Raw genomic sequence first — 57,671 nt, 5'->3', positions numbered from 1 at the left:
CGCTGCCCTCGCGTGCTCGCGTCGGTCGTCTTCCCGGAGCGACCGGCCCCTTTCAGTCCACCCTACAGCACCGCACTCCACTGCGAGCCACACACCTCCCCACCCGATTGCGCTGCTCGCTCGCTGGACTCGCTGTGCTGCTCATCCCTCGCACAGTTTTGGCGCGCCATCCGAGCGCGCCAGCGCGCGCCGACAGCAGTCGAGAATCGAATCGCAGACAGGACCCAGGCGGCTTCCTGGCCGACAGTCGCCTGGGGAAGTTTCACTGGCCGGAGCGAACCCATGAGCACTGACACAGACAACGATTCCAGTTCGAACAGTTGCAAAGCGCCCGACTCGGACGGCGAAGTAGCCGAAGACATCGCCATCGTCGCCTTCGAGCGGAAGATGGACACCGCCGAGGACATCGTCGACGGCATCGGCGACCGCTATGAGTCCATCGACATCCTCGAATACCACGGCGACGTGTTCGAGGAGTACTGGGGCGAGTACGACTGCTTCATCGGCCTGATGGCCAGCGGCATCGCCATGCGCAAGACGGCTCACCTGCTCGATGACAAGTGGGACGACCCGGCCATCTGTGTCGTCGACGAGGAACTCACCTGGGCCATCCCCATCACCGGCGGCCACCACGGCGCGAACCAGGTCGCCGACGACCTCGCGTCGATGGGCGCAGTGCCGGCGATGACCACCGCCTCGGAGGCCGCCGACAAGCAAGGCGTCGAGAAGCAGGCCAAGGCGCTCGACGCCCACGTCGTCAACGGCGACTCGACGGTTGCGACGAATCTCGCCGTCTTGGACGACGAACTCGGCCCCGTCGAGCGCCTCGACGGGCCGAAGGCCGTGCTGGTCGACGACGATGTGACCGTGCTCAAGCGCAACAAGGACGACGGCGTCGTGCTGGGGTGCGGCAGCGTCGCTGGCGCGGATGTCGAGCAGTTCCACGCCGCCTGGGAACAGGCACTGGACGAGGCCGACTTGGACCGCGACGACGTGGAGTTCATTGCGACGGGGACTCGGAAAGCCGACGAAGACGGGATGCTCGCCGCCGCCGAGGAGTGGGGCCTGGGCGTCATCGCCTTCGAGAAGGAGACGCTGGAGGAGTTCGAGGGACCGACCCCCTCGCGGTCGAAGGAACTCATCGGCTGGCCCGGCATCGCCGAGGCGTCGGCCATCGCTGCCGGCAGCGACCACGACCTGTTTGCCGAGAAGACCCGCTACGACGAGGCCGTTACCGTCGCTATCGGGCGCTAACCTCGACGTTTTCCGAGAGTCATGTTCTCAGCTTCGGTTTCCTGTCACCGAGCGACCGCTGAACTATCTGTGGCGATGATTGTACGGCCGTTTCGCGTTCATGTCACTGTACAACTCTAAACTTATTTATTATGTGAGCCTGTGGTGACAAATGACGCATGACAACACTACTCGAAGGGAAGACGGCGGTCGTTACGGGCGGCGCGAGCGGATTCGGCCGGGCCATCTGCCGACGGTACGCGGAGCACGGTGCTAACATCATTGTCGCGGACCTGCAGGAAGAACCACGCGAGGGCGGCGAACCGACGCACGAACTGGTCAACGCCGAGACAGACCAAACAGCACACTTCGTCGAGTGCGACGTGACCGACCCCGACGACCTGGAGGTGGCCGTCGCCGCGGCCGAGGAACTGGGTGGTATCGACATCATGGTCAACAACGCCGGCATCTCCGAGATAGCGGACTTCTACGAGACTACAGAGGAGGACTACAACCGGCTGATGGACGTGAACACGAAGGGGGTGTTCTTCGGCGCGCAGGTCGCCACCGAACGGATGCGCGAGAACGGCGGCGGCACCGTCATCAACATGTCCAGTTCCGGCGGCATCCGCGGGACTGGGCTGCTGGTCAACTACTGCACCTCCAAGGGCGCGGTCCGACTGTTCACGTACGCGCTTGCGGACCGCCTGAGCAACTACGACATCCGGGTCAATGCCATCCACCCGGGCTACAGCAAGACCCAGATGTTCGAGGACGAGCGCATCGACGACACGACGAAGATGATGCTGAAGGAACTCATCCCCTCCGGCCGCTTCGGCGAACCGGAGGAGATCGCCGACGCGGCGACGTTCCTCGCCAGCGACATGGCCTCCTACGTCAACGGCGAGAGCCTCGTCGTCGACGGCGGGCTGTCGAACACCTGACCGAGAGGGTATCGAACTGTCTGCGGTGCGATTCGCGGACGCGAGTACGATTGAACAGCGACCGCTCTCGACTTCTTCCCGAATCCGAATACAACTGGAATATGGTCTCTCAACACCTTCGCTTGGACTAGTACAAGCACAATTGTTTTATGCGAAAGCGGCGTTGTACTCATCATGCGCCATAGTATCGAGAATCGACCGGCGAGTCGCGGAGCGCCAGGATGAGCAGCGACGGACGCCAGTCGACAACGGCCGCGACCGAGGCAACGCGTCCAGCCGACTACGGGACGCTGTACGTGGTCGGTATCGGGCCGGGGCTGCCCCACGACATGACCCAGCGGGCGAAAGACGTCATCCAGACCGCTGACTGCATCATTGCCTCGAACCTCTACCAGGAGTTCCTGCGGAAGGACGGGACGCTCCCGCCCCAGTCCGCCGAGGTCGATGGGAAATCCGATGACGGCGAGATCGCCGACGAGGAAGGGGCGGTGCTGGAGCGACCCGACGGCAGCCGGCAGACCCTCATCCGGTCGTCGATGGGTAAGCAGGTCGAACTCGCCCGCGAGGCCTTCGAACGGGTCCGGGCCGGTGAGGACATCGCCCACGTCTCCGGCGGCGACCCGAACGTCTACGGGAAGTCCGACCTGCTGTTCACGATGGCCGACGCCGACGATGCCGACGACGTGCCAATCGAGATTGTCCCCGGCGTGACCGCGGCGCTGTCGGGCGCGGCGAACCTCGGCGCGCCGCTGTCGAACGATTTCTGCACCATCTCGCTGTCCGACAAGTGGCGCGGCTGGGCGGAAATCGAGGAGAAGCTCCGGGCGGCCGCGATCAGCGGCTTCGTCGTGGTCCTCTACAACTGTTGGCGCGACTACGAGCGAGCCGTCGATGTGCTGCGGGAGGAACGAGCCGACGACGTGCCCGCCGCCATCGTCAACGACTCCGGCCGCGGCGAAGCCGGCCGGAACCTTGACGACGAGACGGAGACGATTACGACGCTCGGCGAACTGTCCGAACACGACGACAAGGTCGGCGGGATGGGTTCGTCCATCGTCGTCGGCACCCACGAGACCGAAGTGTGGCGCAACGACTACCAGGAGTTCCTCGTCACCCCGCGCGGCGGGCGTGACGTCGACGATTTCTGACAATGAGCACTGACAACACCACCGACGCGAGTACCGAGACAGAATCGAAATGTGGCGCGAGCGCGAGTTCGTCCACAGAAACGACGCCGGACACGGGCGACGACACCGCCTCGAAGTGCGGGGCCTCGTCGTCATCCGACTCCTCGTCTTCCTCCAACAGTAGCTCCTGCGGGGCGTCCTCATCGTCTGATTCTTCGGATGACGAGGAGGAGGTCGGCGCGACCGTTGACGACTTCGACGCCGAGCCGGGTCAGCTCATCGCCGTCGGCCTCGGCCCTGGCCAGCCCGAGGGGATGACGGCCCGCGCGCGCTCCGCGCTGCTGGACGCCGAGCACATCGTCGGCTACACTACCTACGTCGAACTGCTGCCCGACGAGATCACCGACGGAGCCGACGACATCTACAACACGCCGATGTGCGGCGAGGTGTCCCGAACCGAGGAGGCCATCGACCGCGCGCTGGCGGGCAACGACGTGGCCATCATCGGCAGCGGCGACCCGAACGTGTACGCGCTGGCGGGCCTCGCGCTGGAGATTATCGAATCCAAGGGCGCGACGGCAACGATGCTCGATTTCGACGTGGTTCCGGGCGTCCCGGCGGCCCAGTCCTGTGCGGCCCGCGTCGGCGCGCCGCTGGTCAACGACACAGTCTCCATCTCGCTGTCGGACCACCTGACCGACATGCCGACCATCGAGTCGCGGCTCCACGCGGCCGCCAAGGAGGGATTCACGATCACCATCTACAACCCGTGGAGCCGGAAACGGCGGGACAACTACGAGAAGTGCTGTGAAATCCTGCTGGAACACCGCGACCCCGAGACGCCCGTCGGCGTCGTCCATGCCGCCGGCCGCGAGGACGAACAGGTCGAGATCGTCGAACTCGGCGAGTTGCCCGAACTCGGCGAGACGGACCTCGTCGACATGACCACTACCCTGCTCGTGGGCAACGAGGACACCTACGTCTGGGACGACCGGATGGTGACCCCGCGGGGCTACGAGACCAAGTACGACTACTAATGTACCGAATCACCATCGACCGCGACGCCTGCGACGGCGTGTTCGCCTGTCTCGTCCGCGACGGGCGCTTCGCCGAGGACGGCGAGGGACTGGCGACGCTCGACACCGCGGGGCCGACCGAACTGGAGGTCGACGACGCCCACGCCGTCGCGGCGACGTTCGACGACGACCAGCGAGACGACGCCGAGCAGGCCGCCGCGGCCTGTCCGCTGGACGCGATTCACGTCGAAACCGTCGAGGAGGACGCCACCGCAGACGCTTCGCCAGCGGGTGACACCGAGGAGGTCCAGCCATGAGCGTCGAGACCGGCGCGCCGAACGATATGCTCGTGGCCCACCCCGAAACGGCGTACTTCTGGGGCCGGGTCGCCGGCGACGGCGAGTGCGAGGACGGCTGTGTCACCGTCCGGACGAACGACGAGACGGCCGCTCGGCGGCTCGCGTCCATCGCCGGAGCCGAGCGGGCCGACCGCCGTATCGTCGAGCGCGCGTACGCCCACGACACCTCGATTACGCGCACAGAAGAGGAGTTCACGGTGCAGGTCGTCGGCGGCCTCGCCGACCGCGCCAGCGCCGCGCTCGGCCTGCCCTTCGACGGGGACTCGGGCGGCTACCGCTTCGACGCGCTGGCCGACTACGACCGCCAGCTCCTCCGGGGACTGCTCGAAAGCTGTGGCACGGTGTGTTTCAAGTCTGACGACGACGCGGTCGGCATCTCGTTCGTCCATGAAGACGAACGGCTCCTCCGGACGATACAGACGCTGCTCGACCGCTGCCCGGTCGACGCACCGTACGACGACCTCTCGGAAACGTCGTCGGGCTACTGGTTCGGTGTCGACGACGACGCGGCACCTGTCCTCGGCGATTGGCTCTACGAGGGCAGCGAGGAGACGGGGCTGTTCGCGCCGAGCCGCCGGCGCAAGCTCCGGAAAAGTATCGAACGAGTCCGAGAACGATGAGCGAAGCCATCGCCGCGCCAGAGACGCTGGACGACGAGGCGGTCCTGTTGGTCGGCCACGGTTCCCGGCGCGAGAAGTCGAACGAACAGGTCCGCGACCTCGCGGTCGAACTGGAAGGCCGGCTCGGCATCCCGGTCGACGCTGGCTTCCTCGAACTCGCGGAGCCGGCCATCGACGAGGCCATCGCGGGGCTAGCCGGAGCAGTCTCGCAGGTGTCGGTGGTCCACCTCTCGCTGTTCGCCGCCAGCCACGTCAAAAACGACGTGCCCTTGGCCGTCGAGCAGGCTCGCGAGGCCCACCCGGAGTTGACCATCAACAACGGTGCGCATCTGGGCGTCCACCCGGCGCTGCTGGACCTGCTTGACGACCGCGCGGCGGCCGTCGAGGCCGAACTCGGCGTCGACCGGGAGGAGGACGAGGTGGCCGCCGTCGTCTGCGCCCGTGGCTCCAGCGACCCGGACGCCAACGCGGACGTACACAAGCTCGCTCGGCTGCTGTACGAGGGCCGCGAGTTCTCGCGGGTCGAAGCGTCGTTCATCGGCGTCACCGAGCCGTTGCTCGACGACACCCTGCACGACATCGCAAAGAGCCGGCCCGACGCTGTCGTCGTTATCCCGTATATGCTCGGCGACGGCGTGCTGACCGGGCGCATCAAGGACGGCGCGCGGGAGTTCGACGAGGAGTACCCCTACGTTGACGCCGCGCCGGGCGAACCGCTCGGGACCGATACGCGCCTGCTCGATGTGCTGGGCGACCGCTGGCAGGAGGCGAGAACGGGAAGCGTCGAGATGTCCTGTGACACCTGCAAGTACAAGGTCGAGCTCGACGGCTACGAGGAAGACCAGGGCGGCGCTCGGGCGATGCTCCGTGCGCTGACCCATCAGGCCGAACACGCCGACCGCGAGGACGTAGACGACGATCCCCACGTCCACGACGCCCCCGAAAAACACGTCGCGGTCTGTACGAACCAGACCTGCGCGCAGGACGGTGCGCCGGCGGTCCTCGAACGACTCCGCCAGGCCGCCCGCGACAGCGACCAATGTGACGCCCGCATCACACGGTCGTCGTGTCTCGGCCGCTGTGGCGAGGGGCCGATGGTCGCCGTCTACCCGGACGGCGTCTGGTACGGCGGCGTCGAGGACGAGGACGCCGCCGATATCGTCTCCTCCCATCTGGACCGCGACCGCATCGTGAGCGAACTCGTCGACCAGACGCTTTGAGAGTACACCCTTACAACACTACGATACCCATGAGCTGCTACGAAATCGAGGCCCTCCGACTGGGCCTCATGAACGTTCTCGGTACCGAAGACGACCACGCCCGCCAGCACGCCGAACAGGAGCTGGAGGGCCACATGACCGGCCCCATCGAGGCCCTCGCTGGCGCGGAGACGCTGGCCGCGATAGAGCGGCATCTCGATGCCGCGCTTGTGGACCTCGAAGAAGACATCGCCGCGACCCCCGAAGACGACCCCGAGTACGACTACCTCCGGGGCCGACTCGTGGCGGTCCGCGACGCCGAGCGGGCGGTGTCGCGCATCACCATGCAGGGCGAGGACGTCCTCGACGGGCTGGGTGAGGCCCACGACGTCCTCCACGAGGCGTTCCCGGTCGATGAGTAGCCAGGGCACTCCGACCGCCGACCTCGGAGACGTAGCACCGGCCCGCTCGCGCCATCAGGGCCGCCGTTCGGCGGTCACGCTGACCGACGGGCTCGCGGTCGTCGGGACCGCCGACGGGGACCTGCAGGCGTTCGACGTGTCGACAGGTTCCGGCCCTCCACGTCGGCGCTGGCAGTACGAAACAGACGGGGAGCCCAGCGTCGTCGCGGCGGTACCGTTCGACGGCGGTGTCGTCGTCGGTGAACGCAGCGCCCGTGGCGAAATTCGGTGTCATGACACCGACGGGACGCTGCGCTGGCGGTACGAAACCAGGACGGACCTCGGCGCGGCTCAGCAGGAGACGCGCTTCCTGCTCCCCTTTGTCGCGTCCCTCGCCACTGACGGTGACCGGCTGTACGCCGCCGCAAGACGGTACGAGCGACGGACTGACGATGACGGGAACGACCTCCGCCACTTCGAGAGCGTCGTCCACGCCTTTTCGCCCGACGGCACCGTCGACTGGACGTACCGGACCGACGGTTCGCCGATATCCCTCGACGCCGACGATGGCCGCGTCGCAGTCGCGTACAACCGCTGTCCCGGCGACCACCAGCACGGCCTCGTCGTCCTCGATGCCGCCGACGGTGACCCGCGCTGGATGTGGGACCCCGGCACCGACGGCCAGCGGCGTGTCGGTGACGTTGCCCTGCTGGACGACGGCGCTGTCGTCTCCAGCCACGGCGACTACTGTGGCTACCGGCTCGACAGCGGCGGCCGGGAGCGCTGGCGTGTCCCGCTGGCGACGCCGACCGACGTGGACGGCGACATCGTCTACGCGTACCCGAACCACGTTCACGCGACAGAGGTGGGCGCGGTGTTTGTGACCGGCAACACCTACCCCGAGGAGGGCCGCGAGACAGAGGCACGGCATCCGACCGAGCACACTGTCGTTGGCGTCTCGCCCGATGGCGACCGTCGCTGGGACGCGCCCGTCGGCGGCTTCGCTAGCGGGCTCGGCACCGACGGTTCGTTACTCGCGGTCCCCGGCGCGCAGAACTTCCGGGACCGCGACGCCGACGACCACGCACTGCGGCTGTTCGATGTCGCAGACGGCCCCATCGACATATTGGACACCGACGGCGTCGTGACGGCGGCCGCAGTCTCCGATGGGACCGCTGTCGCCGTCGAGGAGCCGGTCGTCTACCACGACGAGGGCCGCGAGCGCGGGGCGTACCGGTTGCACCGAGTCGAGATGGGAACCGACACCGGCCGACCGCGTCGTTGACGCGCCGAGGTAGCGATTTGGGCCGGTAACGGTCCGGGCGAACGATTTCTGATTCAGATGTCCTGTTCCCGGTTTGGCTCCGGTTACTGTGTTATGGGGTGTCAAACTAACCGTTCGCTAGTCGTAGCGCCTCGGTATGGGAGCCGAGTATGGCCAATGACACAGACGCGGATCACGAGGAGGGACCGTCGGACGCGGACTCCGAGGCCGACGACGACAGCACTGCTGTCGATGACCACCCAACCGAGCGCGAGCGGGAGTTCGCGCAGATGCAGCGCCGGCTCAACGAGCGGGAGATGGGCCTCGACCAGCGGAGCGCGGAACTCGACCGGCGCGAGGAGAAAGTCGACGCCCGCGAGGAGGAACTCGACCAGCGAGCGACGGAACTGGACGAGCGGGAGTATCGGCTCGACGAACGCGAGGCTGCTCTCGACGACCGGGAGACTGCGCTCGACGAGCGCGAGGCCGAACTGACCGAGTACAACGCGCAGTTATCCGAGCGCGCCGCGGAACTCGACGAGCACGAGGAGACACTGAACACCTACCTCTCGGGGCAGATGGCGGAAGTCAAGGAGGCCGTCGGGGAGACCATGTACGACGCCCTAGACCAGTACGAGGCGGACCGGTCGGGCGGTCGGTTCGGCCCGACCGGCACGATGCTCGTCGGGCTGACCGGTGTCGCGCTCGTCGTTGCCGGGATCGGGTTCGGCGCGCTAGTCTCGGCCGGTACGGCGTCGTTCGGCGTCGGCGGGACGACGACGAACCTCGCTATCGCCGCCGTCGTCGCTATCGTCGGCCTGGCGCTGAATCTCGGAACGGTTGCCGGAAAAATCTGAGCCGCGTCGTCGTTAGTCCGCGGTCGCGGGATAGTCCAGGTCGTCCGCGACTGGGGTATCACTGTCCCCGAGCCAGGCGTGAACCCCTGCGATTGTGGCCCACAGCAGCAACTGGCCGAACACGACCGTCCAGCGGTAGGCTGCGACGAGCGCGGCGGGCACGTCGCCGTGGACCGGGTTCGCGGGTGCGAGCGCGACTGGAACCGCGAGCAGCGCGAGCGGCAGCGCCGTCGCCCCGAGTCGAACTGCCGCGTGGCGTCCCTCGGCCCGTCGATACGTGAGTCCGGCGAGCACCGCGACCAGCGCGCCAAGCGTCATCAGGCCGGCGTACCAGGCGAGGCGCGTCTCCGTTCCGAGCGCCTGCTCGACGCCCGGCGGCTGCGGCGGCAGGACGAGCCACGGCGCGCCGGAGACGGTGAGGAAGCCGGCTCCGGCGAGCGCCAGTCGCTTCGTCGCGCCCGAGCCGGGAATCGCGGGTTCGAGGAAGAAATACGCCATCCCGAACACTGCGACGCCGAAGAGGATACCCCAGAGGACGCCGCCGCCGATGCTCGCGACGGCCGTCGTGAGTCCGGAGACGACGGGGCCGCCGCCGTGGCCGTGCCCGTGTTCGAACGTCTCCAGACCGGCGGTGAACGCGTTGCCGACAGTCGCGACGAACAGGCCGTAGACCAGCCCGCCTGCCACGCCGGCCACTGCGCCGCGTTCGAGGTAGTCAGTCGCCATCAGTGGCAGGTGATCCCGGCGCTGTGTCGGAAGTTGTGCAGCGAGTCGTGCAGCATCGGGTCCTGCACGAACAGCAGCGTGAAGCCGAGCGCCGCCACCAGCGCGACGGCGATGGCTATCTGCGGGCCGGTCAGCGACGCTCTGGCGCGTTCGATACGGTCGTACACGCTGTCCGTAGCGCGTGTGGTGTCAGTGTCGTCCTGCATTGAAATCTCATTTGTCTTAAGAACAAGTAAGATTGTAAAACTTCCGCCTGAGACAGCTCCGACGGGGGTTATCGTTCGCTGGCGACGGCGTCGACGCGCTCGGCGGTCAGCGCGTCCAGCGGGACGACTGCTGCGTCTGTTTCGTCTGCAACGAGGTCGAGCAGACCGGCGCGACTCCCCTCGCCCGCATCCACGACGACGGTCCGGTCAGCCGCTTCGCCGAGCGTCCGCGCTGCGCTTCTGGTCGCCGCGACCGGGCTCCCGTCGGCGGCGTTCGCGCGGCCGTCGGTCACGACGACGACGACGCCGGCGTCCGGGTCCGCCCGGTCGAGCACTTCCCGAGCGGCCGTCAGACCGTCCGGTAGCGGCGTCCGGTCGCCGGTCGGGAGGTCCTTCAGGTGCCGGGCGGCCAGCGAAACACTGTCGGTCGGCGGGAGCACCACGTCCGCGCCCTCGCCGGCGAAGGTGACGAACGCGACCTGGTCGCGGGCCTGGTAGGCGTCCTTCAGGAGCTCCAGCACGGTACCTTTCGCGGCTTTCATCGCCGGACGCATCGACGCGCTCGCGTCGACGGCGAACACGACCAGCGTTTCCGCGTCGCCTGCGCGAACGGACTTGCGGAGGTCCCGCGATTCGACGCGGCCGCTCCCGCGGCTGGCCGCCGCCCGGACCGAGGCCGCGGCGTCGACCTCGTCGTCGCGGCCGGCGCGCTCGGTGCGGACCGTCGCACCGCGCCTGGTGTCTGTGGCACTCGCCCGCCCGCTTGTGCTCCCGCCGTCCGTGTCGACCGTCGGGGCGTCCACGTCGGGCGCGCCGCTGTCACCGACTTCCGCGCGGGACTGGCCCGGCAGCAGCGGGGTGGCGTTTTCGGGGTCCTCTGACTGCCCGGGTTCACCCTCGTCGCCATCGTCTTCAGTCGCTCCTCCGCCGTCGTCGGCCTCTGTCTCCTGCCGTTCGCCGTCGCTGTCGGCGGAGGCAGGCGTCGGCTGCTCGCCGTGCTCACCCGACTCGTCGTCGCCGTCCTCGCCGGATTCTCCGCTGTCGTCTGGGCGCTGCTCCTGCTGTTCTCTTTCGCCGTCCTCACCGCCGTCAGAATCGGCTCCGTCGTCCGCCGACTCGCCACCTGCCTCGTCCCCGTCGTCGCCGTCTGCGCCGCTTTTCTCACTACCGCTCTCACCATCTTCGGCGGACTCCTCCTCAGACTCGCCGTCTTCGTCATCGAAGTGGTCGTCGAGCACGTCGTCCACATCCGGTGCGTCCTCGAAGGGCCGGGAGGTGAGCCGGTGGGGTAGCGCGAACTCGGCGGCCCGCTCGATGTCCGATTCGAGGACTGTCGTCCGCCCGTCGAGCGCGGCGAAGGTCCGGGCCGTCCGCGCCGTGGCGATGTCCCCTCGGTGGCCGTCGAGGCCGGCGTCCCGACAGAGCTCGGCGATCTGCTCGCGGAATTCGCGGGCGAGGTCGACCTCTGGAAGCAGTTCGCGGGCCGTTCGGAGGCGCTCGCCCGGGTCGCGCTCGTCGGACTCGGGGTCGGTCCGTGTCTCTCCGTCCCCATCCCCGAGCGCCTGATCGATGATAGCGACGCGGTCGTCAAGGTCCTCGCAGGCCGACACCTCGGTCTGGAGGGCGAATCGGTCCCGTAGTTGAGGACGCAGATCGCCCTCCTCGGGATTCATCGTCCCGACAAGCGTGAACTCGGCGGGGTGGGTGACGGTGACGCCGTCGCGCTCGACCCGGTTCTGACCGCTCGCGGCGGCGTCGAGCAGCACGTCGACGAGATGGTCGTCCAGCAGGTTCACCTCGTCGACGTAGAGGATGCCGCGGTTCGCGCGGGCGAGCAGGCCGGGGTCGAACTCGTGGTCGCCGTCGAGCGCGTCGGCTACCGACAGCGTCCCGACGACGCGGTCCCGCGTGGCTCCGAGGGGGAGCGTGACGAGCGGTACCGACCGGGTTTCGACCGGTGGGTCCGAGCGCGTCCGGCAGTCCTCACACTGAGCCTCCGGTCTGTCTGGCGGACAGCCGTAGGGGCAGTCAGCGACCGCGCGCTGCTCGGGCAGCAGGTCGGCGAGCGCGCGCACCGCCGTCGACTTCGCCGTGCCCTTCTCACCACGAACAAGGAGGCCGTCCAGGTCGTCGTCCGTCGCGACGGCAAGCAGTCCGTCCTTGAGGTCTCGCTGGCCCACCACGGCCGCGAACGAGGCCCCCTGCGAAGCTTTTTTGCCGTCGCCGAATACAACCATACTTGTATTAGTGCAAACGGAGATTTAATAACGTTATGCCACAGCTAGGACTCTACACCGCGACAGAGAACGAACTCGGGGCCGTCCAGCGGGCCGCGGGCGAGGTGGACGCCGACCTCGTCGTCCGCTCGGAGAGCGACCTCGACGACGAGCCAGCGGTCGAGGCGTTCGTCGACGAACTGACAGACGCCGACGCCGTAATCCTGTGGCTCCACGGAGCCGAGGACAGTATGCCCGGCTACGACCTCGCCGTCGAGCGCCTGCGCGAGGCCGGCATCCCGCTCGTGGTGAAAGCGACGGGCGACGCCTTCGCCTTCGAGGACACGTCGGTTCCCGACGAGCACCGCGACACCGTCTACGACTACCTTGAGAAGGGCGGGGCGAGCAACGTCGCCAACTGCCTGCGCTACCTCGTGGCGCAGTTCGGCGACGCCGACCCCTCGTACGACGATCCGGTGACCCTGCCCACGGAGGGTGTCTACCACCCCGACCACCCGGGCGCGAGCATCGACGACCTGCGGGCGACGTTCGACCCGGCGAAACCGACCGTCGCCGTGTGGTTCTACGAGTCCCACTGGACCCACGAGAACACCCGCTACGTCGACGCACAGGTCCGGGCCATCGAGGCCCAGGGCGCGAACGCGCTCCCCATCTTCTGCGAGCCGGCGACCGACGCCGAGGGCCAGTGGAACGCCGAGCAGGTCACCGAGGAGTGGCTCCTCGATGCTGACGGCAACCCGCTCGTGGACGCCGTCTGCTCGTCGTTCATGTTCTCGCTGTCGATGGACGAACGCGGCCGCAGCGCAGACGACGAGGGACAGAGCGCACAGGACGTGTTCCTCGACAAACTCGGCGTCCCGGTCATCCAGACCGTGACGACGATGCGCTCGCGCTCGCGCTACGACAGCAGCGATACCGGCGTGATGGGCTTCGAACTCGCCCTTTCCGTGGCGCTACCGGAGTTCGACGGCAACGTCATCACCCACCCTATCTCGGGCAAGGAGCGGACCGACGACGACGCTGGCATCGGGAGCGCGCCGAAACAGCACTTCCCAATCGACGACCGTATCGACCACGTCGCACGGCTGGCCGTCAACTGGGCCGAACTGCGCCACACCCCGAACGACGAGAAGCAGGTCGCCGTCGTCCTGCACAACTACCCGCCCAGCGACGACGGCATCGGGACGGCGTTCGGGCTGGACTCGCCCGAGAGCACGGTGAATCTCTTGGAGGAACTGGACGCTCGTGGGTACGATTTAGGGGATACGATGCCCGACAGCGGCCAGTCGCTGGTCGAACGCCTCACCGCACAGCTTACCCTCGACGACCGCTGGGTCGCGCCCGAGGACGTGCGCGAGATGAGCGTCGACACCGTCTCGCCGACCCAGTACGGCGAGTGGTTCGAGACGCTCGACGAAGACTTCCGCGAGAACGTCATCGAGGAGTGGGGCGACCCGCCCGAGCGCCCGTTCGCGATTCCCGGCGTGGAGTTCGGCAACGTGCTCGTGACGGTCCAGCCCCCGCGCGGGTTCGGCATGGACCCCTCGAAGGTGTATCACGACTCCGACCTCCAGCCGCCCCACGACTACGTCGCGTTCTACCGCTGGCTCCGCAACAGCTACGAGACGGACGCCGTCGTCCACCTCGGTACTCACGGCAGTCTGGAGTGGCTCCCCGGCAAAACGGTCGGGCTGGACGGCGAGAGCGCGCCGGACCAGCTCATCGACGACATCCCGAACGTCTACCCCTACATCGTCAACAACCCCGGCGAGGGAACACAGGCGAAGCGCCGGTCCTACGCCGCTATCGTCGACTACCTGACGCCGGTAATGGCCAACGCCGGGACCTACGACGACCTGGCCGACCTGGAGGAGCTGGCCGACCGCTACCGCGAGGCCGGCATGGAGGACGCCCGGACCGACGACGGCGAGCACCTGGCAGAACAGATCCGCCAGACTGTGGACGAACTCGACCTCGCCGTCGAACTCGGGATTGCCGGTGAAATCGACGAGAAAGCCGACGTGCGCGGTCCGGACGAAGCCGGGACGTCGCTGGCCGAAGGTGATGTGGACGGTGATGAGTTAGATATTGACGCCCTCGTCGAGCGCGTCCACGAGTACCTCACGGACGTGAAGACGACCCAGATACGGAAGGGCCTGCACACGATGGGTGAGCCGCCCGGAGACGACCGACTCGTCGACTATCTGGTCGCCCTGACTCGGCTTGAAAATCCCGGCGCGCCGTCGTTGCGAGAGAGCGTCGCGGGCGTGCTCGGCGTCGACTACGACAAACTACGGAACGCCCCTGGAGAGTACGACGAGGCGCTGGGGATGACCTACGCCGAGGCCGCTGACCACGTCCACGAGACCAGCAAGGACCTCGTCCGGACGCTGGCCGAGCACGACTTCGACGTGCCAGAGAGCGAACTCGAAGACAGCAGTTCGGAGGTGAACATGAACCTCCTCGTGGTCGACATCGAACCGCTCGGGGACGCTCGCGTGCGGTCTGGCGCACACGACGACCTGCGCGAGGCGCTGGCGTACATCTGCGAGGAAGCGGCCCCGCGGGTGGCCGGTGCGGCCGACGAGATCCCGCGGACCGCCGACGCGCTGGCCGGCGAGTACGTGCCGCCGGGCGGCTCCGGCGCGCCGACCCGCGGCGGTGTCGACCTGCTCCCCACGGCCCGGAACTTCTACACGCTTGACCCGCGGAAGGTCCCGGCCAAGACGGCCTGGGACGTGGGCAGCGAGGTCGCCGACGGCGTGCTGGACCGCCACGAAACCGACGAGGGCGAGTACCCCGAGGAAATCGGCGTCGTCGTCTGGGGCACGCCGACGGTACGAACCCGCGGCGAGACCATCGCGCAGGTGCTCGCGCTGATGGGCGTCGAACCGGTCTGGTCCGACGCCGGCCGCGTCGAGGACGTCGAGCCGATCCCGCTCGAGGAACTCGGCCGGCCGCGCATCGACGTGACGACACGCGTCTCGGGCCTGTTCCGTGACGCCTTCCCGGCGGCCGCGGGGGTCGTCCACGACGCGGTCGACGCCGTCGTCGACCTCGACGAACCCCACGAGATGAACTACGTGAAGAAACACGTCGAGGAAGAGACTGACGACCTCGTCGCGGACGGCATGGACGAGAGTGACGCCGAGAGCGCGGCGAAACACCGCGTGTTCACGACCCGTCCGGGCGGTTACGGGGCCGGGACGAACAAGGCCGTCGACGAGGGCAACTGGGACGACCGCTCGGACCTCGCCGACGTGTACGTCCAGTGGGGCGGCTACGCGATGGGCTCGCGGGGCCGCGTCAGCGACGCCCACGACGCCTTCGAGCGCCGCCTCTCGTCGGTCGACGCGACGGTCAAAATCGAGGACACCGCCGAACAGGACGAGTTCGACTCCTCGGACTGGTACGCCTTCCACGGCGGCTTCATCTCCGCAGTCACGGAAATCGCCGGCGAGGAGCCCAATTCCTACGTGGGCGATTCCTCGGACCCGGACAACGTCGACGTCTACACCAACGAGGAGAAGGTCCGGAAGGCGATGCGGGCCCGCGTCCTCAACCCCTCGTGGCTCGACTCGATGGAGGAACACGGCTACAAAGGAGCCGGGGACCTCTCGACGACGGTCGATGTGGTGCTCGGCTGGGACGCGACGACTGATGTCGTCAGCGACACGCTGTGGGAGGACGTCGCCGAGCGCTACGCCTTCGATGCGGACCGCCAGGACTGGCTCCGGGACGTGAACCCCTGGGCGCTGGACTCGATTACCGACACGCTGCTGGAAGCCATCGACCGCGGGCTCTGGGACGCCGACGACGAGACCCGCGACCGTCTGCGGGATCTGAATCTGGAGGTGGATGGCGACCTGGAGAGCCGAGCGACGGGCGGTCCGGAGCGAGGCTCTCCGGACGAGCGAGCGGGGAGCAGTGCGACCCGCGAGCAGGACGAGGAGGTGACCTCAGATGACGACTAACACAGACGACGCGACAGACGACGAGACGAACAGCGACGACGACTTCGAGGAGTACGCCGACCTCGGCGCGACCACCTCGAACGCGATGGACATCGCGGAGACGTCGATGGACCGCGTGCGCGAACTCGTGCCGGACGAGACGCTGGCCGACCGCATCCGCCAGAAGTCCGTCCACGCCACCGGCGACCCCGAGTTCCAGTATCTGATGCGGTTCACTGGTGCGGACGACGACGAACCGGTCAGCGCGGGAGCGCGGGCCGTCCTCGACGAACAGCCCATCGTCACCGACATCACGATGGTCAAGGCCGGTATCACCGGCCGCGGGCACGACTGCCCGGTCAAGAAGGCCATCGGCAACGGCGCGGAGCTGGCCGCCGAAACCGGGATGACCCGGACGGCCGCGTCGGTGCTCGAACTCGACAAGCAGGGCGTCTACGACGGGGCGATTGCCGTCGTCGGGAACGCGCCGACCGCCGCGCTCGCGCTGGCGGACTGCATCGAGGACGGCACGCGCCCGGCGGTCGTCGTCGCCACACCCGTCGGCTTCGTCAAGGCCGCCGAAAGCCGGGAACGGCTCCGGGAGGTCGCCGCCGAGCACGGCGTTCCGACCATTACGAACGTCGGCCGCCGCGGCGGGAGCGGGCTGGCCGCCGGCCTGACGAACGAACTGGTGCATGTGGCATCGGACGTGCGCGAAGGGACGGTCTCACTCGATGACTGACGACGACTACGACCTCGATAGCGGACCGGACCCGGCGGCCATCGCGGCGAGCGCGCCCGAGGACCCCGACGCCGACCGGCCGGTCCACGCCGTCGGCATCGGCCCGGGGAACCTCGATTTCCTGACGCCGCGCGGTGAGCAGGCGATTCGCGAGGCCGACGTGGTCGTCGGCTTCGAGACGGTGGTCGACTTCGTCGCCGACCGGACCGACGCGGACCTGCTGACCTGCGGCTACCGGGACGAACTCGACACGCTGGAGACCTTCGCCGAACGCGTGGCCGACGGCGAGCGCGGGACTGCGGTGGCGATGGGTGACCCGAACCACTCGGGCTACCAGTTCGTCGGGAAGGTCCAGCGGGCCGTCGACCGGCCGGTTCGTATCGTGCCGGGCATCTCCTCGCTCCAGATCGCTGCCAGTCGCGCCCGGACGCCGATGGAGGACACGACGTTTGTCACGCTGCACAAGAGCGGCGACCTCTCCGCCGACCTCGACCGGCTTCGGAGCGACGTGGGCGACCGACACCTGCTCGTGTTGCCGCGCCCGTTCGACCTGATGCCCGAAGACATCGCGGCCGAACTGCTGGACGCTGGCGGCGACCCCGAGCTGCCGGCGCTGGTCTACGAGCGACTGACCCACGACGACGAGGACCGGACCGCGACGACGCTCGGCGACCTTGCCAAAGATGCTGGCGGTGACGGCAGGGACGACACGCGGTTCTCGGACCTGTCGGTGTTCGTCGTGCGGCGAGACTGAGCCGTTTTACTGCGGTCAGCTAACTGCGGCGGGCTCTTGCTGCCGCCGCCTGTATTCGTTTATCAGACGGAACGCCAGCACGTACCCGATAGCAGCGAACACGACGGCCAGGATGATGTTCCCTGTCCACAGTCGGACCAGCACGTCGCCGCCCATCGACATCGACACACCGTCGAATGACAGCCCGGGTATCGGCCCCAGAATCCGGTTGCCGAGCCAGAAGCTCGACGCGTACACGCCCCACTTGACTGGCGGATTGAGTATCAGCACCGAGGCAAACAGCGCGACCTTGCTGAGCTGTCTGAACAGGTACGCGAGGACGAGAAAGGCGATGAACCCAGTGCCAAGCGTCGGTAGCGCGGTGAGAAACACGCCGACGCTGAAGCTCATCGCGACCTCCTGCGGAGAGTGGTCTTCTATCAGCGCGGCCACTAGCTTCTCTTTGACCTGGTCTCGCGTCTGCGCTACTCGTCGGCGAACCATCTACGTGCCAGAATGTACCGTGGGTACAAATCGCTTCCTCTCGTCGACGGGAGCTCGGCACTGCCGCCGCGACAGCCCTAATCGCCCTCGCCGTCGGTCGCCATCGGCCGGTTTGTCGCGGCCAGCGTCGCCTCGAACGTCCGTGGTGTGCGCGTGTCGGCCATCGTCCGTGCCGTCTCGACGGCGGTTGCGACGGCTTCGGTGACGAGCGGGTGGTCGTCCAGCGTGTCAGTGTAGGCGAGCCCGCCCCGGTTGAGGTCGAGTTTAGCGGGGATCTGCGCCTCGGTCGCGTCGCTCGGCGCGAGAAAGAGCGGCACGGCGACGGCGTGGTCGTGGGTGAGGTTGTACCTGACACATTCGACGGCGGGGTTTTGCAGCAGATAGCACGGTTCGACCTCGCCGAAGGCCGAGCGCTCGCGCAGGCGCTCGGCGTGGTACTCCGTCACCTGCCGCTGATACGGCTTGCCACTGGAGCCGAAGGCGACGAGTGCGACGGAGGAGTCGGCAGCTTCCGGTACCGCAGTAGCGGCGCGGTCCCGGAGCGCTTCGGTCAGCAGCGGGCTTCGCCCAACCGGTTCACAGTAATGCGTCTCGGCGTCAACCTCGTCGAGTGCCGCCGGAACGTCCGTGACTGTCGTGTGGTCGTGAGCGACGGTCATCGGAAGCGCGAACACGCGGTCCGCATCGATGGCTACCAGTTCGTCGCGTAACTCCCGACGGGGTTCGTGGTCGTAGGTCAGGACCGTCACGTCGGTGGCTACCCCGCGCTCGCGCAGACGGCGAGCGTGTGTCTCGTAGGGCGTAGCGCGTGACGTGTCCCGACCGATGAGCAGGAGTGTGTCGTGTGGCATTGGTAGCTCCCAACGCTAAAACAACCTAACTTGTTTTAGCGAAAGTTGGCTTGCCTGAACGTTGGCAGGAACCCACTAATACCTTTGGGTCCCCCTTCGCTCGGCTACCGGCGACCGTCCGTTCAGGACACCGGGCACCGTGTCTTATACACGCTCGACCGCAATCTCGGGCCATGGACGTGACCGAGAGCGACCTGCCTGGTGTTGGGAAGAAACACGAGGTGGACATCGGCGGTGGCCAGCAACTGGTCGTCGTGACCCACAACACGGGCACCCGTGAACTGTTCCTGAGAGAGAACGAGAACGCTGACTCGGAGAAACTGTTCGAACTCTCCGACCGGATGGCGCGGATGGTCGGCACGATACTCGAAGGCGCGTACTTCTAGCCGGTCGAATCCGACCACGTCGAGACGATGCTGTCGGAGGGGACACTGCTTGAGTGGTACGCAGTCGAAGAAGACTCGCCGCTAGTCGGGGAGACTCCGGAGAGCGTCGACATCGGCCAGCGGACCGGTGTCACTGTTGTCGCGATACAGCGCGACGACGACGTCATTGCCGGCTCCACGTCCACCGCCGAGATCGAGGCCGGCGACACTATCGTCGTCATCGGCGAACGCGACAACTGTGAGCGATTCGAGAAGCTCCTGTCCGGAGAGCTGTAGACAGATGCCGACAACCGGCTCGTTGGGGGTCCATCGCCATGGCTGACCTGCTCGGTATCGGTGTGTTGTTCGCCGCCGTCGCGGCCGCCACGCTCGTCGCCGTGCGGCTGAACAAGTCGGTGATCCCGTTGTACATTATCATCGGGATGGTGCTGTCGCCGTCGGTTGCGGGGCAGTTCTCCGTCGCCGGCTACGGCCTCCCAGTCGTCGAGTCCTCCGAGTTTATCGAACTCGGCGCGGAGCTGGGTATCGTCTTCCTGCTGTTTTTCCTCGGGCTTGAGTTCAATCTCGACCGGCTGCTGGATCGGTGGGAGCGCATCACCAAAGCGGGGACCATCGACCTCGGCATCAACTTCGGTGTCGGTCTCCTGCTCGGGTTCGCGCTGTTCCGGGACCCGCTCGCGGCCTTCCTGATCGCCGGCATCGTCTACATCTCCTCGTCGGCCATCATCACGAAGTCGCTCATCGACCTCGGCTGGATCGCCAACGACGAGGCGGACCCGTTGCTCGGGACGCTCGTGTTCGAGGACCTGGTCATCGCGGTGTATCTCACGATAGCCGCCGCGCTCGTCGCTGGCGGGTCCGACGTAGGGGCCGCCGCGACCTCCGTCGGCATCGCGCTTTCGTTCATCGTCGCGCTCCTGCTCCTGGCCCGCTACGGGACGCCGTGGTTCGAGCGGACCTTAGAGACGAACTCGAACGAGTTCACAGTGATACGAGCCGTCGGCATCACGGTCCTCATTTCCGGCATCGCCCTCGCTATCGGCGTCAGCGAAGCCGTCGCCGCGTTCTTCGTCGGGATGGCCTTCGCCTCGACCACTCACACGCACAAACTAGAGAACCTGCTGGAGCCCGTCCGCGACACGTTTGCAGCGGTGTTTTTCTTCTGGATCGGCGTCGAGACCGACCCCCGACTGTTCGCCGGCGTCGCGGGGCTGGTCGTCGCCGCTGTCGTCGTCACGACGCCGACGAAAATCCTGTCGGGCTATCTGGGCGGCCGCGCGTACGACCTCGATCCCCGTCGGTCGATGCGCGTCGGCCTCGGCATGGTCACTCGCGGCGAGTTCTCTCTGATCATCGCCGCCGTCGCACTGACCGGCGCAGGCACGTCGCTGTCGTCCGAGCTAGCCAACGCCGTCTACTCCTTTACCGTCGCCTACGTGCTCGTGATGAGTATTCTCGGGACGATGCTGATGCAGTACTCTGCTCCCTTCGAGGACTTTGCAACGGCCCGCTTCGGGGCGGAGTAACGACAAAAATGTGGGGGCGGTCCTACAGTTCGCTGTCGGGAACGACCACGACTTTCCCGAAGCCTTCGCGGTCCTCGATTATCTCGTGTGCCCGGGCGATCTCGCTCATCGGCAGGGTCTCGCGGACTCGCGGCTCCAGCTCCCCTTCCCAGACCAGGTCAAGCACTTCGTCGGCCTGCCCCGGGGTGGCCATCGTCGAGCCGATGACCTGCAACTGGTTCCAGAAGATGCGGTTGATGTCCGTCTCCGGGTTGCCGCCGGTAGTCGCGCCGCAGGTGACGACCCGGCCGCCTTTGACGAGGCTTTTGAGCGAGTCCTGCCATGTCTGTGCGCCGATGTGGTCGACGACCATGTCGACGCCGCGGCCGTCGGTCAGGTCCCGAATCTCGCTCGCGAAGTCCGCCTCCTCGTAGTTGATGGTGTGGTCCGCGCCCAGTTCTTCGGCGTAGTCGAGCTTTTCCTGGCTGCTGGCAGTGGCGAACACCTCGGCGCCGGCGTGGTCGGCTATCTGGACGGCCGCGTGGCCCACGCCGCCGGAGGCACCGAGAACGAGAACGGACTCGCCGGCCTTCAGGTCACCGCGGTCACGGAGCATCCGCCAGGCGGTCTGGAACACCAGCGGCGATGCGGTGGCCGTCTCCCAGTCGACGCCCTCCGGGACTGGCGTGAGATTCTCCGCTGGCACGGCGGCGTACTCGCTGTGGACACCCCGGACGTGCTCGCCGATGATGTGGAAATCAGGCGCGAGCGTCGGGTCGCCCTTCCGCGTGAACTCGTCGCCACCACCGCTCTTGCCGGCGAGGACGGCGACGCGGTCGCCCGGTTCGAACCGCGTGACGCCGTCGCCGACCTCGTCGACGACGCCTGCGGCGTCACTGCCCGGGATGTGTGGCATCTCCAGGTCGATGCCGGGGAGCCCGCGCCGGGTCCAGATGTCGAGGTGGTTCAGCGCGGCCGCCTTCACGTCGATGACGACCTCGTCGCGGCCCGGTTCGGGGTCGGGAAACTCGCCATACTCGAGCACATCACGATCGCCGTGACTGTCGAACTGAACGGCTTGCATCGTCATCACTTCCCGTGGCTCGCTTATAAACGCCAGCCTCCCGGAGGCTATTCTGGTTGTCGTCGCCAGTGTTCGGCCTACCAGCGCCGCTCAATCTGTGTCTATTGCTTATTCTATTCTGCCTATGCACTATATGGTTACAGAATACACCTCTTCTCCCTATCTAGCTGACTTCTATTATTATCTATCGTATATGCAGCCATATCAGCCTGAGATACTGTGGATATCTGGAGATAAAAATACAAAAGACGCTAATTCAGATATCTGAGCGTCCTTCTCGGCCTTGCAACACTGTCCGGGATTGGTGTGTGCTACTATTCACCACTGCTGGCTCGATGAGGAGCATACTTACCGCTCGAACCCGTTCTCTACGCCACCAATGACACACACATCAAACACACCCACTGGTCGCTCTCGGGCCGTTCCGACACGCGACTGCGTGGGTCCTCGCTGCGTGACAGTGGTGACTGACCGATGAATCTCTCACTCGTTATCGTCGCGACGATGACTGGCGTCGCAACCGGCGTCGTGTTCGGACTGCTTGACGTTCCGATTCCGGCCCCACCGAACCTCGCTGGTGTCATGGGTATCCTCGGAATCCTCGTCGGCTATCGCCTCATCGAGTACTTCGACGTCGGCGTCAGCCTGCTGTCGTTGCTGAAGGTCTGACGACGATAGAGCGCTTTTCTGACCTGAGCGTCCCATCTTCTCGCTACCAGAACGACAGTGACGGCAGTGATGACACTGCCGCCGTCAGTGGTCCGCGTGTTCTGTCCCGTTGTGCTGGTGACTGCTTTCGTTCCCGCTGTGGTCGGTTCCAGCGTGGTCGTGATCGCGAGTGAGGCGGCCGTGGTACGTGTCGAGCGTCCGTTCGAGGAGTGCGGTCCGCGTCTCGTGGCCCTCGACGACCGGTTCGACCCACCGCGATTCGGTTCGCCAGTAGCCCATCACGTCGCCGGACGGTTCGATCACCTCCGCGTCGAGGCCCTCGACCCCCCAGTCGTCCGTGTACGCCTGAATGAACGAGACGACGACCGTCTCGATGCCGGCCGCGAGTTCGTGGCCGCGCGTGCTCTTCGTGACGTACGTCAGCCTGACGCGGCTGTCTTCGACGGCGAGCGAGTCGATGTCGACGAACCACTTCCGCAGGTTGGACTCGAACGCGGCTAGCTCGGTGTCGGCAGCACCGCCGGCTTCGTCGTCGCCACCTGCGTGTTCGCTGTCGTGGCTGTGTCCCTCGCCGTGGTCGTGACCGCCGTCTGTGTGCGTGTGGCCGTGCGCCTCGTCGTGATGTGCCCCATCGTCTCCCTTCGCGGGCGTTGCCGTCGAGCCGCTGGCTCCGATGTCGTCCGACTGGCTGTTCTGCGTGCCGCCGAGGCTGCTACAGCCTGCGCTGGTCGCCGCAGCCAGCGCGAGGGTTCCGAGGAACCCACGCCGACTCCGTCGCTGGCTGGCGTCTGTCATGGCTCAGGTCCTCCGTCGCGTTGCGAGCAGCGCTGCGCCGACGAGCGCGAGCAGCGTGACGACGGCGGTGAACCCGGGTCCGGACGCGGCGGTCGTCTCCGACTCCGCGGTTGCAGTGTCATCCGCCGCCGTGGTCGCTGACTCGCCCTCGGTGTCCGCCGGCGTCGCAGTCCCCGTAGTGCCGCCGGATTCGCCGTTGCCGTCAGTCCCGGATTCGGCCTGCTGGTCGGTCGAAATCCAGACCGGGCTGGTCAGCGCTCGGTCGCCGTCCTCGTCGACGACGCGGAAGGCGACCCAGGCGTTCCCGTCGATGTCCACGTCAGTGCTCATAGTGTCGTTCGTCCCGTCGAGCGTGACGTTCGAGACGGTCGTGCCGTTCCGGATGACCTCGGCGTAGGCCAGTTCGTCGAGGTTTCGGACCGTTGCGGACGCCTCCACGGACGACCCGGCGGTCGTGTTCACGGTCTCGCCGGGCATCCTGTCGTCGACGGTGAACTCGACGGACGGACCGTACGTCGCGTACGTGTGCCCGTCTTTCACGGACTGAGCCCACTTCTCTGGCGTGACGGGTCCCTCGACGTATGCCCGCGTGCGGGCGGTGCCGTATTTCGCCGGGAAGCACTGCGAACAGTGATCGTCGCTGACACCGGTCGCCGTGATTTCGTAGCCCTCGTTCCAGAGGGTGAACAGCCCCTGGACGCTGGCGGCGTCGGACTCGCCGTACGGGCCGTTGTACGCCTCGATGGCGTCGACCATCGGGAGGTACTCCTCGTGTTGGCCGGGCGCACTGTCGAGGCTGACGAAGCGGTCACCCGGATGGTTGATCTGGAACACCGTCGCGTTGTGTCGGCTGCGGGACTCCTCGATGAACTCCACGATGGTCCCGTCGGAGTCGACCATCTCCTCACCGTGCATCGGGTAGGGGTTGAAGTGCCCGAGGTCGCCGGTGGTGATCTCCTCGCTCCGGATGAACATGATGTCGCGTTCCTCGGCCTGTGTCTCCATCGACCCCCAGCCGCCGATGGCGTTGTGGTCGGAGATGAACACCGCGTCGACGCCCGCCGATTTCTGTATAGCGACGAAGTTGTCGATGGGCGTTTTGCCGTCGAAGCTGACGCTGCTGTGGGCGTGGGGGTCGATGCCGACCCAGTTGCGCTCGCTGGGGTCGAGTTCCTCGGTGAACGTCGCGTTGACGCTGACCGACTCGCCGGGCGTCACCGAGACGTTCTTTTCGACCGGTTCGGCGATGTAGCCGGTCCCGTGGTTGAACACCAGCGTGTAGTTGCCGGGCGGGAGCTGGAACGAAGCCGTGCCGGCCGGCGTCGTCTGGGTGTAGACGGTCTGGATCGCGGTGCCGTCGTCGAGCACCGTAATCCGTGCGTCAGCGGGACTGACCTCGCCCTCGTCGTCTATCGTTGCGGTGACGTTGACGGGGGCCGGTCCCTCCAGCGAGTCGAAGTCGGCGGTGGCCGTTTCGCCGCCGCTGACGGTAACGGACTTCGGCTCTGATGCCGCGAATCCGCTGGCATCGGCCGTCAGCGTGTACTCGCCGGCGGGGAGTTCGAGTTCGTACGTTCCGGTCTCCGACCCGACGGTGTAGGTGAACGCGCGGTCGCCCTTCGAGGCGGTGACTGTGGCCTGTGAGACGGACTCGTTGTCCGTGCTTTCGATGCTGCCAGTCACAGTACCCGTCTCGGTTCCCTGCTGCTGGTTGTAGTACTCGCTGGTCGCGCTACTTGAACCGTCCTCGCCGACGAAGAGAGCGAACTCCGCTGACCGCGTTTCGCCGGGGTCGAGACGGTGTTCGAGCCACGGGTCAATCCAGGTCGTGGCACCCGTGTACGAGGTAAAGGAGCCGTTCCCGCCCCAGACGCCGTAGCTCACGCGGTCACCGGTGAGCGCGGCCCAGGGCTGGTCGAGTGTGTCGGCACTCACTGGCGGCGAGCGCGTCTCCTCGAGTCTCCCCGAACCGGGGAGCCAGGTCGACTGCCCCTCGGAACTCAGTGCTGCCCCGCTCTGGAGGCGCTCGGAATCGTTGACCGGGAGGCGCTGATCGCCGCCGTTCTCCATCGTGGTATTGATCCAGATGTGGCTGGAATTGGCCGGCAGCGTGTACGTCGTCGTGACGGAGACGTTCGGGTTCGTACTGACGTGGCCGGTCGCGGTGACGACCGCCGCGCCGTCCGGCCCGGTGGCGTTCTGGCGCTCGAAGGACTCGTAGACGGGCCACGTCCCGAAGTTGTTGAACGCGAACTCGGCGACGCCGATCTGGTCGGTCGTCAGCCCGTACGCGTTGGCGTCGTAGATACCGCCCGGCAGCGTGCCGAAAGGACCGTTAGTTTCAGTGCCGATGGCGGCGGCGACTTCGCTGTTTTTCAGGACGATAGTCTCGTTCGCCGGCGTCTCGCCGCCCTTGATTCGCTCGCCGGTGACGGCGACCGGCCTGTCCGGTCGCTCGACGTGGCCCGACGAGGCCAGCCACTTCACCGTTCGGAAGAGGAACGGCCGCGTGTCGGTCTGCTGGTGTTCGGCCTGCCACTCGTCGGTGAGATACGTCGTGAGCGACTTCTGGCTGCCGAAGGCGACGACGCGGCCGTTGTCACCGATGTCCCACGTCGCGGCCGCACCGACGATGCGCTCGCCACGGGGGTACTCTTTCTCTGTCGTGGAGTAGGTGTACTCGTAAGTATCGCTGTCACCGTACAGCAACGGGGCCTGCGTCCCGTTTTCGGTGTCGGTGACGTTGAGACTGACTCCGTCGTACTCCACGGTGTCGACGTTGTTCATTATCGGATGCCGGCCCGTGTTGTGCAGAATGACCCGCCACTCGTAGTCCTCGACTGTCTTGTTGGTCGGATCCTGAACGTTCCGGAGCCACTTGTCGCTCTCGCCGTTGAAGTGGAGCCCGTACGGGTCGGTGATGTCGTTGAGCTTGCCGGCGTGGCCCTGTAGTGGCGAGGTCCAGTCCCCGACGACGAACAGGCTGCCGCCGTTTCTGACGTACTCGTCGATTGCATCCTGCTCGGCCTCGCTATAGGCCGTCTGGGGGACGGGAATGATGACCACGTCGTAGTCCGACAGCCCGCTCGCGGCCGAACTGTTCCACGAGGTCAGCCCGCCGGTCGTCGACCGTTTCGTGTCGACGTCGTACCCGCGTTCGCTGAGTCGGTTTGCGAACTTCGTGAACGTCGAGCCCTGATGACTCCCGTCGATCAACACGTCGACGCCGGCACCGCTGTTGTTGAGATCGACCGAATCATCAGGAACCGGACAGCTCCCGTCGAGCTGACAGGTCGCTCCACCAGCCGAGGCCGTCTGTGTTGCTGTCTGACTGTTCGCCGTTGCCAGCTCGTTTTGTTCGCTCGGCGCAGCAGCGGCGCTTCCGAGGAAGCCGGTGCTGACAACCGACAAAACGAGTAGTACGCTGAGTAGTACTGGCCGTATGTGATTTCTATCCATCACTTCCTGTACGGTATTGTGACTATATAGTTAAAATTTATGATAGACGCACTGTTTCCGGATACTGACTGTTCTCCGTAACGAATGATTGACTTTCCCCCTGAGCTGTGGCCCGGACTTCGGGGATGGATGAACCCTCAGCTGTCCCCCAGTATCGCACCGCTTGGCCAGTATAAGACGGCTTTGGCGGACACACCTTGTCTGTCGGCCACACATTCCGACACACGGATTGTGGTAGCGACGACGGCCCGACAGATCGCCCACAGGTCTGTCTCCGGCGGTGTCCGTGTCACAACCGGCACGTACCAGCTTTTAAGACCCGATGGGCGGAACTTCGAAGGTATGTCACGCAAAGTCTTCTTCGATACGGACCCTGGCTGCGACGACGCGGTCATGCTGGCGATGGCGCTCGGTCACGACGGGATCGACGTTGTCGGTCTCTCAACTGTCTGTGGGAACACGACTATCGAGAACACGACGCGAAACGCCCACGCGATACTGGACCTCGGTGGCTACGACGTTCCGGTGTCCCGGGGCTGTGGGCGTCCGCTCGTCGACGATCTCACGACCGCCGAGTGGATTCACGGCGAGAACGGGCTCCACGGCGACATCCCCGACGCCGAGGGCGACACGCGGGACATCCACGGGGCCGACGCAATCGTCGAAGCCGCCCACGAGTACGGGGACGAACTGACGATCGCGGCCGTCGGTCCGCTTCCGAATCTGGCGATCGCACTGGCCAAGGAGCCCCGGTTACCAGACCTCGTCGAGGACATCTATCTCATGGGTGGGGCGGCAATGACGACCGGGAACGTGACGCCGATGGCCGAGGCCAACTTCCACAACGACCCCGCGGCGGCCAGCCGCGTCCTGCAGGACGCCAACACGCGGATGGTCGGCCTGGACGTGACCAACCGCGCCACCGTCTCCCCCGAGTTCATCGAGGAGTTCCGCACGGCCGACGGCGTCCGCGGAACCATCGCCGAGTGGCTCGACTACCGACCCGACTCCGGGACCTACCCGCTGGCCGATGCGCCGGCTATCCACGACGCCGCCGTCGTCGCCGATCTCATCGACGAATCGGTACTCACCTTCGAGGAGTACCACATTGAGGTAGACACGACCGGCGGCCCCTGCCACGGGGCCGTCATCTGTGACGAGCACGGCACGACCGACAACGACCCCAACAATCGTGTCGCTGTCGACATCGACGTCGACCGATACCGGGACATCCTTGAGACGGGCCTCCAGGCCTACGCGACGCAGTAGCGGCCGCTTGCTGTGTCGGTTCTGCTATTACAACGCCCTGATAACACCCGTGAAACTGTCTTCGGGGCGAAAATCCGATGAGCCGACAGCCTGAAGCCACGGAAACCAGACCACTGAGGCGCGGACTGCTCCACCGCTGCAGCACGAGTGTGTCCGAACTTGCGCTACTGTGCTATTGCCGACCGAATGCCAATATGGCACAAGTCTGTGATTCACTTTGCGCCATATTACCACACCAGCGTCTGTGTGGATTAATTGTTGTAGTTCCGTCACATTAGCACCCAGCAAATATTTTATATAAACGTTCAATCTAATGTATGCTGTGTCACGAAGCAACAAAGAAGACCTAGAAGCCGCTTCAGCGGACCGATCGGAGAACGATACGACGAACACACCAGTCGACCGGCGGAAGTTCCTCTCGGCTACTGCTGCACTCGGCGTTGCGGGACTCGCCGGCTGTGCTTCCAGTTCCGACGACGGCACCGAGCAGACCGACGAAGCATCTACAGATGCTGAGGAGACCACGACCTCATCTGGCACGGCCGAGAGCACATCTGAACCTGCAACGGGCGAGGTGACGCTCGTCCACGACACCCACGTCCACGGCAGTTATGGCGACCTCGAAGAGGCGGCGAACATCGCTACCTACTTCGACCTGATGAATCAGATCGCGGACAACAACGACCACTCAATAAAGGTCGGATCCGGCGACGACCTGGCCACCTCTATTCTCTCCGCACAGTTCGACGGCAAACACATCGTCGACGCGTTCAACGAGGGCGGGCTGGAGTTCGACACGTTCGGGAACCACGACTTCGACAGAGGGCCGGACGTGTTGCGGGACCGCATTTCCGACAGCGAGTTCCAGTGGGTGAGCGCGAACGCCCGCAACGCACAAACGGGCGACGTGTTCGGCGCTGAACAGGGAGCGAGCCAGTACGAACTCGTTTCGGCCGGCGATGTGACTGTCGGGCTCACGGGCATAATCAACGTCGAAGCGCCGACGATCACCACCATGGGCGAGACGACGGAGGTCCCGGGCCTCGAAGCCCCGGTCGAGGCAGTCGTGACCGAAATGCGGGACGACGGCGCTGATCTTGTCGTCGTGCTGTCCCATGTGGCAAGCCCGGCCGCCGTCGAGCTCGCGGAGTCTGTCGACGGCATCGACGCCATCGTCGGCGACCACGCCGCGACGTTCTCCGAGGAGCCCCAAGTCGTGAACGACACGGTGCTTTCGTTTGTTGACGACGAGTACGACTACCTCGGCGAACTGACGCTCACTGTCGAAGACGGGGAGCGAACCGACCACAGCCTGACGGTGTACGACACCGCTGCCGCGGTTGATGAGGGCCGCGTCGAACCGCACCCAGGTGTGCTCGAAGTCGCGGAAAGCTACGAGAGCAAGCTCAGCGACGAGCTCGACGTCGTCGTCGGCGAGACAACCGTCCCGCTCGATGCCCGCGAAGACACTGTGCGTTCCGAGGAGTCGAACTTCGGGAACTACATCGCCGATGCGCTCCGCAGCCACGGTAACGCGGACGTCGCAATCCAGAACGGTGGGGGTATCCGGACCGACGAACTCTACCCCGAAGGGGATATCACGAGACGGATGGTCTACAGCGTCCTCCCGTTCGGGAACAACCAGGTGACCATCGAGGTCACCGGTGAAACGCTGGTCGAGGCACTGGAGCTCAGTTCGACCGGCGGGGGCGGATTCCTGCAGGTGAGCGGTATGCGCTACACATACGACCCGGACAAATCGAAGGGCGACCGCGTCACGGAGGTAACAGTCGGTGGTGAGCCACTCGACACCGAAGCGACCTACACCGTCGCAACGAACGGCTTCACCGCCACAGGCGGCGACAGCTACACGATGTTCCAGGACGCCCCGAGGATTATCGACGCGAACGAGGGCGAACTGCTGTCGGTCATCGTCGAGGACGCAATCGAGGAGGACGGGACGATTTCGCCGTCGGTCGAAGGCCGAATCAAGACAGAGTAGCTACAAACATGGATTCGCTTGGCCGACCATGATTGTCTCGCCGCTGTGTGCGGCGTGTCCTACACTGGGCCGCATCGCCGTCGTGCGCTCTCTCGTCGTCGGTCGTCCGGCATCCCAGCGCCCGCCTTCCGTGCGATGGTTGTAGCCGGGTTCCGTCGTCTCGGCGGTAGCAGACTCTCTCCCGATGTGGCACTCTGACCCGGAGTTGCATCTCGCTCGTAGCTGACAGTACACGGCCAGGCCACGTCTGGCGTGAGAACTGTCGTCTCCTCGCTGTGTCCCCGAGTAGCCCCCTACGTCCCGTCTCCGAGCGTGAGCGTCGTGTCGTCGAACTCCAGAAACGCAGTCTGGTAGCCGCGATGTCGCGCGACCTGTGGCGGGGCCCCGACCGAAAGCGTCACCTCGTCACCCATCGCGATAGCAGGGAACGGGGCACCGTAATGATACCCCAGCTCGGGGTGAACGGCTGCCTTCAGTGGCTCGCGGACCTCCTCGCCGGCGTTGGCCACAGTTGCTCGGAGACCCATGAACGGGAGGGGATACTGGTTGTACGGCGTTCGAGCGGACACGGCGAGATACGGGCCAGAGCTGTCGATTCCGGCCGGAGCCCTACGCAGCACCTGCACCACAAATTCCGCAGCACCACTTTCGACGATCCCGCCGTGTTCACCCGGTAGCGACGCTGCATCCGCCAGCCTTCCGTCGGGCTGCATATCCGTCTCCATCGGTTCGAGCGCCCCCGCTTGTCCCGCCTCGTCGACGAACCGCTCGCGAATGTTGTTCGTGATGTCGGTTCTGAACAGCAGGTCGAACTCGGCGTCCACCGCGTCGGTGAACCGCCCGCGATACTCCCCTAACTGCCGCGCTGAGACCGGGTCAAACGAGAGTTGCACCGTGTACTCTCCCTCCTCCGGAAACGCGACGTTGTCCCCGAAGTGTGGGCCCATCTGCTGGGACAGCATCGGCCACAGCGACTTTTTGGTCACACTGTCGCCGCTTTCGGCGGCTCGAACCTCGACCGGCGGGCTACCCAGCGGGATGCGCTGGTTGTATTCCGGGTCCCACACGGTTGCCATGAGATGCAGTCCCTGCCCGTCCTCGATCTGTACGTAACTCTTCTCCTTGCCAGTTAGTATCCAGAAGTCGTGAAGCAGTGTATAGGACATCGCCACCATATACGGTCCTACCTCCGCCATACCGACCATCCGCATCCCGTCTTGATGTGCCGGGATGTGCACTAATGGCCGTTCCTGGGCAGACGCTGTCGGGAGCTCATTTCCCCGTCCCTGTTCGGTTCCCTCGGGCGTCGATTCGGTACCGCCAGGTGCAGCCTCGGACGGGGTCTCGTCCGCGGCGTCATCCCCCGTTGCACAGCCGGCGACACTCACCCCAAGTGCTACCCCGCTCGTAGCGATGAAGTCCCGGCGCGTCGGGTTTCTCCTGGGCGACATGGTATCCCTCTGCTCTCGGAAAGGATAAAAAACCTTGTCAGGGATAGACCGTCGCCGTCGTTCGGGCGGACTGTGGGGCCGGCTGGGTCACGACGGACGGGGGAACGAGCGTTTCGAGCGGGGCGGGAGCAAGTAGTTCCCGCGTCGAACCGTCGTAACGTATTGCAGTATCCCGTTGTTGTTCTTCGTACCGACGCCGCCGACATTCGCAACGTCGTCGCCGTTCATGGCGTTCCGGGTCCGGATAAAGTCCGTTATGCCCTCCTGAAGACTGAGGAAGTGTACTCCGGTTTGGCCATCGTCTACCGTCGCGAAATCGCGTCGGAGGAGCCGTGGGTCACCGCCCTCATCTCGTGCACGCGCGAGTTTCTGTGCGTGCCCGACCACTCCCTTCTCAAATGCGTCGTCCTCGACTCGGTCAGCGACGCCAGTCTCCGCTACGAGCGACGAATCACCGAGGTTGTCGCCCACGCCCTCGACCAGGGTCTCCGCCGCGTGCGTCGCCGAGAACATCTTGGCGACGCGCTGTTCCCGGGAGTCTTGGTTGTACCACTGGTCCAGTTCCGTGCGTAGCAGTGAGAGGTGTTGCGTGGTCCCGCCCGCGAACGGCCCCTCCGCGATCGTTACGCTGTCTTCCGTCGCCTGATTCTGTCGGAACCCCGATTTGAAACCCATGAACAGCGGTGCATCTTCGGGGACCGCGCCGTCCGGAACGCCATCCACGTCGTCGTGTTCCGCCGGGAGCCCCGCACCGATAAACCCCGTCCGTCGGTCGACCAACTCGACCGTCCCGTCTATGGTTTCGGTGACTTCGCTCCCGTTTGCGGTCTCCAGCTCACCGAACAGCGCTTGCTTGGCCTCCAGCACCGCCGAAGCGCGGTCGCTTGCCAGATGAACGAGGAGGTCCGGGGTATCGAACGACGGGTCCTCGAAAGGGGCCAGCGCCGCTGGCTGTGGCAGGTCGACCGACTCGGAGAGCGGTTCGTCATACCGGTCGAAGTACGCCGGGGAGTAGCCGACAGTAAACAGAAGCCCGTCAGACTCCCACCGATACGTCTCCTCTAGCTCGCGAAACGCGTTCTCCGCTTGCGTCCGGTCGCCGTCATCGACCGGTCCGTCGCCAACATAGTCGGCCAGCAACAACACATGGTGCCGAGCCGGCACCGGATTCCCGTGCTCGTCGGTTCGAGAGAACTCGTTCCACGCGTGCTGTCGACTCGGTAGTTCAGCCTCCGATTCGGTGCCAGCCGGCCGGTCGGTACCGCGGTCTGTCCCTCCCGCCTCCGTTGGCTGCCCCTCCAGGTCGAGGCAGGCTGCGAGCCCTGTCGACCCTCCGAGGGCGACGGCTGCGCGGAGCGTTTCCCGGCGGGTCAGGGTCCTGTCTCCGTCTGTCATCAACTACTATCCGTTCGGACGATTCCGGCATAAGTATTGGCCTGAGGCCCAACAGGACGACGCTCGGCGGCCTGACTCCGCGAACGACGAGACGGCTCGCTACTGCGGCGGTCAAAACGGACGGAGTGCGCTTACCGGGAGAAACAGTGCCGCTATTCGTAGATGTGGACGCTCCCGGTGGTGTTGTCCTCGATGTAGTCCCAGTCGTACTCCACGCCCAGGCCGGGGCCGTCGGGGACACCGACTGTCCCGTCGTCGTCGACGGCGTCCATCAGGTCGGAGTAGCCGCCCTCGTACACCGGCGGCTGGGTGTTCTGGCAGTCCGGGTGGACCAGCGCCATCTCGTAGTAGTTGGAGTTGCGGCAGGCGGCAATGCAGTGGCGCTGGGCCGGGCCGGGCGCGTGGAACTCCACGTCGAGGCCGTACGCTTCGGCCATCCGGGCCACCTTGATTGCGCCGGTAATGCCCGCGTCGTACTCGGGGTCGGCCCGGAGGAAGTCGGTCGCCTCGCTGGCGGCGAAGTCGGACTTGATCTCCAGTCCGCGGATGTGTTCGGTCTGGAGAATCGGCGTGTCGAGTTTCTGTGCCAGCTTCTTGTGGGCGTGCTGTGAGATACCGCCGTCGCGGAACGGGTCCTCGTACCAGAAGAAGCCCTGTTCATCGAGCGCCCGGCCCAGTTCCAGCGCGTCGGCGAACGTCTCCAGTTCGCAGGCGGGGTCGTGCATCAGGTCCATCTCGTCGCCGACCGCTTCGCCGACGGCGTGGACTGCCTCGACTTCGCGGTCGAGACTTCGGGCGTCGTCGCCGCCGCCCCAGCCGTGAATCTTGAAGCCGCCGAAGCCCTCGTCGCGGCACTCCTCGGCGAAGTCGGCGAAGGCCTCGGGCGAGTCCAGCCCGCCCGCGTCGTCGCCGTGGTACGTCGACGCGTAGGTGGGGATACGCTCGCGGTAGGTCCCCAGCAGTTCGTGAATCGGCGCGTCGTAGTACTTGCCGGCGAAGTCCCACAGCGCGATATCGATCGGGCCGATACCCATCCGGTCGTACTTCCGGAGTGCGCGCTTGCATTCGGACCAGTGTTTCTCGCGTTTCAGCGGGTCCTTGCCGATGAGGTACTCTGCGATGATGTTGTACTGGGCGGCTGCCGGCGAGTTCCCACCGACGTACTCGCCCGTGATTCCCTCGTCAGTGTGAATCTGTACGCCGAACAGTTTCCGCGTGGTTGTCTCGCCCGGCGCATAGACCAGATTGAAGCCGTGCTTATCGGTCCCGACGTCATTAAGGGGGTACTCGAACTCTCGGCTTTCGATCCTCGTTATCGTTGGCGACATTTGCCGGACATACTGTGGTGGGGATATTAAAGCTACCCCGCGACAGATACGCCGTCTCTGTTTGAGCGGCCGACACAGCAGCTACCGGAACCACGGTCTCATACTGCCAGCTGTAAGTCTGTGAAGAATCTCGCCATCTCGGGGTGGCGAATATCTTGAAATAGTTACAGCCGGCAGTATCACTCAGTCCAGCGCGTCAATACGACGAATACCGGCCTCACCCAGCCGAACCGAACAGCCGATGTACAGCGGTTCGATGACTCGGGGGTAGTCGAACGACACCGCGTGCTCGTGGAGCACCTTCGGGTCGCCGGCCTCGCCCTGCCACATATCGTGATGTGAGGGGAGCAACCGGGATAGCTGGAGCTGATTTGCGGCCTCGATAATCTCGTTTTCGTCCATGTACCACTTCGTTCTGACACCGCAGTCCGGCTCGGGCTCGTAGATAGAGCCGACGGTGCCAAACGCCAGCGCGCCCACGTCGATGTCGAACCGTTCGCCGACGTCGGTAAACGCCTCGGCAGGCCGGCTATCGCCGGCGTGGAAGAACGTCCCGGCGTCGTGCTCGATGACGTACCCCACCGGTTCGATGGCGTCGAGGTCGTTGGTGCCAGTAACGTGAACGGTGAAATCGCCGACAGCGAACTCGTCACCGACGGCGATCTCGTTGCGCTGCTCGTCGGGCACCCGCATCTCACCGTCGTAGTCCGGGGAGTCATACGATGCCGACGGGGCGTACAGGTCCGCTCCGAGGTCCTCGACCAGCGGGCCGTACGACGGCGGGTGCATGTGGTCGATGTGTTCGTGTGTGACGAGTGTGGCATCACACTGGGTCGCGTCGGCGGGGTCTATCGGCACCGGAATCATGCGAATGAGGTTCGGCGGGTCGCCAGTCCCGAAGTAGGGGTCGATGTACAGCGTCGTCGACTGCGACCGGAGTACGAAGCCGTTACAACCGAGGTACCAGATTACGACGCCATCGCCGGGGTCTGTCGCCTCTATTTCGTCACGGACGAACCAGTCGTCCCACGTTGACTGAACCATGCGCCGAACTACGCCTGGCCGGGTCAAAAAATCTCGCACCGCATTCAGTCGAGTGTGACTGTCGACTCCGTCTCGGAGGCCTCGTAGATAGCCTTGATCGTGTTGATGTCGACGAGGCCGTGTTCACCGTCGGCGTAGGGCTCAGTGTCGGTCAGCAGACAGTGGGCGAAGTACTCGAACTCCTCTTCCATCTGATCGATCTGTTCGAAGTCGATGTCGACCGTCGTTCCCTCGTGGGAAAGCTGGAGCGCGCGGTCGTCCCAGGGATAGAAGGCCGGTTCGATGCGGACCTTGCCCTCGGTTCCGAGTACCGATATGTGACTGTCGAGATGGGCGTTCTGGCTGGCTGTACACACCGCGTACATGTGGCCGGGGAAATCTAACTGGAACGCGCCGTGTTCGTCTGGCACGTCGGCGAACTCTTCCTGTACCGATGCGACAGTCCCCCGGACGGCCACGGGGTCGGCATCCAGCAGGAATCGGCTCGTGTTCAGCGGATAGAGGCCGATATCCATCACGGCACAGCCGCCGGAAAGCTCCCCGTCCAGCCGCCACTGGTCGGGGTCGGGGACGAGTTCGAGGATGGGTTCGGTCATATTCCCGTGGACGAACAGCGGTTCGCCGATGTACCCTTCGTCGATGAGGTCCTTCGCCCGCCGGACGGCTGGCTCGGTGTGCATCCGGTAGGCGATCATCAGCGTCGCGTCGTGTTCGTCACAGACCTCGACCATTCGCTCGGCGCGCTCGATGGTGGCCTCCATCGGCTTCTCACAGAGGATTGCCTTCCCCAGTTCTGCCGCCGTCTCGACGTAGGGGAGGTGGAGCGCGTTCGGGGTGACAATGTAGACGGCGTCGTACGCGTCGCTCGCGGCCCCCTCGTGGAACTCCTCGTAGGTGATCGCGTGTTCGACTGTCTCCGAATCAGCGGCCACATCGGCCGCCTTCTCGCGGTCACTGCTGACCAGCACAGTCGTCTCACAGAGGTCCCCCGCGTCGACGGCGGGCATCGCCTGTTCGGTGGTCCACCAGCCGACGCCGATCATCGCGAACCGTACTGGATCGTCGGTCTCTGTCTGTTCCTGCCAGTCTCGACGGTCGAATCCTCCCGTGAGCGCGTCAACGTTCATGCCGCTGCCATCGACTGGCTGGATATTATCTTTTGTGTTGGCACGCCCGTGTCAGCTCCCGCTGTTCTAGAGTGGCGAATGGTAGTTCGTCTGTTAAGTAAACTAGTCCCAGCAGATGACATAGATGTTTGGTATTATGGAACCATATGACTGTCTCACCCGCAGATATTCTACAGCGACCCGTCGATAATCCGGGCGGAAAATACTGTTTCACGGGCCGTCTGTGGACTGTCTTCGTCTACGCTCTCCGGTTTCCGTATCGAGAATAACGACAGTACAACCGTTACGGGAACCGTTCCATAATACTGAACGGACTGTCGAGGGCGGAGCGCCACGGTTCGTCTGACAGGGACAACTTCGAAGCCCTGTCGCACTCGCTGTGTTCACACGAGGTGTCTACAATGACTGCCACTGACAGAACGGCGCTGCGCCCATTCGAATGACGCTTTCGTTTCTCGCCGCATTCTGACCGGCTAGTGGCACTTCGCGGTAGTGAAACTTGCTTCGGATGCCGGGGCGCTAACAACGAGAGTGGAACGCCTGTACGGGACAGACAGTGTTGATGCTGGGACCGTTCCACCATCGTCGGTCGGTTGGGCTACGACCATGACTTTGCACGCTTGCTCTTGCGGTGGACAAGAGCAACAGGATATTAAGAATAATACTATATAACTTTATTGTAATAAAAACTACACTCCACCGTCAGCGACGGTGGCCGCCTCCATTAGCTGTTGCGGTACACCGTCTTGATGTAGCTGAAGAACTCCAGTCCGGCGTCACCCTGCTCGCGGTAGGTGTTCGTCGAGGAGCGCTTGAGGCCGCCGAAGGGAACGTGCAGTTCCAGTCCGGTCGTCTTCTCGTTGACCTTGACCACACCGGACTCGGAGCGCTCGATGAACTCGTTTTCCTCCTCGATTCGGTCGGTCACGATGCTGGCCGAGAGCCCGTAGTCGATGTCGTTGGCGACCTCGACACCTTCGTCGAAGTCGGAGACGGGAATCACGGCGAGCACCGGCCCGAACACCTCTTCCTGTGCGATACGCATGTCAGGCTCGACGTCGGAGAAGACGGCCGGCGAGATGAAGTTCCCGGCGTCGTACTCGCCACCAGTGAGTTCTTCGCCGCCCGTTTCGAGGGTTGCTCCCTCCGACTGTGCGATGTCGATGTACTCCAGACTCCCCGCGAGCTCGTCTTCACTGACGTGGGGTCCCATGCCGGCCCGGTCGAGGCCGTTTCCGATCTCGAGCGACTCTGCGTAGTCGACGACGGCGTCGAGGAACTCGTCGTACACGTCTTCGTGGACGATAGCCCGGGAGGTCGCTGTACAGGCCTGCCCCGTCCCGCCGAAGGCCCCTGCCCCGACGATGTCGGCCGCTTTGTCCACGTCGGCGCTCGGCATGACAACGGTCGGGTTCTTCCCGCCCATTTCTGCCTGTGCGCGCTTCCCGTTGCTCGTCGCCTGTTCGTAGACGTGCTCGCCGACGGCCGCGCTGCCGGTGAACGACACCACGTCGACGTCGTCGTGGGTGGTCAGCCGTTCTCCGACCTCGCTACCGGGGCCACAGACCAGGTTGATAGCGCCGTCCGGAATACCGGCCTCGTCCAGCGCCTCGACGATCATTGCGCCGACGGTCGGCGCCTGCATCGCGGGCTTGATGACGACGGTGTTGCCGACCGCAAGCGCCGGGGCGATCTTCCAGGCCGGAATCGCGATGGGGTAGTTCCACGGCGTGATAAGCGCCGCGACGCCCATCGGCTCTTTTTTCGTCTGCAGACCGGCGCGGCCGCCGCTTGGCTGTTTCACAGTGCCGCCGAAGTCGCGGGCCTTCTCCGCGTAGTAATAGAAGATATCAATCGCACGCTGTACCTCGCCCTCGGCTTCGCCGAGCGGTTTCCCCTCTTCGCGGGTCAGCGTCTCCGCAAGCTCGTCTTTCCTGGACTTCAGGATTTCACCGGTCTCACGCAGGATCGCGCCACGCTCCGGGCCAGGCATCCCGCCCCATTCGTCTGTTGCTTCCGCCGCGGCCGCGACCGCTTCGTCGGCGTCCGCCGCCGAGGCCACCGGAACCGTGCTGACGACGTCAGTCTCGTCTGCCGGGTTCGTGACGTCCTGTGTCTCTCCGCTCCCGGTCCACTCACCGCCGATATAGTTCTCATACGTCTGCGTCATACGTTTAATTCATCTCATTCCCAATACTTACGCGTTTCCCATCCTTCGCTGTGCCGCGTCGTTCGACGGTATGGAACGACTGGTGGGTCACGGAGGCAATGCTGGATAACAGGCACCGTAGCCAGTGTAATCAGCGTCGCCGGTCCAACCCCGAATTCGCGATGACCGACTCACAGCGGAACCGAAATTGAAGCCCACTAAAATAGCTACCGCTGTCAAATAGCACCAACACGATCTGTGTGTTGCCAGATCTGTCACAACGTGGGACGTGGCCGCGTTGCGGTATTTGTGTTCCTTGGAAATTACTATTGGCCGGCCGTACCGGTATCCCAGAGCTATTCGCATTCTGTTGCCGTGTCGCTACGACTGATCGCTGCTGCGACCTCTCCTAGTATATAAATACATCTCATAGTCTAACATGTGTATGTATGTTATTGACCCGCTGCTGGTAGTTGCTGGACCGGCCGTCGCCCGAGTCGTCTCCCAGCATTTGATATAGCAGTATTCAATTTATAGCGATAAACCGCACCGACGAAAAAATAGCAGTCAATGCGCTGTAGTACGGCCCAGGGCTCTCGAACCGAGTCGAATCTACCACGCGAGCGGTGCCAGTGTTACCCTTCGATTTCAGAATATGGGTAACAAGTGGACAAGTATGAACACAAATACCGTACTACTCTCTCCAGAATTAACTATTTGGTACTACCAGACGATACTGACGCCCGTACCGAAATTAAACCCGGGCCAACTCGTCGCTGTCCACTCTTTCGAGAAGCGCGTCAACAAGTGCGCTCTTCCGGTGTGAGACCAGCAGATGGCAGTAAATGTCGTCTTCACTGTCCGCACCACAGTTACACAGCGGGCATCCGTATGTGTGGCTCTTTGCCCCCTCGGTCGCTCGCTGCGGGATGCTGGCTTGCATATGCGGATGTAAGCGCCTTGCCGAACATAGCGGTTTCTAGGACCGCTATGTTGCTCTCAATGTGCATATAGAGACTTTCCCCGTGTCGGCCTCGGACGCGACACATCCTACTGCTCACTCACCTTGACGAGATTGGTGTACAATGTTCGTCCCCTCTCACGCCTCAAACGAGACTGTCGTCGGTCAGACACGCCCGCCAAAACCGACGTGTTTCGAGCGGTATCTACCATGAAGAAGACCGATTCCTGGTCATATATGTCCTATATGTTTGTTGAATGAGGTTGTCCATCTCTATAAGCAATCGTTTGCATATACTACGGCGCTCCCGGCCGTCGCTGAACGACGCAGCTACCGACGGCTGCCCGACGCCTCGCTCACCCTCGCGGAACTCCGTGCTGCGCTCTCCTGTAGCCGCTGTATCCGCTCGTCCATCGGCGGGTGCGTCGACAGGAGACGTGAAAGCTCGCTGTCCGCTTCGCTGTGAACGTATAGCTGTCGCAGGAGACCGGTGTCCGGCTTCGACGCCTGCTCGATTTTCGTGAGGGCTCGGGCGAGTCCAACGGGGTTCCCCGTTATTTCGATCGCGCGGTCGTCGGCTGCCAACTCGCGACGTCTGGAGTAGCCGAGTATCAGCAGCGCTACCGCGAATCCGAGACCGGCAACGACCTGTAGCGCGTACCGCTGTGCCCGCCCGAGCCAGGAGCGCAACCACGACGAGGGGTTGCCACGCAGTAATGCGAACGAGCGCGCGAGGCCACCGGTTAGCACCACGACGGGAAACAGAACAAGGCCGACAAGCCCGACAACCGTCTGGACGAGGCTGTACGCGACAGTCTGAACGAGCGCATCCCGGGTCTCCAGATGCGCGAGTTCGTGTGCCAGCAGCGCCTCGAACTCCGTCGCGGATAACAGTTGGAACAGCCGCCGGTCGACGACGATAACCCCAGCGCCGCCGCCGATGGCGAACGCGTTCGGGACCGGCAGCTCCGCCAGTAGCAACGTCGGCGTCTCGACGTCCATCTGATCGACGAGCGTGTCGAGGCGGCGGTAGACCTCCGGCACACGCGCTCGCGAGAGTTCGACTGCGTCGAGAGACCGCTTGAGCCGCGCCGTAGCAGCCCAGTAGTTCACGATGCCGAGAACAATTGCCGTCACGATAACGACAAGGGCGGCTATCAGCGGCGACGGACGGCTGTCCCACACTGGTAGAAGCAGCGCGTACCCCACGTATGCCGCCGAGAGATAGACCAGCAACGACAACACTCCGACGACGGCCATGAGGAGCCGTCGGGTCACAGCCATATCTGCTGATACGCGTTGCCCGAAAAAGTCACTTCGGTGGTCAGCACGGCGTTTCTGACCCCCAGGTTCTGAATGGGGTTGTCGCTAGCGGCCATTTCATATAGCGCGATGGAATTTATCTAATACTGCTCCAGTGGCAGTCTCATTCGACGAAGCGACCCGAGAACGGCTCACATCCCATTCAAAACGGTCTTTCGAGCAGTGTGGGGCGACACGCCTTTTTGACCGGCCTTCGGACCACAGCGTATGCGAACCGCACGACTGTTAACGGACGATGGACCGGTCACTGGCGAATACGTTGACGGCGTCGTCCATGCTGACGATGGCCAGTATGTGGTCGGCCGCGATGGACGACTCCTCCCGCCGTGTGAACCGACCGCGCTGTACTGCGTCGGTCGGAACTATGCCGCGACCAACGACCAGATGGATTACGACCGGCCCGAGGAACCGGACTTCTTCATCAAACCCCCGACAGCGCTACTCGCCCACGAGCAGCACATCCCTTACCCGCCGTTCACCGACGAACTCACCTACGCCGGTGAGCTGGCTGCGGTCATCGGTGAGCGGTGTCGTGACCTTGACCCGGCTGACGTTTCCGACGCCGTCCAGGGATACACGGTACTGAACGACGTCGACGCGCTGGACCAGCAGGGCCGCACCGCACGGAAGGCCTTCGACGGGTCCGGACCGCTGGGGCCGTGGATCGAGACTGACGTCGACCCCACAGGTCTCGACATGTACACTGACATCAACGACGAGCGCCGGCAGTCTGCCAACACCAGCGAGATGCTGTTCGGTCCCCACGAGGTGGTCGCGTACCTTTCCGAGCGGTTCACGCTCCGTCCGGGCGACGTTGTTGCGTTCGGCAGTCCGGCCAACCCGGGGACGGTCGCGCCCGGTGACACAATCGAGATAACCTACGAGGGTGTCGGGACGCTCCGGAACTCGGTCGTTTCGCTATAACGGCATTAAGACGCTGGGATCGCCATATAGCGACCTTCTTTAGCCTCTTCTCGACAGATTAGCGAATCTGAGCGCTATGGCTCGATAAACTACTAAACGCTATACAAAATCACTGTAGCCGGGTCCGAATCGTCTCTGCGGTCTGCTCGCCGATACCGTCGATAGCTGTCAGCTCCTCGTCGGAGGCCGTCCTGACGTTGTCCACGCTGCCGAAGCGTCGGAGCAGTCGCTTCCGCGTCTCGGGGCCGATGCCGGGCACGTCGTCGAGCGTCGTCGACACTTCATCCCGTAGCGTCTGGTGGTACTGGACGGCAAAGCGGTGGGCCTCGTCGCGAATCCGCTGGAGCAGGTGGAGCTGCGGGGCGTCGCTGTCCCAGTCGTACACGCGGTCGGGCGTGATGACCAGTTCCTCGTCCTTCGCCAGCGCGATGGCCGGCACGTCCCAGCCAGTCTCGGCGAGGGCGTCGCGGGCCGCCCCGAGCTGGCCGTCGCCGCCGTCGATGAGCAGCAGGTCCGGGTCCGGCCGGTCGTCCCGGCCTTCGACGGCGCGCGCGGCCCGCCAACGGAGGAGTTCGCGCATGTTCGCGTAGTCGTCGTTTTGCTCGGTGAGCTTCTTCCGGCGGTAGTCGCTCTTCTCGGGCGTCTCGTCGACGAAGGTGACGTTCGAACCAACGGCTGACCGGCCCTGCGCGTGGCTCACGTCGAAGCCCTCGATACGGCTCGGGCGGTCGATACCCAGTGCGTCGGCTAGACGGCCGCTCTCGTCGTCAGCCCCGCCGCGCTGGCGGGCGTTTTTCAACGCGAGGTCGACCAGCGTCGCTTCCCGTCCGGCACCGGGCACCCCGAGCGTAACGCCCTCACTTTCAAGCCACGCTTCGATGTCCGGGTCGGCGGGGGCCTCGGCACAGAGAATCCGGTCCGGCAGGTCCCGCTCGGCGTAGTACTGCGGGATGAACGCCCGATACACGCCCGCGGTCCCCTCGCTGTCCGGGGCCTCCAGCGTGTGGCGGTCCCGTTCGACGAGCTTGCCGCCCTCGGCGTGGAGCCGGGCGACGATGGCGCGCTCGCCCTCGACGGCGGCCCCGAGAACGTCCGTCGTCTGGTATCCCCCGGAGTCGCTAACGGCGGTGTCGCCCTCGCCGTGGAGCGCCTCGACGGCCCCGAGCTTGTCCCGGAGGTTCGCGGCGCGCTCGAACTCCTGGTTCTGTGCGGCGGTCTCCATCTTGCGGCGTAGCGGGTCCGCGAGGACGCCGGTTTCGCCCTCGAAGTACCGCGTGACGGACTCGACGTCTTCGGCGTACTCGGTTTCGCTGATCTCACCGGTGCAGGGCGCGGTACAGATGCCCATCTCGTAGTCGAGACAGGGTCGGTCCCGGTTGCTGTACTTGTGGTCGGAACACCCCCGCAGGCCGTACGTCTCGCGCAGTGCCTTCACGACCGTCTCGACCCGCCCCTTGTCGGTGAACGGCCCGTAGACGGTCGCGCCGTCCTCGGGGTCGCGGGTCACCTCGATTCGGGGGACTGGATGGTCGGTCAACTGGACCAGCGGGTAGGACTTGTCGTCTTTCAGCCGGACGTTGTACGGCGGCCGGTGGCGCTTGATGAGGTTCGCTTCGAGCAACAGTGCCTGCGTCTCGGTGTCGGTGACGGCGAAGTCGATGGTCTCGGCCCGCTCGACCATCTTGGCGATGCGCTCGCTCCGCGGGTCGGCATACGAGCGCACGCGGTCACGCAGGTCGACGGCCTTCCCGACGTAGAGGACCCGGCGCTTGTCGTCCCGGCCCTGTTCGAACAGGTATACGCCGGGCTCCCGTGGCAACGACCCCGCGCGCTCTCGAACCCCGTCGGCGTCCATTAGCTCGGAGTTGGTGCTCGGCGGGGTTGAACGTCACGGGAGCGGGTCGTCGGGCGCAGGCCGGTCGACGTTCCCGGCGTCGGCAGGGGCCGCCTCCGGAACGATGGCGGCCTCGATTCGCTCGACGATACTCTCGTCCTCCGGCGCAGCAAGTTCGATGTCGTCGTCGCCGGCGACGCGCACGACGAGCAGTCGGTCGCGGCTCCAGAGATAGACCCCGAGGACGACGGCGGCGAAGGCCAGCGCGAGGCCGCCGAACAGGCGCAGCAGGTCGTCCAGTTGCGCCATCAGCGACAGCATCGTCCGGAGCATCCCCAGCATCCCCCCGATACCGACGGCACTGGCGGCACCGCCGCTGTCCAGCGAGACGTTGCTGACGAGGCTGTCGAGGCTCACGGTCATCCCGGCGGCCACCAGCACGACGCCGACGACCAGCGCCTTCACGCCGAGTTCGAGAAACGACCAGTCGCCGCTGGTGGTGACGTCGACGCCCTCGACGTTGGGGCGGTCGACCTGCCGGTAGTTCGACCCCTCGCGGTCGGGCGTGAACACGAGGATGCGGTGACTCGTCACGACGACCCCGCCACGGTCCAGCCTGACGTCCGCTTCGATCACCTCGCCATCGTACAGGAGGCTCTCGGCCCGTGCGACCCAATCCATACACCCCGTTTACCGCGGACACCTGTATATTCTCCCCCCGTAACCGCTAACTGTGCGCCCTCGAACATGACAGTATGACCGCCGATCCCCGCTGCCCTCACTGCTCGGAGAAAGTCAGTGCGACCGCGACGTGGTGTATGCACTGCGGCCGGGACTTCGAGAGCCCGGTCGATGCCGGAACCGGGACAACAGTCCTTGATGCCGACGGCAGTCAGACCGCGTCTGACCTCGAAGCGGCCCTCAACGCCGGCGACGTCGACGGTATCCAGAACGCGCTCGCACAGAGCGACAACGGGCCGACACTCGTCGGTGTCTTGCTCGCCGGTATCGCGCTGTTTACCCTCCCACTCGTCTCGCCTCCGGGTGCCGCGCTGTATCTCCTCGTCGTCGCCGGTGTCGGGGCAATTGCCGCGACACAGTCGACGTTCGACGCGGCGCTCAGAACCGGCGGGAAGGCACTCGCGCTTGCTCCCTTCCTACTGGTGTTTATCGACGTGTTCCTCGGATATCTGTTCAGCGGAGCGGTGGCGACCAGTGCCACAGTTCTGTTCGGCCCGGCAATTTACGCCGGTCTGGTCATGTACGGCGTCCGCTGGTATCGTCGTCGCTGAGCGGTTTGCGGTGACCCGAACCCGAGTCGGCGTGCATCTCGATCAGCGTGTCGGCGACTTGCTCGACCGCTCTATCGGCGACGGCCGCTCGCTGGGCGTCCGTGAGCGGGGTGTGGCTGCCCATGGACGAACGTGACTGCTCAATTGGTAAATACTTCCTGCAGAGTACAGTCGCTGTCTGCGTATTCTTTGCGTGAGCGGGTCCCCGCTTTAGAGCACGCATTGATTCGCTTCGTCCGGTATCAAAACTACCATGCCTCCCGGATTCGAGAGTCCACCTACTACAGGTGGTTCTGTGACCGAAAAACGCGAATACAAAGACGACTACCAGGACAAGACGCTGTATCTCCCGGGGCCGACAGAGGTGCGCGAGGACGTTATCGAGGCGATGGCCGAACCGATGTTCGGCCACCGGATGGACCGGATGACGGACCTCTACACCACCATCGTCGAGGACACGAAGGAGTTCCTCGGCACCGACAACGATGTCATCGTGCTCACGGCGTCGGGCACGGAGTTCTGGGAGTCGACGACGCTCAACTTGGTCGAAGACAGTATGCTCGTGCCGACCTCCGGCGCGTTCAGCGAGCGCCAGGCCAACGTCGCAGAGCGCCTCGGCAAGGACGTCGACCGCATCGAGTACGACTGGGGCACGGCGGTCAAGCCCGGCGACATCCGTGACGCGCTCGAATCCGGCGACTACGACGCCGTCGGGGCCGTGATGAACGAGACCTCGACCGGCGTCCGGAACCCTATCGAGGAGATCGGCGACGTGGTCGCGGAGTACCCGGATACCTACTTCATCGTTGACGCGATTTCCTGCCTCGGCGGCGACCAGATCGACATCGAGGCCCACGGCATCGACGCTATCTTCACGTCCACGCAGAAGGCCTTCGCCATGCCGCCGGGGCTCGCGGTCTGTGCCGTCAGCGACGCGGCCTACGAGCGGGAACTGGAGAAGGATTCGGCGTCCTGGTACGGCGGCTTCCAGCGCTGTCTGGACTACTACGACCGGAAGGGACAGACCCACTCCACGCCGGCGATTCCGCTCATGCTCGCGTACCGCAAGCAGATGAAGCACATGCTCGATGAGAGCCACGACGCCCGCGACCAGCGCCATCAGGAGATGGCCGAGTACACGCGCGAGTGGGCGCGCGAACACTTCGACCTCTACCCCGAGGAAGGCTACGAGTCCCAGACGGTGACCTGCATCGAGAACACGCAGGACATCAACGTCGCCGAGACGGTCGAGGCCGTCTCCGAAGAATACGACATGGTGTTCTCCAGCGGCTACGGCGACATCAGCGAGGAGAGTTTCCGTATCGGACACATGGGCGAACACACCGTTGAGAGTATCAAAGAGCTAACCGACGCAATCGAAGACGTGGCCGATCTGTAAATTGAGGAATAATCGACTGAGGCCGGGGCTATAGGCCGTTCTAGGGCGGCTCGCTTCTACCACTTGGCGTTTTCACAGTTTGATAATGCTGGGAAGACTATATTACTGCCGACTACTTTGATGTAGATAGACGAACCATATGAGTAAAAGCAACAGGCGGAGTAGGGACAGCGACTCCTCAACACCGATGAACGTGACCAGAAAACAGTTCGACTGGAGCGAGACGCGACCGAGCGCGGCAGTGACTGAGTACATCTCCGCCATGACCGGCCGGGAACAGACTGACTTCGCACCGCTGTACGAGACTGTCGACCCCGAAGCGCTCGACTCACTCGTCGACTCCTCGAAGCGCTCGACGCCTGTCAGTATCTCGTTTGAATATGCCGGCCACTCGGTCACTGTCCGAAGCGACGGGGAACTCGTTATCAAGGCACCAAGCGCCAGTATTGGCCGATAACTTTCGGTTTGCGGAGTTTTTGCCCCTCCTCTCCTGTTTTCCCCCTGATAGCGATTGTGCTTGTGCAGGATCGAAACGCCCAGTTCCGAATATCTATAAAAGACCGTTTTTAGGCCTCGACGCCCCAGTTATCAGTATTTGAATTCGAAAAGGTAGGCATAAGTCAGGAGGTCAGAAATTCGCACGTATGACTGAAACGAACGTGCGAACGAGGGTTGTGACCCACTACAGCCGACGAATCGGGGTCGCAATCGGTGTGACGCTCGTAGTCACGCTCGCGTTCGGGGCTGTGTTTGCCGCGCACGCGGCAAATCAGGGGGCTGGACTCGCGGCCATTTCTGGGACGCTGTTCGTGGTAACGCTCAATCTCGGACTGCTCGCGATTGTTCTGGCCGGGAACGCGGCGGTCGAACTCCGGCGCCTGACCGACGCCGCGACAGCTATCGAGGACGGCGACCTTGAGACTAGTCCGGACGTCGACCGCGCGGACGAGTTCGGTCGCCTCGCATCGGCTTTTGACAGTATGCGCCGCTCTCTCAGCGACGCGTTCGACGAGTCCGAAACCGCACGTAAGGAGGCCGAACAGGCCAAGCAAGACGCACAGGCGGCGCGACAGGAGGCTGAGGAGTTCAACGAAACGCTCCTTGATCATGCGACGGACATCGGTGACGCAATGACGGCCGCGGCTGACGGCGATTTCACCCGACGCCTCGACACAGACACCGGTGTCGATGCCGTCGAACGGATCTCGGTCGCCTACGAGGAGATGGCCGACGGCCTCTCGGAGACTGTCGTCGATATCCGGCAGTTCGCAACTGATGTTGAGGAAGCAAGCACGGCCGTCGCTGCCGACGCGACAGAGGTCGAGGAACTCAACCAGTCTCTTGCCGTCGATATCCGGGAACTGGCCGGCGATATCGAAGCCCAGGCAACCCAGCTCGAAACGGCCATCGAGGAGACGAACGACCTGTCCGCGACCGTCGAGGAAGTCGCCTCGACGACTGACGAGGTCGCTCGACAGGCCGGGGAAGCCGCGAACGTTGGCGCGACCGGGACAGACCGGACGGCGGAGGCCATTGAGGCCATCGAAGGAATCGAAACCGCTGTGACCCATCTCGATGAGTTGGTGACTGACTTGGATGACCGCATGGACGACGTCGCGGCCACGACCGGACTGATAGATGATATCGCCGAGCAGACGAATATGCTCGCACTGAACGCCAACATCGAGGCCTCACACGCCGGTGACGGCGGTGACGGGTTCGCTGTCGTCGCCGAGGAAGTCAAGACGCTCGCGGAGGAAACCCAGGCGGCGATCGACGAGATCGAGAGTATCGTTGAGGGGGCTCGCGGGGAAGTCGACGAGGTGGCCGACGAGATGGACCACACCAGAGAGCGCATCGACGCGGGCGTTACCACGGTCAATCAGGTCGGTGACGCCGTCGAGCGGTTGACTGACACTGTCGACGATGTCGACGATGCGATGGCCGAGATCTCGCGGGCGACCGACGACGGTGCCAGCGCGACCGAGGAACTGGCCGCGACTATCGACACCGTCGGCGAGGTTGCCAGCGACGTCGCCGAGCAGTCCCACGACCTGGCCGATACGGCCCAGGAAACCGCCGAAACGATGAGTGCCGTCCGGCAGCGGGCAGAGGACCTCTCGACACGGACCCGAGAACTCATCGATCGACTCGATGCGTTCGAGACGCGGGCAGTCGGTCACGGTGGAACGGACGGGGCGACACCGACCGCCGGACAACAGCGCGTCGGGGGCGACGATGATTAGCGGGTCGGCCGTCTACGAGATCGCCGCGGTCCTGCTGGCCGTCGCGGCCGTCGTGCTCTCTGGGTGGCTCAGGCGCATTCCGTCGTCCCACCGACACTACTGCTACCCGGTGGTGGCCGTCGTCGGGATTTCAGCCGTGACGACCGCGCTGACGGCGGCCGGCGTCCTGCCAGTGCCCGGGTCCCAGCTCACTGTCCCGAACATCGTCGACGACTTCGTCGCGTACACGGTGCTGTGGACGCTCACGGTCGCGATAGCCGGGGCGTCCCGCCGAACGTTGGCTGTCGCCGCCGCCATCCCGGCGGTACAGGTCATCGCTTTCAACGGCGGGACGATCGTCGGCGGCGCTATCGGACTCGTCGGCTTTGGCGTCCTCGTTATCGGCCAGCTCCTGCTTGCGTACCTGTTACTCGGCCCAGTCTGGCGTCGTGCGGCCGACCTGCCCGACGACCAGCGGCTCCTGCACTGGAAGTCCCGGAACCTCCTGTTGTTCCTCATCGGGATGCTCATCGCCTACTCGTTGCTTGCGGTTGCGGACGTGTTCGACCCGTTCGTGTTGACCGTCATCAGCGAGTACATGGGGCTCCTGATCCGCGTCGGCTTCGCCGGGTTCCTGTTTGCCAACGTCGATGCTATCGCGGTCGACCGGACCGGCTTTGCCGGCGTAACGTCGGAGTCGGCTGGCGCTCAGCGCGCTGATTGACGAGGGCCGCTGTTGTTGGTATAACACTCTGCAATCCCAGACGGAGTTGCTTAGTGGTCGGCACCCAGAACAGACTGTAATGGCTGTAGCCGACGACGCTAATCTCGCGGACAACCCCTATGTCGAGGGACCCCCGACCGAGTTCGAGGACACAACGACTCTCGACGAAGCGACGGCCCGCGAGCAAGCTGATCAGTTGCGCGAGGCGCTCCGCTATCACGACTACTGCTACTACGTCGAGAACGACCCGGTCATCGGCGACCGGGCCTACGACGCGCTGTTTGCCCGGCTCCAGCGACTCGAATCGGCGTTCGACCTCGACACCGACGGCAGTCCGACCCAGCGCGTCGGTGGCGAGCCACTCGACGAACTCCCCGACGTCGAACACGTCGCCCGGATGGGCTCTATCGATCAGGGCGGCGAGGAAGCGGACGTGCGAGAGTTCGACGAGCGGGTCCGAGACGGGCTCGACACCGACGATGTGCAGTACTTCTGCGAGCCGAAGTTCGACGGCCTCTCTATCGAGATCGTCTACGAGGACGGCGTCTACCAGCGCGCTGCGACCCGCGGCGACGGCGAGGTCGGCGAGGACGTGACCGAGAACGTCCGTACCATCTCTAGTGTTCCACAGCGCTTGCGCGGTGACTACCCCGACTTCCTGGCCGTCCGCGGCGAGGTGTACATCCCGCGGGACGCCTTCACGGCGTTCAACCGCGAGCGCGTCGAGCGCGGCGAGGACCCCTTCGCGAACCCCCGCAACGCCGCCGCCGGGACGCTCCGCCAGCTCGACCCGTCGGTGACCGCAGAACGCCCGCTGTCGGTGTTCTTCTTCGGCGTCCTCGACGCCTCGGTCGACTTCGAGAGCCACAGCGAGATGCACGAGCGGTTCCCCGAGTGGGGCCTCCGGGTGTGCCAGCGGACCGCCGTCGTCGACGACATCGACACCGCCATCGACTACCGGACCGACCAGCAGCAGGCCCGCGACGACCTCGACTACGAGATCGACGGCGTCGTCATCAAAGTCGACGACATGGACGCCTGCGACGAACTCGGCTCGACCTCGCGCGCCCCGCGGTGGGCCTTCGCCTACAAGTTCCCGGCCCGCAAGGAGGAGACGACGGTCAGGGACATCGTCGTGCAGGTCGGCCGGACCGGCCGGCTCACCCCCGTCGCGCTGATGGACCCCGTCGAGGTCGGCGGCGTCACCGTCTCCCGCGCCTCGCTGCACAACCCCTCGCTCATCGCCGACCTCGGTGTCGACGTGGGCGACCGTGTCCGCATCAAGCGGGCCGGCGACGTCATCCCGGACGTCGTCGAAGTGCTCGACGACGACGGCGACGGCCACTTCGAGTTCCCGGACACCTGCCCGGCGTGTGACAGCCCCGTCGAGCACGATGGTCCGATGGCGTTCTGCACCGGCGGCCTCACCTGTCCCGCCCAGCGCGAGCGCAGCGTCGAGCACTACGCCAGCCGCGACGCGCTTGACATCGAGGGCCTCGGCGAGAAGGCCGTCCAGCAACTGCTGGACGCCGACCTCGTCTCGGACCCCGCGGACCTGTACGAACTCACCGTCGAGGACCTCACCGACCTGGAGGGCTGGGGCGAGACCAGCGCCCGGAACCTCGTCGAAGGGATGGAGGACGCCCGCGAGCCGCCGCTTGCGAATTTCCTCGTCGCGCTGGGTATCCCCGAAGTGGGCACCGTCACCGCACGAAATCTCGCCCAGGAGTTCGGCACGTTCGAGGCGATACTGGACGCTGCCGACGAGGGCAACACCGACGCCTTCGAGGCCGTGCCCGACGTAGGTTCGACCGTCACGCGCTCAATCGTAGAGTTCTTCGAGGGCGAGGGGAACCGCGCCGTCATCGACCGTCTGCTCGACCACGTCAACCCCCAGGCCGCTGAGGAAACGGGCGGCGACGCCCTGAACGGCCAGACGTTCGTCTTCACCGGGTCGCTCGACGGCTACACCCGCAGCGACGCACAGGACCTAATCGAGCGCAACGGCGGGTCGGCGACGAGCAGCGTCTCCGGCAACACGGACTATCTGGTGCTGGGCGATAATCCCGGCCAGCGAAAACGGGACGACGCGGAAGAACACGGCGTCAAGACGCTCACCAAGAGCGAGTTCGAAGAATTGCTGGACGACGCTGGTGTCCTGTAGGCCTACAGGTCCTTGTTTTCGAAGACGTAGTAGCCGGCGACCAGCGGGACGACCAGCCACAGCAGGAGGTAGCCAATGACTGCAACCGTCCCGTACTGGGGCGGTAGCGCGGCGCTGGTACACTCGCCACCGGCCTGTGTCACTTCGAGCGTCCCACCCAGCATCTTCTCGCATGTCGCCTGCGGGTTCGACGTCAGGAGGAGCCGCGAGCGGATCGGCGAGCCCTGCAGGATCTCTTGGACGAGCGTGCGGTACGCCGCGATGGGGCTCAGCAGCGAGACGAACAGTTCGACGTGAAGCTGGGTCACCTCGCCGATATTCGCGTGGTCCGACAGCAGGTTCCCCAGGCCCGTCCCCAGGTTCGACCAGAACACCTGCAGGTAGACGTAGATCCCGAGCGACGCCGCCATCGCCCGTCGTGCAGTCTTCAGCGCCGCCGAGAGGCCGATTGCAAATGCCGTGAACACGACCCCATAGGCCATCGTGGTGAGTGCGAACAGCAGGAACGACTCCCACGCGATCTCAATCTGTGACGGGAGTATCACCAGCAGGGTCGTCAGGAGCCCGACCGTGACCGGAATGAGCGTGATCGCGCTCCGGCCGACGAACTTGCCCGCGAGCAGTTCGCCGCGCGTGTACGGGAGCGAGAGCAGTATCTTCAGGGAGCCGCGCTCGCTCTCCCGGGCGATGGCGGCGTAGCCGATCACGATAGCGACTGCGGGGAGCAGCGGCGCTGCAATGGGCAGTGCGAACCGGACGTACGCGTCTGTCGTCAGCGACGCCCCGGACTCGGCGAACTGCTGCCCGATGTTGAAATACAGGCCAAGCAGCGCCGGCAGCGCGAAGAGGACGATGAAGATCAACGAGAGGACCCAGATCCACGGCGAGCGGACCGTATCGCGGAACTCCTTTTTCGAGATAGGGTACCAGTCGGCGAACTCGGAGTTCTTGATGCTCGTGTCGATATCGCCGAGGAGGCGCTTGACGGGGTTCTGCTCGGCGCTCATGCGTCGACCTCCGGTTGCTCCTGTTCTTGCTGTTCGGTGTAGGCGGCGAACACCTCATCCAGCGAGGCCTCCTCTGTCTCGAAGTTGGCGACTTCGCCCCCGCTCTCCTCGACGGCGTTGAGGACGGCCATCTTCGCGTCGCTGTCACAGCCCACAGTGAGCGTGGTCCCGTCCGCGGTCACGGTCGAGACCTCGTCGAGCCCCTCGATAGCCGCGACCGCGGCGTCGGTGCCGTCGCCGTCGGCCAGCGTCACGCGGAGGACGGTGTCACCGGCGGCGGCCTCGCGCAGCCCGGCGACGCTGTCTTTCGCGATGAGGCGGCCGTTCTGGAGGATGCCGACCGTGTCACAGACGGCCTCGACCTGTCCGAGGATGTGACTGGAGAAGAAGACGGTCGCGCCGCGCTCGTTCTCCTCGCGGATGATCTCACGCATCAGCCGTGCGCCGTTCGGGTCGAGCCCAGTCGTCGGCTCGTCGAGGATGAGGAGGTCGGGCTCGCCGACGATGGCCATTGCGAGCACAAGCCGCTGTTGCATCCCCTTGGAGTAGCCGCCGGCCTTGCGGTCGATGGCGTCGGCGATGCCGACCCGTTCGGCCAGTTCGTCGGCGTCGGCGTCGGCGTCTTTCGATTCGATGACAAAGGAGAGGTGCTGGCGACCGGTGAGCCGGTCGTACACGTCGTAGCCTTCGGGGAGGACTCCAGTGCGGGCACGGATCTGCTTCGGTTCTTCGTGGATGTCGTGGCCGAGCACCGTCGCCGACCCGTCGGTCGCGCGGACGAAATCCAGGAGGATGTTGATCGTCGTCGACTTCCCGGCCCCGTTCGGGCCGAGGAAGCCGAAGATTTCCCCCTCCTCGACGGTGAGGTCGACCCCTTGCAGTGCGGTGAGACTCCCGAACTGCTTGGTGACGCCATCCAGTTCTATCGCTGCCATACGGCCGGTTTGTGACGGCCGCCTGTATAGTCTTTCGTGTTCCAGTTATCACGCAAGAAAGTCAGCACGCGGCCACACACCGTCTCAGGGCCGGTTACACCTCAGCGTCGGGGTCGTGGCGCTCGGCCATCCGCTGGGCCTCCGTGGCGTAGCGCTCCCGCGTCTCCTCGTCGGTTACGGGTTCGAGCTTGTCGACCTCGACATCCGTCGCTGCCGTAATCCGTTTCCGTCTGAGCAGGTTCGGTGAGAGCTGCTTGGTCAGGTGGCGGTCGCCCTCCGGGGGCGCGTAGATGAGCGTCACCATCCGCTCGTCGCCGAAACTGGAGCGTTCGACCAGCCAGCACTGGACCGTCTCCTCGTCGTCGGTCATTGCTGTGTCGTTTGCGGGCCGGCGGTTTATATCTTACAACCCCCTCTCGAACCGCTGTTACCGGGTCACGTTCAGTCCTTGCTCAATGTCCGCGGTGAACTCCTCGTCGATGTCGACCGCAGTCCCGGCGTTCCGGACCGTATTCGTCGCGACCACGCCCGCGTTGCCCGACCGGAGTCGGATGCCGGCCGCTGAGGCGTTGCTGACCGTGTTGCCCGTGATGGTGAAACTGTACGGTCGCTCTGCACTCCGTGCGTCGGTGTTGTCAGCATCCGCTGGGACCGTTCGCGCAAGGATGCCAACCGGACAGTTGTCGACCTGATTACCCGAAATAGTGATGTCGGACGACCGGGCTCTGGGGGTCCCGGCCACCTCCTCCCGGAGGTGAGTTTCCTTGTACTCGATTTCGATGCCAGCCTCGCCGCCGGGGTCGGGTGCAAACTCGGTCAGGTCCCGGCAGACGTTCCCGACGATGGTCCCGCGCTGGGCCGGCGAGCAGGCGATGAGGCTGTGGCCGCCGTCGACGGTGACGTTACCGATGACGGCGAAGTTCGCGACGTTATACGGCGCGATGTTATTGAACTTCACGCCGACGACGCGGTTCCCGGCGATGACCACATCGCTGGACTGCCGGAGGTCGCGGTCGCTGCCGGTCGGTGCGGCCCGGCTGGTGATACCGTACCAGTTCGGATTGACGACCTCGTTGTGTTCGACTGTTACACCCGTACATCGCGTGAACGACAGCGCCATCTGGAAGCCGTTCACCGTCCGGTTGCGGGCGATGTAGACGCCGTCGCACTGGTCGGCCTGGATGGCCTGGTTGTTCAGTTGCGTTCCGTCGGCGTCGAACTCGATGCCGGTGACGGCGACGTTGTCACCGCGCACGCGAACGAGGTCGTGGCCGGCCGGCAGCGGGTTCGACTGGGACTCCGACGGCGCGGGGTCCTCAGCCGTTCCCGTCTGCGAGACGACGAACCGGGTTCCCTGTTGTCCGGTCAATGCGGTGTTGTCGCCCATCGTCGCCGGGCCGCCAAAGCGGAAGGTGTCGGCGCTAGCGACAACGGGCCCGCCGCTGTCCGGCACGTTGTCGAAGGCATACTGGAACGCCTCATCGGCAGTACCGCCGGTCGAGAACGCGACGCTGCCGCTGCCGTCGAGCACCAGATACTCCGTTCCGTTGCCGTTCCCGTTTGATTGTCCGGCTCCCGTCGTGACGAGGTACAGCGCTCCTGCCCCCGACAGTCCAGCCCCCGTCTGTGCCTGCCCGGTTCCGCTGAATAGCCCGATACCCGCTGCAGCACCGATACTCGACAGCACGGACCGGCGTGACGCCTGCCAGCCCGATTGCTGTGACCCAGTACCAGCTCCGTTTATGTCAACAGTCATGTATCTGGGGCTGCCCGCCCGCTCGCAATAACCGCTTATAATAGCAGTCTGACCCGTACGTACTCGTCCATACCTGAACTGTCAGTCCTACATAGCTGGCAAATCTCCGGGAGTGCGGTTGGTGGCGACACGGGTTTCCAATCACCGGAACGCGACACCCGGGCTCACTATCCCCACCGTTGACAGCAGATTTATGCCGACAGCGACGGGACGATACGGTAATCCGACGTGGGCTCCGACGACTCGCCGTTCGACGACGTATCGGCAGACCGGGACTACCTCCGGGTCCTGCTCACTGCCGTCTGTGTCGTCGCCGTGGTGCTGGCGACGGCGACCCTCCCGATTCTGGCCCCTGGTGGGACACAGAGCCCGATGGAGTCCATTATTCCTCTCCCCCAAGAGAACCCGTTCGGGGAGGCTGGGGGAACCTCGACCGGTGGCAGCGGGGGGCAACTCGGCGCGCTGAACCCGGGAAGCCAGACTGATGTTGGCGGCTCGCTCGACAGCGGCGACAGCCCGTACCAGTCACAGGACACGGAGCCGCATTTCACCGTCACGAGTTCGGAACCGGCGTACTGGCGGACCGGCGCGTACGAAACCTACACCGGCACAGGGTGGGACGGACGCGCGGACCCGCAGGCTTACGAGGGGGCGATGGCGGTCGACGGGATGGCCGACACGACAGTCGACTACGAAGTGCGACTGGCCAAGTCTGCCACGTCGCTGCCGACCGTCTGGCGGCCGAAATCCGTCTCGCGCGACGACGTAATGGTCACCGAGTACGGCGCGGTCGCGTCCGAGCGGCCGTTGCCCGCCGGAACGACATACAGCGCGACTAGCGTGACGCCCCCCGACGACCCGGAAGTGCTGCGGACGAGTGGCCGCGATTACCCTGACGCCATAGAATCGCGCTACACGGGCGTGCCGGCGTCGACCTCGGCGCAGGTGGGGCCGTTCACCGACCGGCTGACCGAGGACAGCGACTCGCCCTACGAGACGGCGGCGACCATCGAGGGGTGGCTGGAGGCGAACAAGAACTACTCGCTAAACGTCAGCCAGCCGCCCGAAGACGACGTGGCCTCGGAGTTCATCTTCCAGATGGACGAGGGGTACTGTGAGTACTTCGCCACCTCGATGGTCGTAATGTTGCGCAGCCAGGACATCCCGGCGCGCTATGTCGTCGGCTACTCGACCGGCGAGCGGACCGGTCAGAACCAGTACACCGTTCGCGGGATGAACGCCCACGCGTGGGTCGAGGTGTACTTCGAGGGCGTTGGCTGGGTGCAGTTCGACCCGACGCCTGGCCAGGAGCGTCTGGAATCCGAGCAGCAGGCGATGCAAAACAGCAGCCAGGAGTACAGCGCCGCGGAGTCCGGGAGCCCCGACGAAGAGTTCGCCGTCGGGACGCCGGCGGACGAGCCACAGACCGAAGCCCCGACTGACGGGGCTGGAGAGGAGTCTGGCGGTGACGAAACCGAGGGCACCGAGACAGGTGCAGACGGGACCGGTGACAGCGACGAAACCGGCGACTCGGGCGACGGCGAGACGGTCTCCCAGTCCGGCGAGTTCGTCATCGAACTCAACCGGACGGCGACGCCGGGCGCGGCGGTGGCCGCGACGGTGACTCGCGACGGCGCGCCGGTCGAGGGCGCGACTGTCTCGTTCAACGGTGAGCCGGTCGGAACGACGGGGCCGGACGGCACCGTTTCCGGGACGGTCCCCTACGAAGACGAACTGACGATTAGCGTCGATGCACCTGACGACGAGGACGCACTCGTCGCCCCGTCGGTCCCGCGGGACAGCACTCGCGCGTTTGCTGTCGCCGGCCCGCAGGCCCAGCAGTCGACGAACGCGAGCTACGAACTGAACACGAGTGCATCGGTGAGCATCACCGGCGAGCGGGTCACCGGTGGCGAGGTGACTGTCACTGCGACCGTCGACGGCGTCCCGGTGCGGGACGGCGATGTGCTGCTCGACGGCGAGCAGGTGGCGACGACGGACCGGCGGGGGCGGGCAACGCTCACGCTCCCGACCGAACCGGGCAACGCCTCGATTGCCGTCGAGCGGGACGCTGTCAGCGGCAACACGACTGTCGCGCTCGAACGGCTCTCCGTGGCAACGTCGCCGTCGCTCCCGCTGGCCTTGCCCGTCGCTGGCCAGACGGTGAACGCGACGATGGGCGGAGACCCGGTCACGAACGCGACAGTTGCCGTCGGCGGAGAGCCGACAGCACGGACCGGTGCGGCCGGTCAGGCGACGGTCGGGCTGCCGTTCGCGGCCAGCGCCGAAATTTCCGTTTCGAAGTACGGCCAGACGGCCACGACGACGGTCGGTGGCTTGCTCGTCAACGCCGCGGGCGTCGTGCTCGCTCTCGGTGTTCTCGTCGCTGGGACGGTCATCGGTGCTCGTCGGCGAAACGTCACGCCGGGGACGGTATGGGACTGGGTTCGGGCCGCACGCGAACTCGCAGTCGGGGTGCTCGTCGGCATCGC

Annotated in this window: 48 protein-coding genes and 1 pseudogene (1 of these 49 only partly in view); 26 read left to right on the top strand and 23 right to left on the bottom strand. The window is 65.0% G+C overall.

All coding sequences use genetic code 11. The features are described from left to right. Nucleotides 1-282: 282 nt before the first annotated feature. From cbiG to VI234_RS14195, 10 genes are all read left to right on the top strand, one after another. A complete protein-coding gene (cbiG, locus tag VI234_RS14240; protein ID WP_008311362.1) occupies nt 283-1,254 on the top strand; it encodes a cobalt-precorrin 5A hydrolase in 972 nt (323 codons plus the stop codon). 158 nt (nt 1,255-1,412) lie between these two features. Continuing rightward, complete coding sequence (locus VI234_RS14235; RefSeq protein WP_336330387.1) at nt 1,413-2,177, top strand: SDR family oxidoreductase; 765 nt, start codon at nt 1,413-1,415, stop codon at nt 2,175-2,177. Nucleotides 2,178-2,398: 221 nt separating this feature from the next. After that, nucleotides 2,399-3,325 (top strand): precorrin-3B C(17)-methyltransferase, encoded by a 927-nt coding sequence (locus VI234_RS14230; RefSeq protein WP_336330386.1) that lies wholly within the window; start codon nt 2,399-2,401, stop codon nt 3,323-3,325. 2 nt (nt 3,326-3,327) lie between these two features. Further along, nucleotides 3,328-4,341: a precorrin-3B C(17)-methyltransferase gene (gene cobJ / locus VI234_RS14225; RefSeq protein WP_336330385.1), complete on the top strand. Its 1,014-nt coding sequence runs from the start codon at nt 3,328-3,330 to the stop codon at nt 4,339-4,341. Next, nucleotides 4,341-4,637, top strand: coding sequence for a ferredoxin (locus VI234_RS14220; RefSeq protein WP_336330384.1), 297 nt, complete (start codon nt 4,341-4,343; stop codon nt 4,635-4,637). The genes cobJ and VI234_RS14220 overlap by 1 nt, the downstream gene beginning before the upstream one ends. Further along, nucleotides 4,634-5,299 carry a cobalamin biosynthesis protein gene (locus VI234_RS14215; protein WP_336330383.1) on the top strand — a complete coding sequence of 222 codons (666 nt, stop codon included), beginning with the start codon at nt 4,634-4,636 and terminating at the stop codon, nt 5,297-5,299. Before VI234_RS14220 ends, VI234_RS14215 begins: the two co-directional genes overlap by 4 nt. Continuing rightward, nucleotides 5,296-6,519: a CbiX/SirB N-terminal domain-containing protein gene (locus tag VI234_RS14210; protein WP_336330382.1), complete on the top strand. Its 1,224-nt coding sequence runs from the start codon at nt 5,296-5,298 to the stop codon at nt 6,517-6,519. The genes VI234_RS14215 and VI234_RS14210 overlap by 4 nt, the downstream gene beginning before the upstream one ends. Before the next feature lie 29 nt (nt 6,520-6,548). Beyond that, nucleotides 6,549-6,920, top strand: coding sequence for a DUF3209 family protein (locus tag VI234_RS14205; protein ID WP_008311349.1), 372 nt, complete (start codon nt 6,549-6,551; stop codon nt 6,918-6,920). Continuing rightward, nucleotides 6,913-8,184 (top strand): outer membrane protein assembly factor BamB family protein, encoded by a 1,272-nt coding sequence (locus tag VI234_RS14200; protein ID WP_008311347.1) that lies wholly within the window; start codon nt 6,913-6,915, stop codon nt 8,182-8,184. The genes VI234_RS14205 and VI234_RS14200 overlap by 8 nt, the downstream gene beginning before the upstream one ends. 149 nt (nt 8,185-8,333) lie before the next feature. Then, entirely contained in the window at nt 8,334-9,020 is a 687-nt protein-coding gene (locus VI234_RS14195; RefSeq protein WP_336330381.1) for an Rnase Y domain-containing protein, read from the top strand. A gap of 12 nt (nt 9,021-9,032) precedes the next feature. On the opposite strand, the gene VI234_RS14190 is transcribed toward VI234_RS14195, so the two are convergent. From VI234_RS14190 to VI234_RS14180, 3 genes are all read right to left on the bottom strand, one after another. Beyond that, nucleotides 9,033-9,746, bottom strand: coding sequence for a CbtA family protein (locus tag VI234_RS14190; protein ID WP_008311343.1), 714 nt, complete (start codon nt 9,744-9,746; stop codon nt 9,033-9,035). After that, complete coding sequence (locus tag VI234_RS14185) at nt 9,746-9,952, bottom strand: CbtB domain-containing protein (RefSeq protein WP_008311341.1); 207 nt, start codon at nt 9,950-9,952, stop codon at nt 9,746-9,748. The genes VI234_RS14190 and VI234_RS14185 overlap by 1 nt, the downstream gene beginning before the upstream one ends. A gap of 68 nt (nt 9,953-10,020) precedes the next feature. Next, nucleotides 10,021-12,189 carry a VWA domain-containing protein gene (locus VI234_RS14180; RefSeq protein WP_336330380.1) on the bottom strand — a complete coding sequence of 723 codons (2,169 nt, stop codon included), beginning with the start codon at nt 12,187-12,189 and terminating at the stop codon, nt 10,021-10,023. A 35-nt stretch (nt 12,190-12,224) separates the two neighbouring features. On the opposite strand from VI234_RS14180, the gene cobN reads away from it, so the two are divergent. Genes cobN through VI234_RS14165 form a run of 3 tightly spaced genes read left to right on the top strand, consistent with a single transcriptional unit; the run spans nt 12,225 to nt 17,638 of the window. Then, complete coding sequence (gene cobN / locus VI234_RS14175; RefSeq protein ID WP_336330379.1) at nt 12,225-16,163, top strand: cobaltochelatase subunit CobN; 3,939 nt, start codon at nt 12,225-12,227, stop codon at nt 16,161-16,163. Further along, nucleotides 16,153-16,884: a precorrin-8X methylmutase gene (locus VI234_RS14170; protein WP_336330378.1), complete on the top strand. Its 732-nt coding sequence runs from the start codon at nt 16,153-16,155 to the stop codon at nt 16,882-16,884. Before cobN ends, VI234_RS14170 begins: the two co-directional genes overlap by 11 nt. Further along, nucleotides 16,877-17,638, top strand: a complete 762-nt coding sequence (locus tag VI234_RS14165; protein ID WP_336330377.1) for a cobalt-precorrin-7 (C(5))-methyltransferase — start codon at nt 16,877-16,879, stop codon at nt 17,636-17,638. The genes VI234_RS14170 and VI234_RS14165 overlap by 8 nt, the downstream gene beginning before the upstream one ends. 15 nt (nt 17,639-17,653) lie before the next feature. Here VI234_RS14165 and VI234_RS14160 read toward each other — a convergent pair whose 3' ends face one another. Together VI234_RS14160 and VI234_RS14155 are read right to left on the bottom strand one after the other, a co-directional pair. Then, entirely contained in the window at nt 17,654-18,121 is a 468-nt protein-coding gene (locus tag VI234_RS14160; RefSeq protein ID WP_008311333.1) for a DUF2062 domain-containing protein, read from the bottom strand. A 77-nt stretch (nt 18,122-18,198) separates the two neighbouring features. Continuing rightward, entirely contained in the window at nt 18,199-18,972 is a 774-nt protein-coding gene (locus tag VI234_RS14155; protein WP_008311332.1) for a CbiX/SirB N-terminal domain-containing protein, read from the bottom strand. A 173-nt stretch (nt 18,973-19,145) separates the two neighbouring features. On the opposite strand from VI234_RS14155, the pseudogene VI234_RS21315 reads away from it, so the two are divergent. After that, a pseudogene (locus VI234_RS21315) lies at nt 19,146-19,634 on the top strand (cation:proton antiporter regulatory subunit). A 38-nt stretch (nt 19,635-19,672) separates the two neighbouring features. Further along, nucleotides 19,673-20,884 carry a cation:proton antiporter gene (locus VI234_RS14140; protein ID WP_336330374.1) on the top strand — a complete coding sequence of 404 codons (1,212 nt, stop codon included), beginning with the start codon at nt 19,673-19,675 and terminating at the stop codon, nt 20,882-20,884. 22 nt (nt 20,885-20,906) lie between these two features. Here VI234_RS14140 and VI234_RS14135 read toward each other — a convergent pair whose 3' ends face one another. Next, nucleotides 20,907-21,947, bottom strand: coding sequence for a zinc-binding dehydrogenase (locus VI234_RS14135; RefSeq protein WP_336330373.1), 1,041 nt, complete (start codon nt 21,945-21,947; stop codon nt 20,907-20,909). Nucleotides 21,948-22,421: 474 nt separating this feature from the next. Between VI234_RS14135 and VI234_RS14130 the strand changes: the two genes are divergently transcribed. Next, complete coding sequence (locus tag VI234_RS14130) at nt 22,422-22,616, top strand: XapX domain-containing protein (RefSeq protein WP_004518274.1); 195 nt, start codon at nt 22,422-22,424, stop codon at nt 22,614-22,616. Nucleotides 22,617-22,700: 84 nt separating this feature from the next. Here VI234_RS14130 and VI234_RS14125 read toward each other — a convergent pair whose 3' ends face one another. Together VI234_RS14125 and VI234_RS14120 are read right to left on the bottom strand one after the other, a co-directional pair. Continuing rightward, on the bottom strand, nt 22,701-23,411 hold the full coding sequence (locus tag VI234_RS14125; RefSeq protein WP_336330372.1) for a hypothetical protein: 711 nt from the start codon (nt 23,409-23,411) through the stop codon (nt 22,701-22,703). A gap of 3 nt (nt 23,412-23,414) precedes the next feature. Then, nucleotides 23,415-26,870, bottom strand: a complete 3,456-nt coding sequence (locus tag VI234_RS14120; RefSeq protein ID WP_336330371.1) for a CehA/McbA family metallohydrolase — start codon at nt 26,868-26,870, stop codon at nt 23,415-23,417. 342 nt (nt 26,871-27,212) lie between these two features. Here VI234_RS14120 and VI234_RS14115 point away from each other — a divergent pair, with 342 nt between their 5' ends. Both VI234_RS14115 and VI234_RS14110 read left to right on the top strand, forming a co-directional pair. Then, the gene (locus VI234_RS14115) at nt 27,213-28,139 is read left to right on the top strand and encodes a nucleoside hydrolase (protein ID WP_336330370.1); all 927 of its coding nucleotides are present in this window, start codon (nt 27,213-27,215) and stop codon (nt 28,137-28,139) included. 313 nt (nt 28,140-28,452) lie between these two features. Beyond that, nucleotides 28,453-30,141: a 5'-nucleotidase C-terminal domain-containing protein gene (locus tag VI234_RS14110; protein ID WP_336330369.1), complete on the top strand. Its 1,689-nt coding sequence runs from the start codon at nt 28,453-28,455 to the stop codon at nt 30,139-30,141. Nucleotides 30,142-30,434: 293 nt separating this feature from the next. Here VI234_RS14110 and VI234_RS14105 read toward each other — a convergent pair whose 3' ends face one another. From VI234_RS14105 to VI234_RS14070, 8 genes are all read right to left on the bottom strand, one after another. Further along, on the bottom strand, nt 30,435-31,592 hold the full coding sequence (locus tag VI234_RS14105; RefSeq protein ID WP_336330368.1) for an iron transporter: 1,158 nt from the start codon (nt 31,590-31,592) through the stop codon (nt 30,435-30,437). Between the two features lie 87 nt (nt 31,593-31,679). After that, the gene (locus VI234_RS14100; protein WP_336330367.1) at nt 31,680-32,987 is read right to left on the bottom strand and encodes a DUF7405 family protein; all 1,308 of its coding nucleotides are present in this window, start codon (nt 32,985-32,987) and stop codon (nt 31,680-31,682) included. 152 nt (nt 32,988-33,139) lie between these two features. After that, complete coding sequence (locus VI234_RS14095) at nt 33,140-34,315, bottom strand: mandelate racemase family protein (protein ID WP_336330366.1); 1,176 nt, start codon at nt 34,313-34,315, stop codon at nt 33,140-33,142. 183 nt (nt 34,316-34,498) lie between these two features. After that, complete coding sequence (locus VI234_RS14090) at nt 34,499-35,359, bottom strand: MBL fold metallo-hydrolase (protein ID WP_336330365.1); 861 nt, start codon at nt 35,357-35,359, stop codon at nt 34,499-34,501. A gap of 44 nt (nt 35,360-35,403) precedes the next feature. Continuing rightward, complete coding sequence (gfo6, locus tag VI234_RS14085; RefSeq protein ID WP_008311314.1) at nt 35,404-36,486, bottom strand: D-xylose 1-dehydrogenase Gfo6; 1,083 nt, start codon at nt 36,484-36,486, stop codon at nt 35,404-35,406. Between the two features lie 724 nt (nt 36,487-37,210). Further along, nucleotides 37,211-38,656, bottom strand: coding sequence for an aldehyde dehydrogenase family protein (locus VI234_RS14080; RefSeq protein ID WP_336330364.1), 1,446 nt, complete (start codon nt 38,654-38,656; stop codon nt 37,211-37,213). A 733-nt stretch (nt 38,657-39,389) separates the two neighbouring features. Next, nucleotides 39,390-39,578, bottom strand: coding sequence for a hypothetical protein (locus tag VI234_RS14075; RefSeq protein WP_014039293.1), 189 nt, complete (start codon nt 39,576-39,578; stop codon nt 39,390-39,392). A gap of 348 nt (nt 39,579-39,926) precedes the next feature. Beyond that, the gene (locus VI234_RS14070; protein WP_336330363.1) at nt 39,927-40,880 is read right to left on the bottom strand and encodes a M48 family metallopeptidase; all 954 of its coding nucleotides are present in this window, start codon (nt 40,878-40,880) and stop codon (nt 39,927-39,929) included. A gap of 246 nt (nt 40,881-41,126) precedes the next feature. On the opposite strand from VI234_RS14070, the gene VI234_RS14065 reads away from it, so the two are divergent. Then, complete coding sequence (locus VI234_RS14065) at nt 41,127-41,843, top strand: fumarylacetoacetate hydrolase family protein (protein WP_008311309.1); 717 nt, start codon at nt 41,127-41,129, stop codon at nt 41,841-41,843. 109 nt (nt 41,844-41,952) lie between these two features. Here the strand turns inward: VI234_RS14065 and VI234_RS14060 are convergent, their stop codons facing one another. Both VI234_RS14060 and VI234_RS14055 read right to left on the bottom strand, forming a co-directional pair. Beyond that, nucleotides 41,953-43,698, bottom strand: a complete 1,746-nt coding sequence (locus VI234_RS14060) for an excinuclease ABC subunit C (protein ID WP_336330362.1) — start codon at nt 43,696-43,698, stop codon at nt 41,953-41,955. Between the two features lie 33 nt (nt 43,699-43,731). Then, nucleotides 43,732-44,358 (bottom strand): hypothetical protein, encoded by a 627-nt coding sequence (locus tag VI234_RS14055; RefSeq protein ID WP_008311304.1) that lies wholly within the window; start codon nt 44,356-44,358, stop codon nt 43,732-43,734. 137 nt (nt 44,359-44,495) lie between these two features. Here VI234_RS14055 and VI234_RS14050 point away from each other — a divergent pair, with 137 nt between their 5' ends. Then, nucleotides 44,496-44,969 carry a hypothetical protein gene (locus VI234_RS14050; RefSeq protein WP_336330403.1) on the top strand — a complete coding sequence of 158 codons (474 nt, stop codon included), beginning with the start codon at nt 44,496-44,498 and terminating at the stop codon, nt 44,967-44,969. On the opposite strand, the gene VI234_RS14045 is transcribed toward VI234_RS14050, so the two are convergent. Next, complete coding sequence (locus VI234_RS14045) at nt 44,935-45,093, bottom strand: hypothetical protein (RefSeq protein ID WP_336330361.1); 159 nt, start codon at nt 45,091-45,093, stop codon at nt 44,935-44,937. The genes VI234_RS14050 and VI234_RS14045 overlap by 35 nt on opposite strands. Nucleotides 45,094-45,264: 171 nt before the next feature. Between VI234_RS14045 and VI234_RS14040 the strand changes: the two genes are divergently transcribed. The 5 genes from VI234_RS14040 (at nt 45,265) to ligA (ending at nt 51,481) form a co-directional block, all read left to right on the top strand. Next, on the top strand, nt 45,265-46,368 hold the full coding sequence (locus VI234_RS14040) for a pyridoxal-phosphate-dependent aminotransferase family protein (protein ID WP_336330360.1): 1,104 nt from the start codon (nt 45,265-45,267) through the stop codon (nt 46,366-46,368). A 187-nt stretch (nt 46,369-46,555) separates the two neighbouring features. After that, a complete protein-coding gene (locus VI234_RS14035; RefSeq protein WP_008311299.1) occupies nt 46,556-46,825 on the top strand; it encodes a HalOD1 output domain-containing protein in 270 nt (89 codons plus the stop codon). 187 nt (nt 46,826-47,012) lie between these two features. Further along, nucleotides 47,013-48,614, top strand: a complete 1,602-nt coding sequence (locus VI234_RS14030; protein WP_336330359.1) for a methyl-accepting chemotaxis protein — start codon at nt 47,013-47,015, stop codon at nt 48,612-48,614. Then, on the top strand, nt 48,607-49,317 hold the full coding sequence (locus VI234_RS14025) for a bacteriorhodopsin (protein ID WP_008311295.1): 711 nt from the start codon (nt 48,607-48,609) through the stop codon (nt 49,315-49,317). The genes VI234_RS14030 and VI234_RS14025 overlap by 8 nt, the downstream gene beginning before the upstream one ends. A gap of 79 nt (nt 49,318-49,396) precedes the next feature. Then, entirely contained in the window at nt 49,397-51,481 is a 2,085-nt protein-coding gene (gene ligA / locus VI234_RS14020; RefSeq protein ID WP_336330358.1) for an NAD-dependent DNA ligase LigA, read from the top strand. Between the two features lie 2 nt (nt 51,482-51,483). Here ligA and VI234_RS14015 read toward each other — a convergent pair whose 3' ends face one another. The 4 genes from VI234_RS14015 to VI234_RS14000 all read right to left on the bottom strand — a co-directional run bounded on the left by VI234_RS14015 (nt 51,484) and on the right by VI234_RS14000 (nt 55,179). Further along, nucleotides 51,484-52,488, bottom strand: a complete 1,005-nt coding sequence (locus tag VI234_RS14015; RefSeq protein WP_008311292.1) for an ABC transporter permease — start codon at nt 52,486-52,488, stop codon at nt 51,484-51,486. Next, nucleotides 52,485-53,423 carry an ABC transporter ATP-binding protein gene (locus tag VI234_RS14010; protein ID WP_008311290.1) on the bottom strand — a complete coding sequence of 313 codons (939 nt, stop codon included), beginning with the start codon at nt 53,421-53,423 and terminating at the stop codon, nt 52,485-52,487. The genes VI234_RS14015 and VI234_RS14010 overlap by 4 nt, the downstream gene beginning before the upstream one ends. Before the next feature lie 94 nt (nt 53,424-53,517). Continuing rightward, nucleotides 53,518-53,793, bottom strand: coding sequence for a hypothetical protein (locus VI234_RS14005; protein WP_008311289.1), 276 nt, complete (start codon nt 53,791-53,793; stop codon nt 53,518-53,520). Between the two features lie 57 nt (nt 53,794-53,850). Beyond that, nucleotides 53,851-55,179 (bottom strand): NosD domain-containing protein, encoded by a 1,329-nt coding sequence (locus VI234_RS14000; protein WP_442905025.1) that lies wholly within the window; start codon nt 55,177-55,179, stop codon nt 53,851-53,853. A gap of 228 nt (nt 55,180-55,407) precedes the next feature. On the opposite strand from VI234_RS14000, the gene VI234_RS13995 reads away from it, so the two are divergent. Further along, a protein-coding gene (locus tag VI234_RS13995) for a transglutaminaseTgpA domain-containing protein (RefSeq protein WP_336330357.1) crosses the window boundary here: on the top strand, nt 55,408-57,671 show its 5' portion. 514 nt of this gene lie beyond the right edge of the window; the window shows 2,264 of its 2,778 coding nt (coding positions 1-2,264); it begins with the start codon at nt 55,408-55,410; its stop codon lies beyond the right edge, outside the window.

Origin of the sequence: Haloarcula sp. CGMCC 1.2071 (assembly GCF_037078445.1) — an archaeon.
In the GTDB taxonomy this organism is placed as follows: Archaea; Halobacteriota; Halobacteria; order Halobacteriales; family Haloarculaceae; genus Haloarcula; species Haloarcula amylolytica.
The sequence above is the reverse complement of the archived record's forward strand: the minus strand, read 5'-3'. Positions and strand labels throughout refer to the sequence as shown.

Excerpts from the sequence above, each read along its gene's own strand:
- VI234_RS14025 (WP_008311295.1), top strand. The coding sequence starts at position 48,607 with ATGATTAGCGGGTCGGCCGTCTACGAGATCGCCGCGGTCCTGCTGGCC.
- ligA (WP_336330358.1), top strand. The coding sequence starts at position 49,397 with ATGGCTGTAGCCGACGACGCTAATCTCGCGGACAACCCCTATGTCGAG.
- VI234_RS14215 (WP_336330383.1), top strand. The coding sequence starts at position 4,634 with ATGAGCGTCGAGACCGGCGCGCCGAACGATATGCTCGTGGCCCACCCC.
- VI234_RS14090 (WP_336330365.1), bottom strand. The coding sequence starts at position 35,359 with ATGGTTCAGTCAACGTGGGACGACTGGTTCGTCCGTGACGAAATAGAG.
- VI234_RS14135 (WP_336330373.1), bottom strand. The coding sequence starts at position 21,947 with ATGCAAGCCGTTCAGTTCGACAGTCACGGCGATCGTGATGTGCTCGAG.
- VI234_RS14015 (WP_008311292.1), bottom strand. The coding sequence starts at position 52,488 with ATGAGCGCCGAGCAGAACCCCGTCAAGCGCCTCCTCGGCGATATCGAC.
- VI234_RS14060 (WP_336330362.1), bottom strand. The coding sequence starts at position 43,698 with ATGGACGCCGACGGGGTTCGAGAGCGCGCGGGGTCGTTGCCACGGGAG.
- VI234_RS14010 (WP_008311290.1), bottom strand. The coding sequence starts at position 53,423 with ATGGCAGCGATAGAACTGGATGGCGTCACCAAGCAGTTCGGGAGTCTC.
- cbiG (WP_008311362.1), top strand. The coding sequence starts at position 283 with ATGAGCACTGACACAGACAACGATTCCAGTTCGAACAGTTGCAAAGCG.
- VI234_RS14030 (WP_336330359.1), top strand. The coding sequence starts at position 47,013 with ATGACTGAAACGAACGTGCGAACGAGGGTTGTGACCCACTACAGCCGA.
- gfo6 (WP_008311314.1), bottom strand. The coding sequence starts at position 36,486 with ATGAACGTTGACGCGCTCACGGGAGGATTCGACCGTCGAGACTGGCAG.
- VI234_RS14095 (WP_336330366.1), bottom strand. The coding sequence starts at position 34,315 with ATGTCGCCAACGATAACGAGGATCGAAAGCCGAGAGTTCGAGTACCCC.
- VI234_RS14035 (WP_008311299.1), top strand. The coding sequence starts at position 46,556 with ATGAACGTGACCAGAAAACAGTTCGACTGGAGCGAGACGCGACCGAGC.
- VI234_RS14055 (WP_008311304.1), bottom strand. The coding sequence starts at position 44,358 with ATGGATTGGGTCGCACGGGCCGAGAGCCTCCTGTACGATGGCGAGGTG.
- VI234_RS14160 (WP_008311333.1), bottom strand. The coding sequence starts at position 18,121 with ATGGTTCGCCGACGAGTAGCGCAGACGCGAGACCAGGTCAAAGAGAAG.
- VI234_RS14100 (WP_336330367.1), bottom strand. The coding sequence starts at position 32,987 with ATGACAGACGGAGACAGGACCCTGACCCGCCGGGAAACGCTCCGCGCA.
- VI234_RS14190 (WP_008311343.1), bottom strand. The coding sequence starts at position 9,746 with ATGGCGACTGACTACCTCGAACGCGGCGCAGTGGCCGGCGTGGCAGGC.
- VI234_RS14125 (WP_336330372.1), bottom strand. The coding sequence starts at position 23,411 with ATGACAGACGCCAGCCAGCGACGGAGTCGGCGTGGGTTCCTCGGAACC.
- VI234_RS14130 (WP_004518274.1), top strand. The coding sequence starts at position 22,422 with ATGAATCTCTCACTCGTTATCGTCGCGACGATGACTGGCGTCGCAACC.
- VI234_RS14005 (WP_008311289.1), bottom strand. The coding sequence starts at position 53,793 with ATGACCGACGACGAGGAGACGGTCCAGTGCTGGCTGGTCGAACGCTCC.
- VI234_RS14200 (WP_008311347.1), top strand. The coding sequence starts at position 6,913 with ATGAGTAGCCAGGGCACTCCGACCGCCGACCTCGGAGACGTAGCACCG.
- VI234_RS14205 (WP_008311349.1), top strand. The coding sequence starts at position 6,549 with ATGAGCTGCTACGAAATCGAGGCCCTCCGACTGGGCCTCATGAACGTT.
- VI234_RS14050 (WP_336330403.1), top strand. The coding sequence starts at position 44,496 with ATGCACTGCGGCCGGGACTTCGAGAGCCCGGTCGATGCCGGAACCGGG.
- VI234_RS14000 (WP_442905025.1), bottom strand. The coding sequence starts at position 55,179 with ATGACTGTTGACATAAACGGAGCTGGTACTGGGTCACAGCAATCGGGC.
- VI234_RS14220 (WP_336330384.1), top strand. The coding sequence starts at position 4,341 with ATGTACCGAATCACCATCGACCGCGACGCCTGCGACGGCGTGTTCGCC.
- cobJ (WP_336330385.1), top strand. The coding sequence starts at position 3,328 with ATGAGCACTGACAACACCACCGACGCGAGTACCGAGACAGAATCGAAA.
- VI234_RS14070 (WP_336330363.1), bottom strand. The coding sequence starts at position 40,880 with ATGGCTGTGACCCGACGGCTCCTCATGGCCGTCGTCGGAGTGTTGTCG.
- VI234_RS14180 (WP_336330380.1), bottom strand. The coding sequence starts at position 12,189 with ATGGTTGTATTCGGCGACGGCAAAAAAGCTTCGCAGGGGGCCTCGTTC.
- VI234_RS14140 (WP_336330374.1), top strand. The coding sequence starts at position 19,673 with ATGGCTGACCTGCTCGGTATCGGTGTGTTGTTCGCCGCCGTCGCGGCC.
- VI234_RS14075 (WP_014039293.1), bottom strand. The coding sequence starts at position 39,578 with ATGCAAGCCAGCATCCCGCAGCGAGCGACCGAGGGGGCAAAGAGCCAC.
- VI234_RS14210 (WP_336330382.1), top strand. The coding sequence starts at position 5,296 with ATGAGCGAAGCCATCGCCGCGCCAGAGACGCTGGACGACGAGGCGGTC.
- VI234_RS14235 (WP_336330387.1), top strand. The coding sequence starts at position 1,413 with ATGACAACACTACTCGAAGGGAAGACGGCGGTCGTTACGGGCGGCGCG.
- VI234_RS14115 (WP_336330370.1), top strand. The coding sequence starts at position 27,213 with ATGTCACGCAAAGTCTTCTTCGATACGGACCCTGGCTGCGACGACGCG.
- VI234_RS14105 (WP_336330368.1), bottom strand. The coding sequence starts at position 31,592 with ATGTCGCCCAGGAGAAACCCGACGCGCCGGGACTTCATCGCTACGAGC.
- VI234_RS14165 (WP_336330377.1), top strand. The coding sequence starts at position 16,877 with ATGACTGACGACGACTACGACCTCGATAGCGGACCGGACCCGGCGGCC.
- VI234_RS14080 (WP_336330364.1), bottom strand. The coding sequence starts at position 38,656 with ATGACGCAGACGTATGAGAACTATATCGGCGGTGAGTGGACCGGGAGC.
- VI234_RS14195 (WP_336330381.1), top strand. The coding sequence starts at position 8,334 with ATGGCCAATGACACAGACGCGGATCACGAGGAGGGACCGTCGGACGCG.
- VI234_RS14065 (WP_008311309.1), top strand. The coding sequence starts at position 41,127 with ATGCGAACCGCACGACTGTTAACGGACGATGGACCGGTCACTGGCGAA.
- VI234_RS14155 (WP_008311332.1), bottom strand. The coding sequence starts at position 18,972 with ATGCCACACGACACACTCCTGCTCATCGGTCGGGACACGTCACGCGCT.
- VI234_RS14185 (WP_008311341.1), bottom strand. The coding sequence starts at position 9,952 with ATGCAGGACGACACTGACACCACACGCGCTACGGACAGCGTGTACGAC.
- VI234_RS14045 (WP_336330361.1), bottom strand. The coding sequence starts at position 45,093 with ATGGGCAGCCACACCCCGCTCACGGACGCCCAGCGAGCGGCCGTCGCC.
- VI234_RS14230 (WP_336330386.1), top strand. The coding sequence starts at position 2,399 with ATGAGCAGCGACGGACGCCAGTCGACAACGGCCGCGACCGAGGCAACG.
- VI234_RS14120 (WP_336330371.1), bottom strand. The coding sequence starts at position 26,870 with ATGGATAGAAATCACATACGGCCAGTACTACTCAGCGTACTACTCGTT.
- cobN (WP_336330379.1), top strand. The coding sequence starts at position 12,225 with ATGCCACAGCTAGGACTCTACACCGCGACAGAGAACGAACTCGGGGCC.
- VI234_RS14170 (WP_336330378.1), top strand. The coding sequence starts at position 16,153 with ATGACGACTAACACAGACGACGCGACAGACGACGAGACGAACAGCGAC.
- VI234_RS14110 (WP_336330369.1), top strand. The coding sequence starts at position 28,453 with ATGTATGCTGTGTCACGAAGCAACAAAGAAGACCTAGAAGCCGCTTCA.